The sequence below is a fragment of the Mycobacterium sp. genome, assembly GCF_035506235.1.
Classification (GTDB): Bacteria; Actinomycetota; Actinomycetes; order Mycobacteriales; family Mycobacteriaceae; genus Mycobacterium.
Genome location: NZ_DATJPU010000137.1, coordinates 1 through 45975, shown reverse-complemented (window position 1 = coordinate 45975; position 45975 = coordinate 1). Strand labels below are relative to the sequence as shown.

The following is a 45975-nucleotide window of genomic DNA, read 5'->3' as shown; positions in this document are numbered from 1 at the left end:
CTGTCCTCGCGCCAGTACAGCTTGGGGTGGGTGGACAGGATCTCGATGCCGCTGCGCAGCAACAACGTCAGAAAAAGGACGTTGAGCCAGTGGTCGATGCGCAGCCACGCCGGGTAGTCGAGCACGATCTCGGTCATCTGCGCCGCCCGCTCAGTCCTCCCACCGCTGCCGGCGCGGATAGGCGACATTGATGCCCAGCAGCACCGAGGCGTGCAGTGCGATGAAGGCGCCCGCGAAGGCGAGCGCGAAGGTCGCCGGCGCGACGTCCCATCGTCCGGTGACGGCGGTCAGGCCGGGCAGGCTGGTGATCCGCGTGGCGACGTCAACGCCGAGAACGACCACTGAAAGCAGGCTGCCGAAATACCAACCCGCCTGTGCCACAGGGGGATTGCGGCCGAATCCCATGCAGGCGGCGGCGAGCAGGCAAGCGGCGATCACCGCGACGGCGTACACCACGAAGGCCCCGGGCAGCGCGTCCTGGGCGGCCATCGAGTACACCAGGCCGGCGTGCGTCGCGGCGATGCCGGCGAGCAGGGCGGCGCCCAAAGCCGTTACGACCCTGGGCAAGTCGAAGGCGACGTAGCCGCCGAGGGACAGCACCCGAAACAGCCGGCTGCGGTGCCAATTTTCCGGCCACGACCCGACGACAAAACCCACAACGCGCGCGTACCCGGTGCTGAATTCCTCAAACGTCGACTTGTATGAACTGCCGTTCGGTTCTGTTGGCAGTTGCGCGCCGAACGGCTACATTCGCGGCAGGATCGCAGGCTAAGGAGGATGCCGCCGCGTGAATCCTCAGGATCCTCTCGGGTACGGCCCGTTCAGTTACGATCCGCTCGGCCGCGTGCCGCCGGCGGAGCCGCCGGTCGTGCCGCCCCCGGTCGTTACGCCACCGCCGCCACCGCCGCACCGCCGGCCGGTCAACGCGCTGGCGACGCAGTCGCTGGTGTTCGCGTTCCTGTCCCCGCCCGTCGGCGCGATCCTCGGACACTTGGCGCTCGCGCGGATCCGACGCACGGGTGAGCCCGGCCGAGACCGCGCGCTGGCGGGGGTGGCGCTGTCGTATGCGTTCGTCACGCTCGCCGTCGTCGCTCTGGTCGGGTGGGCGGCCCTGGCCGCGTTTCGGTCCGCCCCGGGCCGGACCGCGGCACCGGGCACCACCGCCGCGGCGCCGGTGGGTCCCACGGTCGCGCCGGGCGCCATGACCACGCTGTTACCCGGCGTCGACGACCTGAAAACCATGACCGATGACCAGAACCTCGAGGCCGGCCAGACCTGGGACCACCCGTCCCGGTCCGACCGGGAGGGAACCATCGACCGTCCGGAGTGCTGGGGCGCCATCGCCCCGGGGACCCCGGACGCCTACGCCGTGGACGCCCTTTTCGGTTACCACGCGGCGGAATTCGCCGACACGCGCAGCCTGCTCAAGTCGGTTCAGGTGATCGAGGCCGCAGCGGCGTTTCGCGACGCGGCGGCGGCCCAGTCGCAACTGCAGAGGCTGCAGGACGGCTGGCGCCAATGCGGTGGCACGACCGTGAGCGTGACGATTCCGGAGGCCGGCGCGATCCCGTTCGCGTTGAGCGCCCCCGCCGATGCGGGCAACGGCATCACCACGTTGGGCCTGACCCCCAAGGGGCTGCAGGTGCGCTCCGCCCGCGCGATCGCGGCCAAGGCCAACGTCGTCGTCGACCTGTACGTGTCCTACAGCGGCACCACCGACGCGGACCGCCCCCGGGACACGGCCGTGAGCATCGCCAACTTCGTGCTCAACAAGATTCCCGGCTGAGGGGTCAGTAGGGTGGGCCCCATGAAATATCTGGACGTCGACGGCGTCGGAAGGGTCAGCCGAATCGGCCTGGGCACCTGGCAGTTCGGGTCGCGCGAGTGGGGGTACGGGGAGGGCTACGCCTCCGGCGCCGCGCGCGACATCGTGCACCGCGCCCGCGCCCTCGGAGTCACGCTGTTCGATACCGCCGAGGTGTACGGCCTGGGCAAGAGCGAGCGGATTCTCGGCGAGGCGCTCGGCGACGAGCGCGCCGACGTCGCGATCGCCAGCAAGATCATGCCGTTGGCGCCGTTCCCCGCGGTGGTCAAGCAGCGCGAGCGCGCCAGCGCGCGGCGGCTGGGCGTCGACCGCATCCCGCTCTACCAGGTCCATCAGCCCAACCCGGTGTTTCCCGACTCGGTGATCATGCCCGGGATGCGCGACCTGCTCGACGAGGGCAAGATCGGCGCGGCCGGCGTCTCGAACTACTCGCTGGCGCGATGGCAGAAGGCCGACGCGGCGCTCGGGCGGCCGGTGATCAGCAACCAGGTGCATTTCTCGCTCGCCCACGCCGGCGCGCTTGAGGACCTGGTGCCCTTCGCCGAGCGCGAGAACCGCATCGTGATCGCCTACAGCCCGCTCGCGCAGGGGCTGCTGGGCGGCAAGTACGGCCCGGACAACCGGCCCGGCGGCGTGCGCGCGGTGAACCCGCTGTTCGGTACCGAGAACCTGCGCCGCATCGAGCCGCTGCTGCAGACGCTGCGCGACGTCGCGACCACGGTCGGCGCCAAGCCGGCCCAGGTGGCGCTGGCCTGGCTGATCAGCCTGCCCGGCGTCGTCGCGATTCCCGGCGCGTCCAGCGTCGAACAGCTCGAGTTCAACGTCGCCGCCGCCGACATCGAGCTGCCCCCGGAGTCCCGCGACGCGCTCACCGACGCGGCCCGCGCCTTCCGGCCCGCCTCGGCCGGGCGCTTCCTGACCGACCTGGTCCGGGAGCGGGTGGGGCTGCGCTGAGAGTGACGGCGCCGACCCGCTACGACTGCGCAGAATCCGCGAACGCCGCCGGGCTGGCGGGTGCGCCCCGGGCCACCACCACCGGCATCGACGTCGCCGCACTGGTGCGCAGGATCGTGTGGACCACGTCGACGAGGTCCTCGACGGGCATCAGCTTGCCGGGCATGCAGCCGCGGGACGCCCACAGCGGGACGGCCTTCATGGCCAGGTCCATGTCCCAGCCGACGTTCATGCCCGTTTGGCTGTCGCCCTCGCCGCCCGCGCACTCGCCCACGATGAGGGTGGTGAAGCCGATGTCGGGGTGCTCGGCCCGCCACGCCTCCACGAGCCGCTCCAGGGCCGCCTTGCTGACGCCGTACGCCCCGAGGCCCGGCCAGGGCGGCCCGAACGTGCCCGCGTCGGAGGACAGGTAGACCGCCTTGCCGGCGGCGGCCGTCAGGTGCGGGACCGCCGCCGCGGTCACCAGCGCCGCGCCGATCACGTTGGTGTCGAAGATCCGCCGCCACGTCTCGGCGTCGGTGTCGACCATGCGGACAAGCGGCCCGACCGCCGGCGTGTAGACGAGGTTGTCGATGCCACCGAGCGCGTCGGCGGCGCCGCCGATCGCCGATCGGCAGGACGCCTCGTCGGTCACGTCGCATTCGATGGCGACCGCACCCGGCCCGGCCTCCTTCGCCGCGTTCTCGATGCGCTCGCGGCGCCGGGCCAGCAGCGCGACCTGATCGCCGCGCTGCGCCAGACCGACACCGATGCACCGCCCGAGCCCGCTCGAGGCGCCGACCACGACTGTCCTTGACATATCCGCCCTCTCCTGTAACGAGCTGCCGTCGGCAAGAACCTACCGGATATCATGCGCTGCAGGGCGGTAGCTCGGTTGACTAATTCCGGACGACGGTGTTCCGGTCCCCCAACTTGGCCTGGTACATGGCCGCGTCCGCCCGGGCCGTGATCGTGTCGACGGAGTCGCCGGGAAGGGCAAGCGTGGCGCCGATGCTCAGGGTCGCGGAGAACGTCTTGCCGGTTACGTGGATGGGTTCGGCGGCGCGACAGCGAATCTTCTCCGCGATCTGGCCCAGCTCGGCGATGCTGCGGAGTCCAGCCAACAGGACGAGAATCTCGTCACCCCCCGTCCGGCCGACGGTATCTCCTCGCCGAACGCTCCCCCGAATCCGCGCCGCCAGGGTTGCGAGCACGAAGTCCCCGATGCCGTGTCCCCACGTGTCGTTGATGTCCTTGAAATGGTCCACGTCGCAGAACAAAACGCCGACGTACGTTCCGGCGGGCTGGGTTTGCTCCAGCGCGGACTCGAGCCGGACGATGGCCTCGGCCCGGTTCACCAAGCCGGTCAGGGTGTCGAACCGGGCCAACCGTTCCAGTCGCTGCTCGGCCTTCACCTGATCGTCGACCATGCGGACAGCGGCGATGAGACCGTCGGTGTTGCCGTCGGCGTCGACGTACGGTTTTCCGTGGCCCTCGGCCCAGTGGTACTCGCCGTCGGCGGAGCGAATCCTGAACCGTTGCAGCACCGATTCGCCGGCGGCGACCCTGCGTAACGCGGCGATGACCGTCTCGCGGTCCCGCGGATGGATGTGGCGATTGGACTCCCAGCCGGTCCAGCCTTGCGGCGACCGGCCCAACGCGGCCTCGACGGACGGCGAGACCCAGGCGACCTCGTCGCCGCGGAGGTGCACGATGATGTCGACCGCGTTCTCGGCGAGGATGCGATAGCGCGTTTCGGCGTCCGCCCGTTCCTTGCTGACAAGTTCCTTCGCTATCAGCAGTTGCTGCTCGCGCTGGCTGAAGTAGAACGTGACCGCCCCGACGACGAGGGCACCCAGCAGTACCGAAAAGGTCCACTCCGCGTGCTCGCCTAGCCCGAGCTCGAGGAAGACCGGCCGCGACAGCGCGACGACGACAGGAAAACCGGCGAGGATGGCCACCAACCTCAGCAATGACTTCCGATCGGGTCGGGCGAGCAGCCAAGCGACCGGGAACCGGTCGGGGCGCGCCAGCGACGTCGCGGCGGCGAGCAGCAACAGCGCGCAGGCCGTCATGAGTGCCTGGCCCGTCGACGGCGAGTAGCCCACCAGCGCCAATGCGTTGAACAAGTAGGCCCCGACCGTGAGAAACGGAATGGCCACGCCGGCCGCCATGCACGCGGGCCACACCACGCGAGTCCACCGATCCACTCGAATCAGTGCCGCGGCGGCTGCCAGGAGCAGGACCGACGTTGCCGTCTGCGGACTCGGACGCCCCGGCCACGTCTGTTGCGACGCGCGCACCGCGTCGCCGAACCACACTTGGTCCAGGCCCGACGACGACCCACCCGTCGCGTACTCCACGAGGGTTATGCCGGCGAGGGCACCGACCACCAGGGCTAACCCGCGCCCTCCCCGGACGCGGCCTCGCGAAGGGTGGCCCGACTGTGCTAAGACCGCCACACCGAGCGCCGCCAGCCACAACGCAGTCCACGGCATCATCTGAGGCCAGCTCGGATCGATCCGGGTCAGCCGGTCGACACCGGTCACCCACCCCACCCATGCCGCGGCGGCGAGGGTGAACCCCACCAGCAAGGCGATCCGTCGGCACCAGGCGACATCGTTCAGGCACGCCTCAGGGCTCGGCGTTTCCATCGGCTGCCCCTTCCGCCCCCGGCGGCGGCGCAACCGACAGTGTGCGGGGATAGGTAGCCGGTGTCTCGGGCAAAAGGTCATCAACCTCGGTGCGGAAGGTCACCGATGCCGCCGGACCGGGGTTCTCCGACGATTGCCCGACTCGCGTCAGCCGCCGTCGGGGGCCTGCAAGACCACGGCGCTGTGGGCGTCCACGGTGAGCGCGCCTCCCCCGGGCACCTCCTCCGCGGGGGTCTCCTCGTCCGGTCCGGTGAAGATCACCAGCTGCCAGGAGGCACCGAATTCCTTTGGCGGCAAGGTGAATTCGATCGGCTCGTGATGGGCGTTGAAACACAGCAGGAACGAGTCGTCGAGCACCCGCTGGCCCCGCGCGTCGCGGTCAGGGATGCCGTGACCGTTGAGGAACACCGTGACCGATTTCGCGAATCCCGCCCCCCAGTCCTCCTCGGTCATCTCGGCGCCCTCGGGGGTGAACCAGGCGATATCCGGCAGCCCGTCCTGGCCGCGGCGGCCCAGCGGCTTGCCGGAAAAGAACCGGCGCCTGCGGAACACCGGATGCTCGGCCCGCAGCGCCGACACCCTGCGGGTGAACTCGAGCAGGCCGGCGTCGGCGGCGGCCCAGTCGATCCAGGTGAGCTCGTTGTCCTGGCAGTAGCCGTTGTTGTTGCCGTTCTGGGTGCGGCCGAGTTCGTCGCCGTGGCAGATCATCGGCACGCCCTGGGACAGCAGCAGTGTGGTCAGGAAGTTGCGCTGCTGGCGGGCGCGCAGCTCTTTGACCTGGGGGTCGTCGGTCGGCCCCTCGGCCCCGCAGTTCCACGACCGGTTGTGGCTTTCGCCGTCGTTGTTGTCCTCGCCGTTGGCCTCGTTGTGCTTCTCGTTGTAGGACACCAGGTCGCGCAGCGTGAACCCGTCGTGGGCGGTGACGAAGTTGATCGAGGCCACCGGCCGGCGCGCGGTGTGCTCGTAGAGGTCGGCCGATCCCGAGATTCGGTAGGCGAACTCGTCGAGCGTGGCGGGCTCGCCGCGCCAGAAGTCGCGGACGGTGTCGCGGTACTTGCCGTTCCATTCGGTCCACTGCGGCGGGAAGTTGCCGACCTGGTAGCCGCCCGGCCCGACGTCCCACGGCTCGGCGATGAGCTTGACCTGGCTGATCGTCGGATCCTGTTGCACCAGTTCGAAAAACGTCGCCAGGCGGTCGACGTCGTAGAACTCGCGGGCCAGCGTGGCGGCCAGGTCGAAGCGGAAGCCGTCGACGTGCATTTCGAGCACCCAGTAGCGCAGCGAGTCCATGATCAGCTGCAGCGCGTGCGGGTGCCCCACGTTGAGGCTGTTGCCCGTGCCGGTGTAGTCCATGTAGTAGCGCTTGTCGTCGTCGACCAGCCGGTAGTAGGCGGCGTTGTCGATGCCGCGCATCGACAACGTCGGGCCCATGTGGTTGCCCTCGGCCGTGTGGTTGTAGACCACGTCGAGGATCACCTCGATGCCGGCCTCGTGCAGGGTGCGCACCATCGCCTTGAATTCCTGCACCTGTCCCCCCGGGGAGACGGCGCTGGAGTACTTGAAGTCCGGTGCGAAGAATCCGATCGTGTTGTAGCCCCAGTAATTCGAGAGCCCCTTGTCGACGAGGGTCGAGTCGTTGGCGAAGTGATGCACCGGCATCAGCTCGATGGCGGTGACCCCGATGCTCTTGAGGTGCTCGATGATCACGGGGTGCGCCACGGCGGAGTAGGTGCCGCGCAGCTGCTCGGGGATGTCCGGGTGGGTCTGGGTCAGGCCCTTGACGTGTGCCTCGTAGATCACCGTGTCGGCGTACTGGTGGTCCGGCGGGCGGTCGTTGCCCCAGTCGAAGTAGGGGCTGATGACCACCGACTTGGGCATGCTGTCCGCCGAGTCGTCGTCGTTACGGCTGTCGGGGTCGCCGAAGTTGTAGCCGAACAGCGACTGGTTCCACTCGAAGGTGCCGTCGATGGCCTTCGAATACGGGTCCACCAGCAGCTTGTTCGGGTTGCACCGCAGGCCGTTCTCCGGCTCGTAGGGGCCGTGCACGCGGTAGCCGTAGCGCTGGCCGGGTTCGAGGCGGGGGATGTAGGCGTGCCAGACGAACCCGTCGACCTCGGGCAGGGTGATCCGGCTCTCCACCCCCTCGGCGTCGAACAGGCACAGCTCGACTCGCTCGGCCACCTCGCTGAACACCGCGAAGTTGGCGCCGGCGCCGTCATACGTCGCGCCCAGCGGGTAGGCCCTGCCGGGCCACACCTCCCCGGTGGGCGTGGGGGCGAGGGTTTCTGGGCTGGTCATGGCGCATTTGATACCCGAGCGCGGGGCGGGTCAAACCGCGCGTTCGAAATGCCCGCGCGGACTCAGGAATTCACGGCTTGAGCATGACCTTCACGGCGCCGTCCGCCTTTTTCTGGAAGATCTCGTAGGCGTGCGGGGCCTGCTCGAGGGGCAACACGTGCGTGGCGAACGTGTCGACGCCGAGCGGGTCGTCGTCGGTGAGCAGCGGCATGATGTCGTCGACCCAGCGCTTCACGTTGGCCTGCCCCATCCGCAGGGTCGCCTGCTTGTCGAAGAGGGTGAGCATCGGCAGCGGGTCGGCCATCCCGCCGTAGACGCCGATCAGCGAGATGGTGCCGCCGCGCCGCACGATGTCGATGGCGGAATACAGGGCGCTGAGCCTGTCCACACCGGCGGTCTGCATGACCCGCTTGCCCAAGAAGTCCGGCAACATGCCGCTGGCCTGCTGAGCCAGCCGGGCGGCGGGCGAACCGTGCGCCTCCATGCCCACCGCGTCGATCACCGAGTCGGTGCCCCGGCCGTCGGTCAGGTCGCGGATCGCGTCACCGAGCGACGGGTCGAGCCGTCCCAGGTCGATGGTGTGGATGCCGCGCTCGGCGGCCCGGGCCAGGCGTTCGGGCACCAGGTCGACGGCGATCACCCGGTAGCCGAGATGATCGGCGATGCGCGCGGCCATGTCCCCGATGGGCCCCAGGCCCAGTATGGTCACCGACCCGCCGTCCGGGATGTCGGCGTAGGCCACCGCCTGCCAGGCGGTGGGCAGCACGTCGGAGAGGTAGACGAAGCGCGAATCCGGTGGTCCCCCGGGGACTTTGATGTGCGTGAACTGCGCCTGCGGGACGCGCAGCAGTTCGGCTTGGCCGCCGGGGACTTCGCCGTACAGCTCCGAATAGCCGAACAGGGCCGCGCCCATGCCCTGGTCGCGCACCTGGGTGGTCTCGCATTGGGTGTAGAGCCGCTTCTCGCACATGTAACAACGGCCGCAGGAGATCTGGAACGGGATGACGACCCGGTCGCCGACGCGCAGGTCACCCGTTTCGGGGCCGACCTCGCGCACGATCCCCATGGGTTCGTGGCCCAGGATGTCCCCGGGCTTCATGAAGGCGCCGAGGACTTCGTAGAGGTGCAGGTCGGACCCGCAGATGTTGGTCGAGGTGACCTCGATGATGGCGTCGGTCGGACGTTCGATCTTCGGGTCGGGCACCGATTCCACGCGAACGTCGCGCTTGCCCTGCCACGTGACAGCTTTCATGTGCCTGGCACATACCCGCGTCGCGCAGGCCGAAACGGCGCGGGAGGGGCGGTGCGGCCGGGTTTACGCGCCGCGTTCGGCCCGATGGCGGGGCTTGAGCGGATGCTCGCTGTCGATCAGTGACCTGGCGATCTCGATCAGCTTGGTATTCGATTTCTGCGAGAGCCGGGAGAGCAGTTCGAACGCTTCGACGGCATCCAGGTTGAAGCGCTCCATGATGACACCCTTGGCCTGGCCGATCAGGTCCCGTGACGCCAGTGCGCTGCGGAATTGGTCCTGGCGGCGCATCATCGACCACGCCAGGGCGACATGGGTGGCGAAAACGCCGCCAAGTTCAAGTGACTCGTCGGTGAAGGCGTGCGGATGCTCGGCATAGAAGTTGAGCGCGGCCATGTTGCTGCTGTCGGCGAACAATTCGTACGACAGGATCGAGCGGATGGGGGTCTGCTCGAGCGCGTGCCGCTGATAGTTCGGCCAGCGTTGATCGATGTTGAGATCCTCGACACGCATCACGTGGTGCTGCCACACGGCCGACAGGCACGGCCCTTCGCCGTACCGGTTCTGGATCGCGTCCAGCACCATCGGATAGCGATGCGTCGCGACGACGTTGGTAACGGCCCTGGTCTTGTAGGCCAGCGTGATCCCCGCGTACTGGCAGCCCGCCACGTGCCGAGCGCCGCTGTCAACGAGTTCGTGCAGACCCACGCTCGTTTCGGTTCCATGGCGATCGAGGTCGACGATCAGCCCCGCCAGCTGGGCCGCAACCGTGTCGTTGTCCTGCCGCACAGCATCACCACCTCGCGGGCTTCTGAAGCGCATACTCTCCCATCACATGCCGTCACTTGGCCCAGTCGCCACGTGTCATGGTGGCGACGACTGTTCCCACGTGTCGACGCACAAAACGAAGTCTATGGGCCATCCAACGAAGTGCAAAGCATAACGAAGCCAACCCGGACCGCACGACGAACCCGGCGAGGCGAAAGCGAAAGGGTTTCGCCTCGCGCCGAGCGCACCCCAACATGGAAATCGTCGCGGCTCAACGAGTTACGGTGGCATCCTACGCCGCCTTGGTGGCGCCGGGCTAACTCATGATCACCGGTTGCATACCGCTGCCGAAGACCGGCTAGCCGTCGGCCCCCTTCTTGGCTCCCTCGTTTTGTGCCGCGCCCCGCAGGCCGCGGTTGGTGGAGCGCAGATCGGAGTTGGCCGCCGACAGCGCGGCGTTGTCGTCTTCCAGGCTCAGGATGCGCGCGATGCCGGCCAGGTTCACCCCAGCGTCAACCAGCGCGCTGATGCGCTGGAGCCGGGCCAGGTCGTCGGCGCTGTAGCGCCGCGTTCCGCCGTCGCTGCGGGCCGGCGTCAACAGCCCGTAGCGTTCGTAGAGCCGCAGCGACTGCACCGGGATGCCGGAAAGTTCGGCGGCCACGGAGATTCCGTACACCCCCCGGCCGGGCGCCGGCGCCCCGGTGTCACCAGCGTTTTCGGTCATCGGGTATCCCCCAAGCGAACTCGCACAGAAAATCTGTTTATCACACTTGCGACGAGCTGTCGATGGTGTTATATCAAATCTATGTCATTGGACACAGGTAATAGCCACTTCACAACAGCAGATTGGAGTGAGAGGTGACCGCCATGCTGATGCGCACCGACCCCTTCCGTGACCTGGACCGCTTCGCACAGCAAGTGCTGGGCACGGCCGCCCGGCCGGCCGTGATGCCGATGGATGCCTGGCGCGAGGGCGAGCAGTTCGTCGTCGAGTTCGACCTGCCGGGCATCGACGCCGACTCGCTGGACATCGACATCGAGCGCAACGTGGTGACCGTCCGCGCCGAACGGCCGGCCGTCGACCCCGACCGCGAGATGCTGGCCACCGAGCGGCCGCGCGGGGTGTTCAGCCGCCAGCTCGTGCTCGGCGAAAACCTCGACACCGACAAGATCGAGGCCTCCTACGCCGAAGGCGTGCTGAGGCTTCGCATCCCGGTCGCCGAGAGGGCCAAACCGCGCAAGATTTCGGTCGGCCGCGGCGATGGATCTCGAGGCCACACGGCCATCAACGACAACGCCGCAAAGAGGGAGGTGATAGACGCCTGATCGATCCGCGGGCGGGGCGGCGTTTCCGGCGCCGCCCCGCGGCCCGCGCCGAGGCGTCGACCCCGAGGAGGCAAGCTCCGAGATGAATTGGCATCTGAACGGCCAAACGCCCCGTGTCGCACTGGCTTTGGCCGGCGGCGAGCCGCAACGGGTGGGGTGGTTCCGGTTCTACTTCGCCGACCAGCGGTGGGAATGGTCCGAGGAGGTGCAGCGCATCCACGGCTACCAGCCCGGCAGCGTCACCCCGACCACCGATCTGGTGCTCGCGCATAAACACCCCGATGACCGCGGACAGGTCGCGGCCACGATCGATCAGATTCTCAACACGCACCAGGCGTTCAGCACGCGGCACCGGATCATCGACACCTTCGGCGAGGTGCGCGACATCGTCGTCGTCGGTGACCAGCTCTTCGACGAGCAGGGCGAGGTGGCCGGAACCCACGGGTTCTACATCGACGTCTCCCCCGTCGCCGAGCGGGCGCAGGAGGAACTCGTCACCGCGCGGCTCGCCGAGATCAGCGAGAACCGCGCCGGCATCGAGCAGGCCAAGGGCATGCTGATGCTGATCTACAACATCAACGACAACGCCGCGTTCAGCCTGCTGAAATGGTTGTCGCAGGAGACAAACGTCAAGTTGCGCCTGTTGGCCGAGCAGATCGTCGAGGACTTCCGGGGCGCCGGCCTGGCCCTCAACTCACAATCGGAGTTCGACCACCTACTGCTGACCGCGCATCGGCGCATCCGGTGTTCCGCCGATCAACCGGTCAACGGGTGACCGATTTGCGAGCGGTCCCCGCTTGCTTGTGCCGGCGGGTCGCCTTCACCAACTGTGCGACTCCGTTCTCGATTCCGTCGGCGAGCGCCTCGATGTCCGGCGCGGCGTCGTAGTCGGCGGTGATGCCGAACACGAACGTGTCGGCGTAGCTGAGCATCGCGATGCCGGTGCGCACCTGGAGCGCGATCGGAGGCACCGGCAGGATTTCCAGCACGGGCCGGCCCATCAGTGTCTGCGGCTTGCGCGGACCGGGAACGTTGGTCGCCAGCGCGACCACCGCCCGTTGCGGCAGCCGCGCCAGCAGGCGAATCGCCCACGCGGTCAAGGCGAACGGGATGTTGCGGGCCGCCGAGACCAGCGCGCTGCCCCCCTCGCTCTGACCGCTGGCTTTGGCCCGGGTGAGCCGGCGGTGCACCAGCCGCAACTGCTCCACGGGGTCGGCCTCATCGACCGGCAGCAACGGCAGCATCGCCGAGACCTGGTTGTCGGTCATGCCGAAGTGGGTCGTCGGGCGAACCGAAACCGGAACCAGCGTGCGCAGCGAGTTGCGGGTGGGCCGTTCCCCGCGCTCGAGCAGCATCTTGCGGTAACTGTCCGTGATGGCCGCCAGCGCCACGTCGTTGAGGGTCACGCCGAATGCCCGGGCGACCCGCTGCAGGTCGGCCAGCCGGACCCGGGCCGCACTGAAGCGTCGCATCGTCGTCATGGGCCCGTTCAGCGACGATGCCGGCGGGGGGCTGAACATGCTCGCGGTGAGTTCGGCCGCACCGATCGCGACGTGTTCGGCGGCGGCCGCCGCGGCGAGCGCGCTGCGCGCGATCTCGCTGACCCAGCCCAACGGGTTGAGGCCGAGCCTGGGCAGGCCCGGCCCGGAACCGTCCGGCTCGTTGGCGGCGCGGATGTCGGTGGCAAAAGTGTTGGTTTCGCCGCGCTCATCCCCGTCGTCACTGAACCTCGCCAAAAGCTGCGCGGTCGCGATGCCGTCGGCGATGCAGTGGTGAAGCTTGGTCAGCACGGCCCACCGCTCACCGCTGAGGCCCTCGATGACGTAGCACTCCCACAGCGGGCGCTCGCGGTCGAGCCGTCGCTCCATGACGGTCGCGATCGCCTCGAACAGTTCGGCGTCGCCACCGGGATGCGGCAGCGCCAGGCGGTGCAGGTGATGCGTGATGTCGAAATGCGGGTCGTCCACCCATTCGGGTGCGCCGAGGTCCAGCGGATGGGTCCGCAACACCTGCCTGCACCGCGGAATGGTCGGCGCGCGTTCGGCGAAGGCGGAGACGAACTCGTCGTAGTCGGGCGCGGGCCCCTCCATGATCGACACGCCGCCGACCGCCAGGCTCACGTGCGGATCGGAGTCTTCGACTTCGAGGAAGGTCGCATCGAGCGCGGTCAATTGCTCCATCTCGCTACTTTCCGCCCCCGCGCGCCCGCGCGGTCAGAGCCAGAAGTCCTCACCTTTCGGGGCCTAATGACGGCAGCGCAGCGGGGTCGGCGGGCCATATCGTGAGGTTCATGAGCGCGTTCAACTACATTCGGTTCTTCGAAGAAATCGGCATCGACGACGTGCCGGTGGTCGGCGGCAAGAACGCCTCGCTCGGCGAGATGTACCAGAAGCTGTCCGGGCAGGGCATCCGCGTCCCGCACGGGTTCGCGACCACCGCGCAGGCGTACCGGCACATGCTGGACAGGGCCGACGCCTGGGACGCCCTGCACGCCGAACTCGACGGCCTCGACCCCGACGACGTCAGCGGGTTGGCGCACAGGGGCAAACGCGCCCGTGAGATCGTCTACGGCGCAGGGCTTCCCGATGACCTGGCCGCCGAGATCGTGGCCGCGTACCGCATGCTTCAGGCCGAGTACGGCGAGGAGGTCAGCCTCGCGGTGCGAAGCTCGGCGACCGCCGAGGACCTGCCGACGGCCAGCTTCGCCGGCCAGCAGGAAACCTTCCTCAACATCAGGGGCGCCGAGAGCCTGCTGGACGCGTGCCGCCGGTGTTTCGCCAGCCTGTTCACCGATCGGGCCATCCACTATCGCATCGACCAGGGCTTCGACCATTTCAAGGTCTCGCTGTCGATCGGGGTGATGAAGATGGTGCGCTCCGACCTCGCGTCGTCGGGCGTGATATTCACCATCGACACCGAATCAGGGTTCAGCGACGTCGTTTTCGTGACGGGCGCCTACGGCCTCGGCGAGAACGTGGTGCAGGGCGCCGTCGACCCCGACGAGTTCTATGTCCACAAGCCGACTTACCTGGCCGGTCACCGCGCCGTGTTGCGCCGTCTGGTCGGCGACAAGGCGGTGAAGATGGTCTTCGTCGAGGGCGGGACGAAGGAAACGACGCGCAACATCCCGACGCCCAAGGCCGACCGGGCCCGTTTCTGCATCACCGACGAGGACGTCCTGGAGTTGGCCGGTTATGCGTGCACCATTGAGCGGCACTACGGCCGGCCGATGGACATCGAGTGGGCCAAGGACGGTCTGGACGGGCGGCTCTACATCGTCCAGGCCCGCCCCGAAACGGCGGCCTCCCAGCGCAGCCTCACGACGGTGGAGACCTACGTACTTCAGGGCAATGGGCCGCAAGGAAAAGAGGTGCTCACCGAGGGCCGGTCGGTCGGCGAAAAGATCGCCTCGGGCGTGGCCAAACGGATCGACAACCCCGATCACCTGTCGGACTTCCGGCCCGGCCAGGTGCTGGTCGCCGACACCACGACGCCCGACTGGGAACCCGTCATGAAGACCGCCGCCGCGATCGTCACCAACCGGGGCGGGCGGACCTGCCACGCGGCGATCATCGCGCGCGAACTGGGCATCCCGGCCGTGGTCGGCGCCGGCGATGCCACCACGAGCATCCCCGATGGCGAGGTCGTCACAGTGTCGTGCGTCGAGGGCGACACCGGGCGGGTGTACCGCGGCGAGGTGGGCTTCCACGTCGATCGCACCGAGGTGGCCGGCCTGCAGCGGCCCCGCACCCAGATCATGGTCAACCTCGGCAACCCCGATCTCGCCTTCAAGACGTCGTTCCTGCCGAATGACGGTGTGGGACTGGCCCGGATGGAATTCATCGTCAGCGAATACATCAAGGTCCACCCGATGGCCCTGCTGCACCCCGAGAAGGTCGGCGACGCCGAGGCGCTCCGGGAGATCGAACGGCTCACCCGCGGCTACCCCGACGGGGGCGCCTTCTTCGTGGAGCGCCTCTCCGAGGGGATCGGCACCATCGCGGCCGCCTTCTGGCCCAAGCCCGTGGTGGTCCGGATGTCGGACTTCAAGACCAACGAATACGCCAGCCTGGTCGGGGGCGGGGCCTTCGAGCCAACGGAAAGCAACCCGATGATCGGCTTCCGCGGCGCCTCGCGCTACGCCCATCCGGCCTATGCCGAGGGTTTCGCGCTGGAGTGCCGCGCGATGAGGCGGGTCCGCGAGGAGATGGGCCTGACCAACGTCGTCATCATGCTTCCGTTCGTGCGCCGGGTGGCCGAGGCGGACCTGGTGCTGCAGACGATGGCCGACCTGGGCCTGCGGCGCGGGGAAAACGGGCTCGAGGTCTATGCGATGTGCGAGATCCCGAACAACGTGGTCCTCCTCGATCAGTTCGCCCAACGCTTCGACGGCTTCTCGATCGGCTCCAATGACCTGACCCAGCTGACCCTGGGTGTCGACCGCGACAGCGAGATCGTGGCCTTCGACTACGACGAACGCGACGATGGCGTCAAGGAGATGATTCGGTTGGCCGTGGAAGGCTGCCGCCGCAACGGGATTCACTCGGGGCTGTGCGGGCAGGCGCCTTCGGATTACCCGGACATGGCCGAGTTCCTGGTCCGCACCGGCATCGACTCGATCAGCCTGAACCCCGACGTGGTGGTGAAGACCACCCGACAGATTCTCGAGCTGGAGCGCCAGGCGGCGCCGCTGCAATGATGAGCGCGCTCGGTCTCTAGGCCGAGCCTCACGCTGGCGTGACGCTGGAGATCGAACGTCACGCTGGCGTGACGTTCGTAGCATTTATGATGCGGCTATCGAAGGCGGCTGGCGATATAGTGCGGCACCGGCGGTGACGCCTGCACCTGCGGCGACCAGCAGCACCCGCGCGCCCGCCGGCACCCGGTCGGCCGCCGGCTCGAACGCCGCCGGCAGCGCGGCGGTGTGCATGCGCTGATCGTCTGCGACGCAAACCTTTTCGACAGGCACCCCGAGCGCGTCGCTGAGCGCGGCGCGATACCCGGGCCGGGCCGGGGCGGCGACGATCAGGTCGACGTCCGCCAACCCCACCGACTGGGCATCCAGGCAGGCCCGCGCCGCCGCGGCGGCGGCCGCGGCGAATCGCTCGTCCATGGCTTCTGACTGATTGAATCGCAACACGTTGCGGGCGTCGGCGAAACCCACTGTGGCGGAGAATGCCTCGGGCTCGTCGGTGTTCACCCAGGACACCCGGCTCAGGCCATAGTCGTCGTCGGTCCATCGGCACAGCACCGCCGCACCGGCAGCCGAAAACGGGAAGTGCTCGCTCATCCCGTGACCCGGATCGGCGTCGCTGGCCACCACCAGGGCGCGATGCACGCTGCGCGTCCGCAAGAACCCGTCGACGATGTGCAATGCGGTCAGCACTCCGCAGGCGCCGTTGGCGATGTCGAAGGAAAAGGTGCCGTGCCCGCCGGCGTGCGGATCCTCGGGGTTGGCCCCGATGTCGTCCTGGATCAGCGCGGCCAGCGCCGGCTCTCCCAGGTTGCGGTCGCGGTAGATCCCGGCATTGACAACCAGATCCAGTTCGTCGGGGTCGCATCCGGCCCGCTGCAGGCAGTCCTTCGCGGCGGTCACCGCGAGGTGCAGCGCACTGTGCCGGCCCCGTAGGCGCGGGTGCGCGAGGTCGACTCGATCAATGACGGTGCCCATAGCGGTTCACCAAATCCTCATCCAGGGTCAGCAAGACCACGCCGATCTCCAATCCCGAGGCCAGCGCGAGCAGCGCGACCGTTTCTCCGGGCTCGATGCGCCCGGCCTCCAGCTCCTCGACCAGGGCCACGGTGTGGGTCGTGGACGCCGTGTTGCCATAGCGGTCGACGGTGATCACGGCATCGTGCCGCGGGCTGTCGCCGAACGCCTCCGACATGCGGGCCATTCCCTTGCGGATGGCACGCGCCGAGGTCTGGTGAGTGATCACGTGGTCGATGTCGTGGATCGAAATGTCCATGGCGTCAAGCACTTCGCTCAACAGCAGCGGCGTGTTGGCGATCGCGGCCTTCTGGATGGCACGGGAATTGGTGAACATCCGTGCGCCCGGATCGTGGCCCTCCGGATAGGCCAGGCAGAGCCTGCTGTAGTCGGCCACCGTGGTGAAGCCGGCGAGGCTGATCCCCGCCGAGCCGGCGGGCGCACGCTCGAGCAGCAGCGCCGCGCCGGCGTCACCGAGGGTGAGGCAGGCGAGTTCCTTGCTCATGATGTTGCGGATGTGGCGGGCCGCGTTGTTGCTCAGCTGCGAGATGTACTCGCCGCTCACGACCAGCCCCCGCTCGACGATCCCCTGCCGGATCCAGTTGTTCAGAATGGTTACCCCGGTGAGCATTCCGGCGCAGGCGTTGGACACGTCGAACGTCATCGCCTGCCGCGCCCCGATCGCGTGGGCCACCGCGCTGCTCATCGTCGGCTCCAGCCATTGGGTGAGCCCGCCGCGGAATTTCGTGATGCTGCAGCTGATCACCACGTCGAGCGCCGCCGGGTCCTGCTGCGCGATGGCCAGACAGTTCAGCGCCGCCGAGGTGGCCAGGCTGAAGGAATCCTCGTCGCCCGCGGAGATGCGGCGCTCGCGGATCCCGGTCAACCGTTCCAGATCGATGTGGGTGCGGTGACGGGTGCTCGCCATCAATTCGTCTGTCGTGAGCCGGGTCTCGGGCAGGTGCCGACCGGCGCCGGCCAGCCGCGCGACGAACGGAGCGGGTGTACCCTCCCCGTCGGTCTCCATCACCAGCCAATGCCGAGTCATCGGCACCACCTCCCTGATCTTTGCGGGCCGCCCGTCATCTGCGAAACTCGAGAACCTCGGTCACCAGGCGCCGGGCGGTGGATTCGACGTGACCGTTCAGCGTCGATGCGCCGACCCGGATCAGCAGCTGCGGCGTTCCGGCGGTCCCGGTGAGCTGCCTGATGGTGTCGCGGCTCATGGCCATTTCGGTCATGTGGGTCAAGGTGCAGGTGGCCATGCCCGCGACGGTGCACTCGAGCAACACCGCCGACAGCGCCTCACCGCAGCGCAGGACGTCCAGCCGAGCATCGTCGCGGAGCGTGGACAGCACGAGGATCTTGGAGTGGTCGTGGTCGACTCTGGAGCGGTGCGGTTCCACGCCCGCCGGGGGAAAGGCGCGGGCGACGTCCACCGCGGCGGCTTCCGGGCCGGACACGAGCGCGCTGTCGGGCACATGGGTGGCGTCCGACTCGAATGGCGATGTCCACCAGCGCAACTCGGACACGTAGGACGTGTCGTAACGACGCAGCTGCTCGGTCAGGTGGGATGCCTCGGCCAAGATTGGCCGGGCGTCGTCGGCCACCACGTCGAGCAACACCTCATAGGGCATAACCGCGCGGCGCAGCGCCGACTGCAAGGACGCCCACGCGGAGGGGGCGGCGAACGGCAACCGATCGGTGCGCCGACGGCGGATCGCGGCGGCGCGTTGCCGCTGCGCCTCCGTCACGACCTCGGTCGGCCGGAACTCGAGGGTGGCCAGCAGGTCCGGTTCGGACGGATCGGGCAGGCGGGTGGTCGAGGAGTTCCACCCGGCAGCGGCCATGGCGACCCTGAGGTGGTCAAGCACTGCGCCGCAACTCAGGATCAGTTCCCGGCCCGTGCGGTCGGTCGCGGGCATCAGCCGGCGGGGGTCGGCCCACAGCTGCAGCCGGGCGCCCTCGACCACCCACCGCCAGGGCTGGCTGTTGTGCAGCGAAGGCGCCCGGCTGGCCAACATGACCGCGTCCCGGATGACCTCGGAGTCCGGCACCTTCACCAGCATGTCAACCACCCCATTTGGTCTGTGAGCCCGACATTAGGGATTTCATCGGTTGCGCTGACAGGGCCGTTGGTCCCGAACGACCGGGGCGTTCGGCTCCTAGCAGGAGCACCAGAGGGCGAGGGCCTGTCGCGCCGAGTCCCCGGGGGGCCCCGAAGTGTCAATCCGGTGCGCGGTGTCCCACCCGGCTTGCTGGGCGGCCAACACCGCGGCGATCTCGGGGGTCACCTCGGAGTTGCCGGGTGGCCTGGAGGTGATCCGGGCGGCCGCCGCGTCGGTCGCGGCCGCGCACCGCAGTTCCACCGTCGCCGAGTGCGTTTCGGTGGCGAGGCGACGGGCCCGGGCGCGCATCTGCGGATCCCGCCACGTGCCGTCGAGGATCACCGATTGCCCGTTGCCCAGCAGCGGGCGCGCCCGGTTCAGGGCGGCCTCGTAGACGGTCGCGACGTTGTCCGGGCTGTACAGCCCCTCATTCAGCACGCCGGCGTCCCCGGTGATCGCGCGCGAATCCCGCAATTCCCGCCGCACGTCGTCGGTTGAAATCACCTGCGCCCCAGTCTGTTCGGCGAGCACCCCGGCAACGGTGGACTTGCCGGTGCCCGGGTTGCCGCCGACGAGCGCCAGGCGCACGCGACCGGTTTCGAGGTGCTCGACGGCGATGGCGAGGTGGCGCTCGGCGTCCCGCGCGGCCTCCGGCTTGCCCTGTGACAGCCGCACGCAGTCGACCTTCGCCCGGACGCCGGCGCGGTAGGCGATGTAGAAATGCGCGAGCGCCGGCGGCACGGCCCGCGCCGAATGCGCGGCGTAGCGCTCGAGGAAATGCTCCCCGAGGTCTTTGCGGCCCAAGAACTGAAGATCCATCGCGAGGAAGGCGGCGTCGTCGACGCAGTCGACGTAGCGCAGTTTGTCGTCGAACTCCAGGCAGTCCAGCAGCGCGGGTTGGCCATCCACGCAGAAGATGTCGTCGGCGAGCAGATCACCGTGACCGTCGACGATGAGCCCTTCCTCGATGCGCCGCCCGAACAGGGGCCCACGGCCTGCGACGAATTCGGCGGCAAGGCGCCGCACTCGCGCCAGTGACTCGGGCGGCAGCGTGCCCGCGTAGCGGTCGAGTTCGGCCAGGTTGTCCCGCCAGCGTCGGTCGATCGCGCCTGGGTCGCCCTCGGCGCTGATCACCGGGCCCCGCTCGGCGCCCCGGTGAAACCGCGCCAACACGGCGGCGACGGCATCGAGCAAGCCGCGAACGGACTCGCCGGGTCCGTGCCTGACGATGGACGCCAGCCGATCCTCGTCGCGATAGCGACGCATGACCACGACCGGTTCGGCCGGCCCTCCGGCCGGGTCGCTGAGGTAGGCGAGCCCGAGATAGCTGTCGGGCGACAGCCGGCTGTTCAACTCGACCTCCCGCCGGCACGCGCGCTCGCGCTGCTCCTGCGTGCGAAAGTCCAGAAAGTCGGTCAGGACCGGCTTTTTCGCCTTGAAGGCCCGGTCGCCGGCCAGCACGACCACGCCCGTGTGGGTTTCGTGCACGTCCGCATAGGGGACATAGGGGCCGTGCGGCCCGGAAGTCTTGGCAGTCTCGGTCACCGTCCCAGCGTCCGTCGCCGGGGACGTCCGTGCCAAGTCCTATGACGGCCGCGCCACGATGACCGGCATCCGGACCGAGTGCACGACGGCGTTGCTGACCGAACCCAGCAGCGTCCGTGCGATGCCGCCCCTGCCGTGGCTGCCGACGACGACCAACTGCGCGGACTCCGATTTTTCGATCAGCTGGCGGGCCGGCCGATCGCAGACGAGGAGCCGGTGCACCGTGACGTCGGGATAGCGTTCCTGCCAGCCGGCCAGGCGTTCGGCCAGGCTGCGCTCGGCTTCGTCCTTCACCGCGGCCCAATCGAATCCGGGGAGTTCGAGCACCTGGACGTCGCTCCACGCGTGCAACGCCTCCAGCTCGACCCCGCGGCGGGATGCCTCGTCGAAGGCGATCGCCGTCGCAAGCTCGGAGGCGGGCGATCCGTCTATCCCCACCAGCACGGGGGCTTGCTGCGGATGCGGCATCAGCGGATCCTCGTCCCGAACGACCGCCACGGGGCACTTGGCATGCTGGACCACGCCGGTGCTGACCGAACCCAGCAGCAGCCGGCCCACCGCTCCGCGTCCGTTGCTGCCGACGACGACCATCTCGGCCTCTTCGGACAGCTCCACCAGCGTCGCCACCGGCGGGGAACACTTCAGCTCGCTGCTGATGGCAAGCCGCTGCTCCCCCGGGACGGCGTCCTCGGCGACCTTGACCGCCTGCTCGAGCGCCTGCCGGCCGTCCTGTTCCTGCCATACCGTGACCCCGGCCGGAATCGGTATCTGGGGGAAAGTCGGCACGTAGCTGCTGTACATGTGGACCAGGGTCAGCGGCACGTTCCGCATCGCCGCATCGCGGGCCGCCCAGCAGACGGCGGCGCTGGAAGCCGGCGATCCGTCGACTCCGACGACGATGCCGTGCCGGTTCATGGGTGTGGACATCTTCTTCTCCCTTGGTCAGGTGAAAACGCTATTGGCCGAACGGTCGTCGATCATGAGGCTTTAGTCCCCAAACCCATGGACCTGAGGCCCCGCTACGCCGCGCGGTATTGACCGGGGGCCGCGAAGTGGCATCGTCACAGAAGTGACCGAATGGCCCGCCACCGTTGACCGGCGCTACCACGACGCGGCGATCCTCGGCCTGGACACCGTCGTCGCCGAGACCGCCACCGGCGGCGCCGAGGCGCGCGACTCGACCGTCCCGTTCCTGCGGCGACTGCAAGATGCCGGCGTCGCGACAGCCGTTTGCTCGCCCGGCCGGGACTGCGCGCAAGTCCTGCGCGCCGCCGGAATTGACGACCTGGTGGGCGTCGTGGACGGCGACGTGGCCCGAACGGTAAACCGCTCGGGGGTGCGCCCCGTCCGTTGCGTTCTCATCGACCGCGACCCGACCGGCCTCAAGGCCGGCAGGGACTTGGGCATGGACCTCGTCATCGGCCTTACGCGCAACGGAGACGCCGACGAGCTGCTGTCGTCCGGGGCCGACACCGTAATCGCCGACCTCGCCGAGATCTCGGTGCGCAGCGGTGGGGCGCCCATGTCGAGGATCACCGATGCCCTGCAGGCCTACGGCCAAGTGAAGGAACTGGTCGCGAACCGGCGACCGGTGGTCTTCCTCGACTTCGACGGCACGCTGTCCGAGATCGTGGAGAACCCGGACTCGGCGTCGCTCGTCGAGGGTGCCGACGAGGCGCTGCGCGCACTGGCCACACAGTGCCCCGTGGCGGTGATCAGCGGCCGCGATCTGGGCGATGTCCGCGACCGAGTCAACGTCGACGGGGTCTGGTACGCCGGCAACCACGGCTTTGAATTGGCGGCACCGGACGGCAGCACCCACGAGCATGACGCCGCCGCCGGCGGCGTCGGCGCGCTGGCCCGCGCCGCCGACCACCTGGCGGAAACACTCAGCGATATCTCGGGAATAGTGCTGGAGCGCAAGCACTTTGGCATCGCGGTTCACTACCGCCATGCCAATCCCTTTAACGTCGACCGGGTGGTCAGGGCTGCCCGTGAACTCGCCCGCTCCGAGGGCCTCAGGGTCACCACCGGTCGCAAGGTGATCGAGCTTCGCCCAAGCATGGGCAAGGGAACGACGCTCAACTGGCTGCTCCAGCGCATACTGGGCAGCGACGGTGCCGATCCGGGTGCCGTGTTGCCGATCTATATCGGCGACGACATCACCGACGAGGATGCCTTCGACGCGGTCCAATTCGACGGCGTGGGAATCGTGGTGCGCAACGACGAGAACGGTGATCGTGTCTCCGCCGCGCTGTTCAGCCTCGAAAGCCCCCCAGCGGTAGCCGAATTCGTCCGCCGGCTGGCCAAAGACCTGGAATCCGCCGCATCGAGACCCCAAGACGCTTGGGAACTCGCTTACGAGGGCTATGACCCGCAGTATGAGCGGCTGCGTGAAGCGCTGTGCACCGTCGGCAACGGCTACGTCGCGACCCGGGGCTGCGCCCCCGAGGCGGCGGCATCCGACTCCCATTACCCGGGCACGTATACCGCCGGCGTGTACAACACGCTGACCGATCGGGTCGCGGACCGCACCATCGAGAACGAAAGCCTCGTCAACCTGCCCAACTGGCTCTCGCTGACGTTCCGGATCAACGGCGGCCCGTGGTTCCATGTCGATGACGCCGAAATACTTTCCTACCGGCAGACATTCGATCTGCGCCATGCGACGTTGACCCGAAGGCTGCGGTTCCGGGACGGATCGGGCCAAGTCACGACGTTGGACCAGCAGCGCTTCGCCTCCATGCACCAGCCCCACCTGCTCGCCATGCGCACCACCCTTGGCGCCGAGAACTGGTCGGGCACAGTCGAGTTCAGCTCGCTGCTGGATGGCGGCGTGCAAAATACCAATGTCGAGCGCTACCGGTCGTTGTCCAGCGCGCATCTGACCCCGTCGGTGATCGACGAAATAGGGGCCGACTCGGTGCTATTGCGGACGGAAACGTCGCAGTCGCACATCTCGATCGCGGTCGCGGCCCGCACCACCCTGTGGCGCGAGGACGCCCGGGCCGATGCCCAGTACGCCGTCGTGGCCGACGGCGACCGTGGCGGTCACAACATCGCGGTCGCCCTGTCCGCGGGCCAGTCGATCACCTGCGAGAAGGTCGCGACCTTCTTCACCGGCCGCGACACCGCCATATCGGAACCGGCAAGCGCCGCACAGCAATACCTCGACTCGACCGGGCGATACGCCGACCTGCACCATCAGCACGCCCGGGCGTGGGACCGGCTCTGGGAGCAGTGCAAAATCGGACTGAGCGACAGCACGCTGATGCTGCGGGTCCTCCGCCTGCATTTGGTGCATGTGCTGCAGACGATTTCGCCGCACACCGCCGAACTCGACGCCGGGGTGCCGGCGCGGGGCCTGCACGGCGAGGCCTACCGAGGACACGTCTTCTGGGACGCGCTGTTCGTCTCCCCGGTGCTGAGCCTGCGCCTGCCGAACGTCGCCCGTTCGCTGCTGCTCTACCGGTACCGGCGGCTTCCCGAGGCGCGCCGCGCGGCGCGGCGGGCGGGATATCTCGGCGCGATGTACCCCTGGCAATCGGGCAGCGACGGGCGCGAGGTGAGCCAGGAAGTGCACCTCAATCCGCAGTCCGGGCGGTGGAATCCGGACGCCAGCGCGCGCGCGCATCACGTCGGCCTCGCGATCGCCTACAACGCGTGGCAGTACTACCAGGTGACCGGTGACCGCCGGTGGCTGGGTGACTACGGTGCGGAGATGCTGGTCGAGATCGCAAGATTCTGGGTGGGCCTGGCCACCTTCGATGACACCCGCGGACGCTACACGATCCGGGGAATCATCGGCCCCGACGAGTTCCATTCGGGTTATCCCGGCAAGGAGTACGACGGGATCGACAACAACGCGTACACCAACGCGATGGCGGTGTGGGTGATCATGCGGGCAATGGACGCGCTGGACCTGCTGCCGCTGCGGGACCGGCTCGACCTGGTCGGAAAGGTCAACCTGACGGCCGACGAACTCGATCGGTGGGATGACGTGACGCGGCGCATGTTCGTCCCCTTCCACGACGGTGTGATCAGCCAGTTCGAGGGCTATTCGGAGCTGAAAGAACTGGATTGGGAGGGCTACCGGCAGCGCTACGGCAACATCCAGCGACTCGATCGCATCCTGGAGGCCGAAGACGACACCGTGAACAACTACAAGGCGTCCAAGCAAGCCGATGCGCTGATGCTGTTCTACCTGCTGTCGTCGGAGGAGTTGCTGGGCCTGTTCGGCCGGCTCGGCTACCGCTTCGCGCCAGAGCAGATTCCCAAGACGATCGAGTACTACCTGTCGCGGACCTCGGACGGATCGACGCTCAGCGCGGTCGTCCACTCGTGGGTCCTCACCCGCGCCCACCGGCACCATGCAATGCGGTACTTCGTCGAGGTGCTGGGTTCCGATGTCGTCGACATCCAGGGCGGCACCACCTCGGAGGGAATACACCTGGCGGCCATGGCGGGCAGCGTCGACCTGCTGCAACGGTGTTTCACCGGCCTGGAAACGCGCGACGACCGGCTGGTACTCGCCCCGCACTGGCCCGAGGCGCTCGGCCCCATCGAGTTCCCGTTCGTCTACCGCGGTCAGCGGGTTCATCTGCGGATCAGCGGAAGGACCGGCGTTTTGACGTCCGAGTCCGGCAACAGTGGAGGAATCACAATCGAATGCCGCGGCCGCGTGCACGATCTCTTGCCGGGGCGCAGCATCGAGGTCGCGTGAAGCCGGGGCGGGCCGCAAGGACCAATGCCCCGAAAAGGGGGTCCAACGGCCCTGCTGACACGCCGCCGTCGGCCAATAGCTTCTTCACATAACGGCCCACGGGACTGCCCCGGTAATGCGGCCGTTCGAGTCGGGAGGAATCATGAACCATCCGCAAGCAACGGCGCGGATCGTCGTAGGCATCGATGGCTCACAGGCAGCGATCAACGCGGCGACGTGGGCGATCGCCGAGGCGATCAGCCGGAATGTCCCGCTGCGGCTGATCCATGCCATCCCCGATCGACCCGTCGATGCGACCGGCGACGACGGCATGGAGGTCGGGTACGCCGAAGATTCCCTGCGCGGCGCCGACGCCGCGCTGCAGGCCACGGGCCAGCCGGTCAAAGTCGAATGCGACATCGTGCGCGGGTCGCCGGAGGGCATCCTGGTCGACGAATCACGAGGGGCGGCCATGATCTGCGTGGGATCCGTCGGGATCGGCCGCATCGCCCGAAAGCTCCTAGGCTCGACCGCCGACGCCCTTGCCCATAAAGCGCAATCCCCGGTGGCCATCGTTCGCAGCGGCGGCGGCACGTCGGACACCGGATGGGTCGTCGTCGTCGTCGACGATTCGCCGGCCAACGACGCGGTGCTCGAGCATGGCTTCCGCGAAGCGCGGCTGCGCCGCGCACCGATCCTGGCGCTGGGGGTTTGGCGGTGGGGGCTGGGCGAGATCCCCTACCCCCAGCTGGAGCATCGGCTGGGCCCGTGGGTGTCGCGGTACCCCGAGATCCATGTCATGCCGGCCGCCGCGCGGCGCGGACCGGCCGAGTTCCTCGCTCACACGGAGGAGTCCGTGCAACTCGCGGTGGTGGGCGGTGAGGACGCGGACAAGGTGGCCCGGATGGTCGGCTCAACCGGTCCACACCTGTCCGGTCACACCGGATGCTCGGTGCTCGTGGTGCGCGGCTGAGTCCTTTTGGCCGCGAGAGGCTTTCGCCCATGACCTAGCCGGCGGCCCATTCCGCGGCTCGGTCGAGTTCATCGAGCCCGAACACGGCCACGTCGCCCGGGATCATCCATGCCAGGGCGTGCAGGACATGGCCGACCCAGTCCTTGTCGGACACTATCGCGATCCGCTTGAAGGCCGAGTGGTGTGAGAGGACCATGCCGAGCCCCAGCTTGATGTCCTCGGCGAACCCGCCGGGGCCGAAACCCTCGTAGTCGGACGCGATGACCTCCACGATCCTGACCTCGCCAGCTTTCAGCATTTCTTCCATCTCGGGCCGGAAGCGGCGTAGCTCGTCACCGCGCAGCCGGCCGGAGACGCGGATGCCGGTCACCCCCGGCGGCATGTCCGGCAGTAGTTCGATCATCGCGTTCTCCCCGATTGGATCCTCAACGAACGACGAGCACGGGAACTCGTGCCGATTGCGCCACAGCGGAACTCACCGACCCGAGCAGCATCCCCGGAAATCCCCCGCGACCGCGACTGCCGACAAAGACGAGTTGGGCGTGTTCGGACTCCTCGACCAACCACCGGGACGGCTTGTCGCAGAACAACAATCGCTCGACGTGCACGTCCGGATACTGTTCTTGCCAGCCAGCCAGGCGTTCGGCCAGAATTTCCTGCCCCTCGCGCTCGCGGTCGCGCCAGTCCATCCCGAGGATGGGGAACACCCCGACGTCGCTCCACACGTGTAGCGCGCGCAGCCCGACCCCACGGCGCGAGGCTTCGTCGAAGGCCAGGGCGGTCGCGGCTTCCGACGCGGGCGATCCGTCGACGCCCAGGAGGACGGGTGCGTTGGCGTCAGGGGCCGGGCCCTCGCCGGAGTGGATGACCGCGACCGGGCAGTGCGCGTAGTGAATCAGTCCGGTCGTGACCGAGCCCAGCAGCAGGCGGCCCAGCGCACCCAGGCCCTGGCTTCCGGCGACAATCACCCAGGCGTCCTCGGACGCCTCGATCAGCGCCGGCATCACACCGGAATAGGCCACCTCCGTACGAATTTCGGGTGGCCGGGCGCCCGCCAGGCTGGCGCTCAGCGTCTTGCTTGCCTGATCGATGACCTGCTGCGCGTCCTCGTGCTGCCACTCGGGCATGTCGGCATACAGTTGCCCCACCGGCCAGCCGACGACCACCGGTTCCACGGCGTGCATCAACGTGATGGGCAGCTTGCGCAGGACGGCCTCGTGGGCACCCCAGGCGACGGCGGTGTCGGATGCCGCCGACCCGTCGACGCACACCAGCACTCCGTATTTCTTTGTCATGTCGGACATTTCGCATCCTCGTCGCTCACATCGGGCAGCTCGATCTCCAGGTGACGCACCGACCCGTAACCCGCCGGCTCACAACGCCACCCCAGATCGAAGACCACCATGAGCATGAGATGGTTCTCGCCCAGGACGTCGGCCACGAAGCGCCCGATTCCATGGGCCCGGGCGACCCGGGCGAGATGTTTGAGCAGGGCCGTTCCCACGCCGAGTGAATGATCTTCATGGGCGACCACGATGGCGAACTCGGCGGCCTTCGGATCCTCCCGGACGAGGACATAGTGGGCCACACCGATCAGCCGGTCGGCGTCGAAAGCGCCGAGGGCACACAGCCCGTCCGGAGGGTCGGTCAGCTTGCCGACGAGTTCGGCCAGCTCGACCGGCTGCAGCGTGAAGAACCGGAAGTAGCGGTCGTGGTCGGAGAGGTGCTGGTGGAGCGCCAGGACGGCCGCGGCGTCGTCGGCGCCGAGCCGGCGCAACGACACCACCCGCCCATCGAGCAGTCCAGCCGTAGCCGCGCATTCCACCGCTTGATCGCTCATGATCAAGGACGTTATTCCCCGCCGGGGCGGTTCGGCAGGGGCCGTTGGACCCCACCCCGGCGGATTTGGTCCCGCCGCGCGGCCCTGCCGGTTAGGGCCGGTTACTGCTCGGTGAGCGGGGCGACCCAGTGAACCCGGGTGCCGCCCTCCAGCGGACTGTTGACCTCGCAGCTGCCGCCGAGCTGCTCGGCCCGGTGCTTCATGTTGGCCAGGCCGCTGTGGCGCGAGTTACCGGCGGGGATCCCGCAGCCGTTGTCGGTCACGTCGAGGACGAACATGTCGGCGACCTCCACCTCGACGGTCAGTCGCGACGCGCCGGAGTGGCGCAGCACGTTGCTGACGGCTTCCGCGGCAACCGCTTCGGCGTGCTCGGCAAGCCCGCCGGCCACGGCGGTCATCGGTCCGTGCAGGCGCATCGTCGTGACGATCTCGCGATTTTCGGTCAGGTCGGCGACCACTTGCTGAATCCTCTGCCGGAAGTCGCCATCCTTTCCCAGCGGGGATTTGAGCTGAAAGATCGTCGAACGGATCTCCTCGATGATGGTCTGCAAATCGTCGAGTGTGCGGTTGAGCCGCTCGGCCACCTCCGGCGAACGCGCCCGGGCGAGCGTGCCCTGCAGGTCCATGCCGGCGGCGAACAGCCGCTGGATGACATGGTCGTGCAAATCGTGCGCGATTCGCTCGCGCTCGGCGATGATGGTCAGCTGGCGCGCGTCGTCCCGCGCCGCCGCCAAGACCAGGGCCATCGCGGCGTGAGTTGCGAAATCGCTCACCAGGTCGAGGTAACTCTCGTCGAACGGTGGCTGGTCGGCGGCGCGGGCGATCGCGATCACCCCCGCGACCCGATCGTCGGCGCGCAGCGGCATCAGGATGGCGGGGCGCTGGCCGACATCGGTGAAAGCCTGGATCGGATACCGCAACGACTCGGTGATCAGCGGTTCGCCGGAACGGAAAACCTCGCCGCTGCTGGACCGGTCCACCGGAACTCGCCGGCCCATGACCTCCTCGGCGTGCACCCCCACCGCGGCCGCGACCACCAGCGTGTCGGTGACGTCATCTGGCAGGTCCGCGTCGGCAGGGACGAGCACGATCGCCTGTTCGGCGTCGGTCAGAATCCGCGCGCTTTCGGCGATCAGCTGCATCGGGCGCCGGTGCGGGTGGGCGCTGGACAGCAGGGCGGTGGTGATCTCGCGGCTGGCCTCCATCCACTTCACCGACAACCGCTCGCGCTCGAACAGGCGCGCGTTATCGATGGTGGCGGCGGCCGCGAACGCCAGCGCACGGGCCGCGACCTCGTCGGACTCGGAGAACACCCGCTCCGGGTCGACGTGGGTCAGGTAGATGTTGCCGAAGACCATCCCGCGGATCGTGATCGGCACCGCGAGAAAGGCCCGCATGGGAGGGTGGTGTTCGGGAAACCCCACGGCGGCCGGGTGCGCGGTCAGGTCCGTCACGCGCAGCGCCGGCATGTCGAGCAGCGACAGGCTCAACAGCCCCTTGCCGACCGGCAGATGTCCGATGAGTGCAGCGGTGTCGGCGTCCATTCCCGCGTGGATGAACCGGAGCAAGTTGCCCTCGGGGTCGCGGATGGCCAGCGCACCGTACGGGGCGGAGGTCAGCTGCCTGGCCGCGGCGATGATCCGCTGCAACGTCGCGTCGAGATCACCGACATCTGCACCGATCTCCACGAATACGCGGAGCAGCTGCTCCATCTGGTCGCGCGCAGCCAGCAACTCGTCGAGCTGGGCGTGCATCCTGCTGACCAGCTCGCGTTGGCCCAGCCCAGCAAACGCCGAGCTGCGTTCGTCGCTGGCCACCCGACCTGTACCTCCACGACGCCTTCAGCGATGGGGCAGCTGGCGCCGGACAAACCGATACGCACGAAATGAGCGACGCGAGATGCCTCCCGTCAGCTTAGCCCCTAGGGGTCGGGCACCCAAGGTGGGCGGCCGCGCGTCCGGCACCTGCCGTCGCGGAGAAGCCGATAGCAAACCCTGGGCGGGTTGTCCGTACCGCCGACTAGCCGGGCGGTTCCTCCGTGGGCGGGCCCGACCGCTGATCCAGCTTGGAGGCGAACACCGCTGCCTGCGTCCGCCGCTCCATGCCCAATTTGGCCAGCAAACGCGAGACGTAGTTCTTCACGGTTTTCTCGGCCAGGAACATCCGCGCGGCGATCTGCCGGTTGGTCAACCCTTCACTGAGCAGCCCGAGCAGCGTTCGCTCCTGTTCGGTGAGCCCCGAGAGCGGGTCTTCACGTTCCGCCGTGCCGCGAAGCTTTGCCATCAGCGCCGCGGCGGCCCGGTTGTCCAGCAGGGATTTACCGGCACCGACCTCTTTGATCGCGTGGGCCAGCTCCATACCCTTGATGTCTTTGACGACGTAGCCGCTGGCGCCGGCCAGGATCGCCTCGAGCATCGCCTCGTCGGAGGTGAACGACGTCAGCATCAGGCACCGCAGGTCCGGAATATCGGACACCAGGTCGCGGCACAATTCGATCCCGTTCCCGTCCGGAAGGCGCACGTCAAGAACGGCGACGTCGGGCCGCAGCGCCGGAATTCTCGCTTTCGCCTCCGACACGGACCCGGCTTCGCCGACGATTTCCAGCTCCGGGTCCGATGCGAGCAGGTCGGCGAGGCCGCGCCGGACCACTTCGTGGTCGTCGACGAGGAAGACCTTGACCATGACGAGTTCTTTCTGCTGGTCGGGAGAGGCAACGGTCATGAAGCCACCGACCCAATATCCCATAAATTCATCACCGCCCGGGCTCACAAGTGCTGCTGATTGACGACCAACACCGAGCAGTCGGCGCCCTGGAGCACGGCGCCGCCGGACGGCCCGACGAGTTCGTTCACCTGCCGGCGGTTGCGGGCGCCGACCACCACCAACCCGACCGACCGGCGCAAGGCCAGGTATCCGAGCAGGCCGCCGTGCACCGCCAGCGACTCGACCCGCAGATCCGGATAGCGTCGCTTCCACCGCGCCAGCCGGCGGTCGAGATCGGCGAGCGCGCGGCGATCGCCCGCCGGCCCCTCCTCGTCCGCCGCGGATCGGCAGCAGACGATCGCCCGGACGGCGGCGTTGCGCAGCCTGGCCTCCTCGACGGCGGCGCCCAGCAAGACACCGTTGTCGGGCGACCCGTCCAGCTCGACCACGATCGAATCCGCGGCGGGGTGCTCGTCACGGGCCCGAACGATCGCGACGGGGCATCGCGCCGATACCGCCAACGCGGCGGCGACCGAACCCACCCGCCCGGGCTGGAAGTGCCGCAATCCGACCGCGCCGACGCACACCATGGCCGCCGACGCCGACGCGCCGATCAAAGACGCGATCGCCGGTCCCGGGACGACTTCGGCTTCGATCTTCACCGGTCTGCCCGCGGCCTCGATTGCCTTGACGGCGCGGCGGATCGACGTTTGCGCGGCCTCGGTGTCGCCCCGCTCGGCCGCGCACAGCAGCCGCAGGGGCGCATCGCGACTCATCGCCTCGTCGACCGCCCAGAGCGCCGCCCGGATCGCCGCCCTGGAGCCATCGATGCCGACGACGATCGACTGCGGTACGGCCAAACCTTCCATGGACGTTGCCCGGGCCCTAGCGGCGGACCACAAGCACGGAGCAGTCGGGGTAACCCACGATCGGATGGCAGTTCGGGGTGGCCAGCCCGGCGATCTCGGCGGCGTCGGCGCTACCTACCACCGCCAATCCGACTGCGCCACTGCGCTCCTCGCCGGTTCTCACCCCGGTGCCCGCCGCAACGATCTGGACGTGCACGTCCGGGTAGCGCCTGACCCAGCTGTTCAGTCGCCGATCGATCTGACGCACGGTGGCGTGGCGGCGGCGGCCTTGCTCCATGGCCTCGTGCACCACCGCGTCGTTGTCCGGCTCGTCGTTGAGCACCACGGCGATCACCCCGAGCTCGGTCGGCGAACCGTCCGCATTGGTGCGGATGATCGCGACCGGGCATTGCGCATCCGCCACCAGCGCGGTGGCCGTCGGGCCGAGCAACCCGTCGGACGCGCGTCCCCGCCTCGAGGTGCCCACGCAGATCAGCGCCGCGTCCTGTGATTCGTCGATCAGCACCTGCCCGGGATCGCCCGACAGGATGGCCGTTTCGACCTCGACAGGCTTTTTGATCCTCTGCACCGCGCACTCCGCTTGGGACAGCGCGGTTTCGGCGCGCTCGAGCTCCCACTCGGAGATGGGCGCCGACCCGGTGCCCGCCTCCCGGCGGGGGACGACGTAGACGAGGCGTAGGGGCAGCTGCCGGCTCACCGCCTCCTCGATCGTCCACTTGGCGGCGTTGACCGCGGCTGGTGAGCCGTTGATGCCCACGACCACCGACTTGGCGTCCAGCTCGTTCATCTCGGCTCCTGACTGGTTCAACTCCTGACCACAGGCTATTGCGCCGCCAGCCGCCGGGCAGGGGTCGTTTGGCCTTATCTGGGAAGCCGTTCGTCAGTAGCGATGTCGCACGGTTCGGCGGTGCGCGCGAACAGCTTCTCCACATCCGCCCGGTCGCACGCGGCCGTTCCCGGCGTCGTCAGCATCGCGGCTCCCGCGGCGATGCCCAACCGAACGGATTTGACGAGCGGCCAGCCGCGACAGAGCCCCACCGCGATCGCGGCGACCATCGCGTCGCCGGCCCCGACACCGCTGCCGCCCGGCATCGGAATCGCCGAGAAGCGCTGGCCGCCATGCCTTGTCACGAGAAGCGCGCCCTGATGTCCCAGGGATACCAGCACCACTTCCGCGCGGCCGCTGTCGACGAGTTCGCGCGCGGCGGCGAATTGCTCGGCTTCGGTGGCCAGGGGACGCCCGACGCACTCCCGCAGTTCTCGCACGCTCGCCTTGAGCAGGAACACCCCCGAGGAGACGTGCTGCAGGCCGCCGCCGGAGGTGTCCAGGATGAGGCGGACGCCCAGTTGCCGGCACATGTCGGCGACCCGCTGATAAAAGTCGGCGGTCACACCCGGCGGCAGGCTGCCACTGGCCACCACGAATTCGGCCGACTTGGCCGCCGTGCGCAGTTGCTCCAGGCAGTGCGCCTGTTCGCGCAACGTCAGCTGCGGCCCCGGCAGGACGAACCGGTACTGCTCGCCGCTGCTGCTCTCGTTGACGGTGAAGCTTTCCCGCGTCGCCGCGGCGATCGGGACCTGCCAGAACGGCACGCCTTGGTCGCTGAGCAGCTTCGCGATCAGGCCACCAGTTGATCCGCCCGCCGGAAAAACCGCCAGCACCGACCCGTCGAGCACGTAGGCGACGTGCGCGACGTTGATGCCCCCGCCCCCGGCGTCGTAACGGGTGGCGGCACAGCGCAACTTTTCGGTCGGGCGCACGACGTCGACGCTCGTGGTGATGTCGAGCGCCGGATTCATCGTCAAGGTGACGATTTGCGGCCGGCTCGCAGGCCGCTGCGCTGGCGTCTGCATGATTACTCCGGCCATCGGCGCGGTTATAGGCCGGTCGGATACGTCTCGGGCGTTTCGCCGGCGATCCACAGGCTCGTCACCTCGAGAGGCTCGAGAGCGCGGGTCTGGTCGATGTGGATCATCGCATCGAATTGGTCGGCCGGCCGGACGTGGAAGTAGTGGCTCTGCCGTTCCGTTTCGGGCCGGTAGATCACGCCGATGGCACGCCCCAACCGAACCGCGCTCAGCGCGTCGGTGGCCTCGGGGCTGATGAGCGCCGACACCAAGAACGCGCTCCTGCCCGTCTCGTGCAACAGTTCTTCGATGCTGCCGTTGAGCGCCGGGCGCACGACCTTGCGCTCGGCCGCGCCGCCCCAGTCGCTGGCGGCGGTCACCGTGCCGGCGTACGTGCTGAACCCGATGAGACGTGAGTCGTCGCCGTACCGCTGGCGGGCAAGCTGACCGAGCGTGAGCTGTCCGTCGGCCCACACCTCGGTCGCCCGCGCGTCGCCGACATGAGAGTTGTGCGCCCACACCACTATTCGGGCCGACGGCGTATCCTGAACGTCCCTGTGGCGATCCAGATGGTTCAGCAGCGCCTCGAGGGTCTGAGCCATGTGCTTGTCGCGCAGGTTCCACGACGTGACCCGCCCGCTGAACATCGCGCGGTAGTAGACCTCCGCGTTGCGCACCGTTTGCGCATTCTGCTCGGCGTAGAACAGTTCGTCCTCGGCGAGCAGGCCGTCCCTGCGCGCGTAGGCCAGGGCGTTTCGCTGGATCTCGACCAGCTGCTCGATGGCTTCCTTCTCGCACGAGGGGCCGGCGCCGAACGCCGCCGAAAAGCCATAAGCCTGACCATCATCGGCCGAAGTGTGGTCGAAACAGCCATAGCGCTCCCGCGCCCGCACGGCGGCCTTCGGGTCGATCTTGTCCAGGTAGGCGATCACCTCGCCCATCGACCGGTGCAGGCTGTACAGGTCCAGGCCGTAGAAGCCGGCCTGCCGGCCGTCCGACTCGTGCAGCCGGTTGTGGGCGCGCAGCCAGTCGACAAAATCGCTGACGACGGTGTTGCGCCACATCCAGGCCGGGAAGCGCTCGAACCCGCTCAAGGCCTCATCGGCGCTCTTGTCGTCCCCGAGGCCGCGCACGTAGCGATTGACGCGGTAGGCGTCGGGCCAGTCCGCCTCCGCCGCGACGGCGCCGAAGCCCTTCTCCTCGATCAGCCATTTCGTGATGGCGGCCCGCGCCTCGTAGAACTCGTGCGTCCCGTGCGAGCTTTCGCCGATCAGCACGACCCGCGCGTCGCCGATGAGCTCCTCCAGCGTTTCGCGCGGCGGCAGGCCCTGCGGCGCGTCGATGGCCACGCCGCGGATCACCTCGGCCGGCGTCCGCGCCGCCGGCCGGCTCACCAGGGCCCCGGTCGTCGGGGTGGCGAGCAGTTGACGAACCTCGTCGTCGGTGACCTGGCGGAAATCCCAGAACGACTCCCCCACCGCGAGGAACGGGGTGGGCATCGACGCGCACACCATGTCGTCGACGAGGCCGGCGAGTTCCCGGCAGGTTGACTCCGGCGCCGCGGGCACGGCGATCACGATGTGCGCGGGCTCGGCTTCCCTTAGCGCCTGCACCGCCGCGAACATGCTTGCGCCGGTGGCCAAGCCGTCGTCGACGAGGATCACGGTCTTGCCGGCCACGTCGACGGGTGGACGCCCGTCCCGATAGGCGGCCTCGCGGCGGACGAGCTCGCGACCCTCGCGTTCGGCGATGGCGCGCAGTTCCTGCGGCATGATCCGCAGGCCCCGCACCACGTCGTCGTTGACGACGACGCGGCCCCCGCTCGCCAGCGCGCCGACCGCGAACTCCTCGTGGCCGGGGGCGCCGAGCTTGCGCACGATGAACGCGTCGAGGGGGGCGTTCAGCGCCGCCGCCACCTCCCACGCGACGGGAACCCCGCCCCGGGCCAGGCCCAGCACGATCACGTCCCCCCGGTCGCGATACGCGCCGAGAAGGCCTGCCAGTACCCGACCGGCCTCGCGGCGGTCGCGGAACACGCGCCGCGGGGAGCGCCGGGTGGCGTCAGCTGCTCTGGTCATTTTGTATACCCCTTTCACTGCCCGTCGGCGGGCGACCTCGGCCGGCGCTGAGCGGGAAGAGTGCTCATGGCGTGTCTCCTAGATTTCCGAGATTGACCACTGACGAGACCCATCCGACCAGTCGGCCGCATTCGGCGGTAGGGGCGGAAGTCCCGGCGTTGCCGGGCCGTTCGTCGCCGTGAGCGGCTTTGCCGCCAGCGCGGCGAGTCTTTGTCGAGATCGACGCCGGCGCGGAAGAGTTCGAGTGAGCTTGCACGCCCGCGTCGATCTCGGCGTCCGGGGAGCCCCGCTAGCCGGAAAGCCGGGCGCGAGCGGCGATGTAGGCCATGACCCGGTCGAGGATGAGCTCGTAGGTGTCGCCATCTTCGACGAGGCGGGCCAGTCCCTCTCGGCGAAGAAAGCCGTCCAGGCGCCGATCCAGCGGCCAATCGGCATAGTCGTCGTCGGCATAGGGCGAGTGCAGGAATTGCCACGCGAGCGCGTCGACGTCGCCGTCTGTCAATAACGGCGGACCGCTTGGCAGAGGGGTCATTTCAGCCTCGCGCCCGATCGGTGATGGCCGCCTGGACCGCGGCAAACCGTGACCGCGCTCGCTCGTCGGCAGCCTTCTGCTCGGCGGCCGTGACGACGATCGCGTCCGGGCCGGGAAACACGGTCGCCTCTTCATCGGTGTCGAGCCACCGCACCTGATACGGCGGCTCACCGTTTGACGAATGCACCTCGGTGATCAGTCCACGCAGGTCCCGGCGCCCGATCGTGCCGCTCTTGATCACCAGCCAGTCCCCGACTTCGGCCTTCACCGGCGAATCTCCAACACGTCAGATAACGGCCGGCGCGGGGTCGGCTTGGGAGTCAACTCGCCCTCGGGTTCGATGCCGACCCGGATCAGAACCTGAGGTACCGACGCCGGACGGGCGGTGAGATCGGCCACGATGTCCCGGCTGGATACCAGCTCCGTCAGGTGCGTCACCGGGCAGGTGGCCAGTCCGGCCATCGTGCACTCCAGCAGGATCGCCGAAAGCGCCTCGCCGCAGTTGAGGGCGTCGGCGCGGGTGTCCCGCGGTGTGGACAGCACCAGAATCTTCGCCTCGTCGTAGGTGCCCGCGGAGCTGCGCTCGTCCGATGGATCGATGGGGAATCGGCGGTCGACGTCGACCCGCCGGGCATCCGACTGCGAGACGAGTGCGCTGTCGGGTATACCCTCCTCCTGGCGCAACGGCGATGTCCACCAAAGCAATTCATGCTGATAGGAATCGTCGTAGCGGCGTAGGGCGTCGGTGAGCCGCGACGCGTCGGCCAACTGCGGCCGGGCGGCCTCGGTCAGCACGTCGAGAAAAACCACGTCGTTGTCGAACGAGCTCCGCAATACGGGTTCGAACGACCCCCAGTGCTTCGGGGCGCGAAACGGCAGCCGGTTGGTCCGGCGATGCAGTATCGCGTCGGCGCGATCCCGCCGCGCCTGCGTCACCTCGTCGACCGGGGTGAAGTCGGCCGAGGCGAGGTGGTCGAGGTTGTTCGGGTTGGGAAATCGATCGACGTTGGTCTCCCATCCCGCCGCCGCCATCGCGACCCGAAAGTGATCGAGCGCCGCGCCACAGCTGATGACCGCCTCGCGACCCGACGTGTCGGTCGCGGTGACCGCCCGATCCGGGTCGACGTACAGGTCGACGGTCGTGTTGCCCGCCACCCAGTGCCAAGGCTGGATGTTGTGCAGGGAGGGAGCGCGACACGCCAGCTCTACCGCCCCGGTGATCACGCCGGTGTCCACCATCGCTTGGGTCATTCGTTCGTTCACTTCCTTTCCCACGTCGACCCTCGGACATGCGCATGCCGCGTCGCCAGGGTCCTTGGTCCCCTGCGCCACGTCATTGGGCCCCGGACGCGACCGTCGGGACGACTGGCCGGTGTCATTGATGACTTTCGTCTCTATTGCGGCATCGACGGCCCGGCAAACGATGAGGATGCCCAGGCGACAGAAAAGGGCTCTCCATGGAACTCATCCGCAAGACGCCCCACGACTTGTCAGTCCGTCCCAACCTCACGGACTACGAGTACGCACGCGCGCATTTCCACTGGTCCGACGTGCCGCCGCTGTGCGAGGGCATGGGGCCCGGCAGGTGCAACATCGCCTACGCCGCCCTGGACAGGCACGCCGACGGCCCGGCCGCGACACGCACGGCGCTGAGGTTCGTCGCCGACGTCGGCTGGGACGGTGCGATCACCATGCACGACCTCACGTACGCGGAGCTCGGACGCTTTGCCAAGCGATTTTGCAGCGCCCTGCACTCGCTCGGGATCAACAAGGGCCACCGCGTGTTCACCATCATGGGCCGCTCCCCCGAGCTCTACATCGCGATGCTGGGCGCGCTGCGCAACGGCAGCGTGGTGTCGCCGTTGTTCTCCGCCTTCGGGCCCGAACCGATCGCCACCAGGGTGACCATCGGGCAAGCCGACGTGCTGGTGACCACCAGGGCGATCTACGAGCGCAAGATCGCCAAGATCCGCGATCGGCTGCCGACGGTGCGGCACGTCTTCATCGCCGACGACCTCCGGGGTGAACACGGGGCCGGCGACCCACCGACCGGGACGCTCAACTTCTGGGACTGGGTGGACGCGGCCGACGAGGATGCGCCGATGGAGCCCACCACCGCCGAGGACCCGGCGCTGCTGCACTTCACCAGCGGCACCACCGGTACACCCAAGGGCGCGATCCACGTGCACGGCGCCGTGGCGATGCACTACGTCACCGGCCTGTATGCGCTGGACCTGCATCCCGACGACATCTATTGGTGCACAGCGGATCCCGGCTGGGTCACGGGAACGTCCTACGGCATCATCAGCCCGTTGCTGCACGGGGTCACCTCGATCGTCGACGAGGCCGAGTTCGACGCCCAGCGGTGGTACCAGATCCTGCAGGACCAGGCCGTGTCGGTGTGGTACACGGCGCCGACCGCGATACGGATGCTGATCAAGGCGGGCCCGGAGTTGCCCGCGCAGTATCGATTTCCGCGCCTGCGCTTCATCGCGAGCGTCGGCGAGCCGCTCAACCCCGAAGCCGTCTGGTGGGGAAAACGGGTGCTGGGCTTGCCAATTCACGACAACTGGTGGCAGACCGAAACCGGCGGCATCATGATCGCCAACACCCCCGCGTTCGACATCAAGCCGGGCTCCATGGGACGGCCCCTGCCGGGCGTGGACGCCTACATCGTGCGCCACAACGAGGACGACGCCGCGGAGGTCGTCGACGAACCGGACGTCGAGGGTGAGCTTGCACTCAAGCCGGGCTGGCCGTCGATGTTCCGGGGCTACCTCAATGCCGAGGAGCGGTACCGAAACTCGTTTTCCAACGGCCTGTACCTCAGCGGGGATCTCGCCAAAATGGACGCCGACGGCTACTTCTGGTTCGTCGGGCGCAAGGACGACGTGATCAAGTCCGCGGGCCACCTGATCGGTCCGTTCGAGGTCGAGAGCGCGCTGACCGACCATCCGGCGGTCGCCGAGGCGGCCGTCATCGGCATACCCGACCCGACGGTCGGGGAAATGGTCAAAGCCTTTGTCACGCTGAAGAATGGCGTGGTCGGCGACGAAGACCTCCGGCTGGAGCTGCTGGGCCACGCGCGCAAGCGGCTCGGCGCGACCGTGGCGCCCAAGGACATCGAATTCGTCGACACGTTGCCGCACACCAGCAGCGGCAAGATCATGCGGCGGCTGCTGAAGGCCCGCGAGCTCGGGCTGCCCGAGGGCGACACCTCCACGATCGAGAGAAATCCGGACCACCACGCGGAGGGAGTGCCGTCATGACCCGCACCGGCGACGATGCAGCGCGAAGCGGTGAGGAGGAGCGGCACCTGATGACCGCGGGGAAGCTGGCCCATCAGCTGCTGACCGACATGGTTCGGGTGCGCCGCATGGAGGAGAAATGCGCGGAACTCTACAGCGCGGCCAAGATTCGCGGATTCCTGCACCTCTACGTCGGCGAGGAGGCCGTCGCCGCCGGGTCGTTGCGTGCCCTGGCCGACGATGACGCGGTGGTCGCGACCTACCGCGAGCACGCGCACGCGCTGCTGCGCGGCATCCCGATGACCTCGATCATGGCCGAGATGTTCGGCAAGCAGGAGGGCTGCTCACGCGGGCGCGGCGGGTCGATGCACCTGTTCGACGCATCCAAGCGGTTCTACGGCGGTAACGCGATCGTCGCCGGCGGCCTGCCGCTCGCCGTGGGCATCGCGCTGGCCGACGCCATGCTGCAGCAGAAGCGGGTGACGGCCTGCTACTTCGGCGACGGCGCGGTCGCCGAGGGCGCGTTTCACGAGACGTTGAACATGGCCGCGCTGTGGAACCTGCCGGTGCTGTTCTGTTGCGAGAACAACCTTTACGCGATGGGCACCGCGCTGTACCGGGCGCAGTCGCAGACCGACCTCACCGTCAAGGCGGCGTCATACCGCATTCCCACGATGGCCGTCGACGGGATGAATGTCGAGGCGTGCCACGTCGCCGCGCAGCAGGGTGTCGATCACGTCCGCGACACCGGCGGGCCCTTTTTCATCGAGTTTCGCACCTACCGGTTCCGGGCGCATTCGATGTTCGACCCGGAGCTGTACCGGGACAAGGCCGAGGTCGAAAAGTGGCGCGAACGCGACCCGATCCGGTCGTTCACCGACCGGTGCCTGGCCGACGGCGCGCTGTCGGAGGACGACCTGCGGGATATCGAGGATGCCGCCGCCGCCGAGATCGAGGCCGCGGTGGCGTTCGCCGAGGCCGGAACGTGGGAGGACGTAGCGGATCTCGAGCGGGACGTCCTCACCCCGGCGCCTGAGGCGGGGCGATGAAGACGATGAAGACCAGCTACCGTAGCGCCGTTCACGATGCGATGCGCGACGCGTTGCGCGACGACGCGCGTGTCGTGCTGATGGGAGAGGACGTCGGTCGGTACGGCGGAACGTACGCGGCGTCCAAGGGCCTGCTGGAGGAATTCGGCCCCGAGCGGGTGCGTGACACGCCGCTGTCGGAGCTGGGTTTCGTCGGGATCGGAATCGGGGCCGCTCTGGGCGGGCTGCGCCCGATCGTCGAAGTCATGACGGTGAACTTCAGCCTGCTGGCGCTCGACCAGATCGTCAACACCGCTGCGGCCCTTCGGCATATGTCGGGTGGGCAGTTCTCGGTCCCGCTCGTCGTCCGGATGGCCACGGGCGCGGGACGCCAGCTCGCCGCCCAGCATTCGCACAGCCTGGAGCCCTGGTACGCCCACATCCCCGGGATCAAGGTGGTCGCCCCGGCCACGGTCGAGGATGCCTACGGCATGCTGGGCCCCGCGCTGGCCGACCCCGACCCCGTGGTGATCTTCGAGCACGTCCAGCTCTACAACACGTCGTCCGACGTCGAGGCCCTCGGCCCCACCGACATCCGCAGGGCGGCCGTCCGGCGCAGCGGCACCGATGCCACCGTGGTCGCATACGGCGGCTCGCTGTGGAAGGCGCTGGACGCCGCCAACGAGTTGTCGCTGGCCGGAATCGACTGCGAGGTCATCGATCTGCGGATCCTGCGGCCCATAGACGACGACACCATCCTCGAATCCGTGCGCAAGACGCATCGCCTCGTCGTGGTCGACGAGGCCTGGCGCAGTGGCAGTCTGGCCGCCGAGATCGCCACACGCGTGGTGGAGGGAGCGTTCTACGACCTCGATGCCCCCATCGCCCGGGTATGCAGCGCTGAGGTCCCGATGCCGTACGCGAAGCACCTGGAACAGGCGGCCCTGCCCCAAACCGCCCAGATCGTCGCCGCCGTCCAGAACCTCTTCGGTGAACGGCAATGATCGAGTTCACGATGCCGGCGCTGGGCGCCGACATGGACGAGGGCACCCTCAACGAGTGGCTGATCAAGCCCGGCGACAAGGTGACACGCGGCCAGATCGTGGCGGTCGTCGAAACCACCAAGGCCGCGGTGGAGGTCGAATGCTGGCAGGAGGGCACGGTCAACGAGCTGCTCGTCGGGGTCGGTGAAACCGTCCAGGTGGGAACGCCTTTGGCGACGCTGTTGGCCGAGGGCGAGAAGGCGGAGAAGCGGGCGGGCAAGCCCCGGCCCTCGGTGAGCGAGGTCACCAAGCCGTCGGCGGCGCCGGCGAAGGCGGCCGTGGCCGTCACCGTTCCCGGCGCCCCGCAACATCGTCGCTGGGTCTCGCCCGCCGCGCGCCGCCTGGCGCAATCGCTGCACGTCGACCTCGACGCCGTGAGCGGCACCGGCCCGCAGGGCGCCGTCACCATCAGCGACGTCGAGCACGCCGCCGCCAGTCTCGAGCACGCCGCCGCCACCGCCGCGAAACCGGCGACCGAGGCCGCCCCGGCCAAGACCAAGCCGGCCGACCGTGCCGCTCTGATGCGAAAGTCGATCGCGGCGGCGATGAGCCGCTCCAAGCGGGAGATCCCGCACTATTACCTCGCCGACGAAATCGTGCTGGAGAACGCGCTGACTTGGCTGACCACCCGGAACGCGCAGCGCTCCATCGACGAACGAGTGCTTCCGGCCGTCCTGCTGTTGAAGGCCGTCGGCGTCGCCGCGCAGCGATTCGGCGAGTTCAACGGGTTCTGGCGGGACGACGGCTTCCAGCCCGCGACCGGGGTTCATGTCGGCGTCGGGATCTCGCTGCGCGGCGGCGGCCTCGTCGCGCCGGCCATCCACGACGTTCCGGAGAAGAAGCTCGACGAATTGATGGACGATCTCACCGATCTCGTGGCGCGGGCGCGCTCCTTCTCGCTGCGGAGCTCCGAAATGTCGGATCCGACAATCACCGTCACCAACCTCGGCGACAAGGGCGTCGACGCGGTGTTCGGAGTCATCTACCCGCCGCAGGTGGCGCTGGTGGGTTTCGGTCAGCCGGCCCAGCGCGTCTGCGTCATCGACCGCGGGATCCGGGTTGTCACCGCGGTCCAAGCCACGCTCGCCGCCGACCATCGGGCGAGCGACGGCCACCGCGGCGCGTTGTTCCTGAAAGCCATCAACGAGCTGCTCCAGCAGCCCGACCTTCTAGAGAAGTGAGCCAAGTGAGCAAAGTGAGGGCGCAATGACGACGAACGAGGACACCCGCGCGGTGGTGCTGTCCGTGCTGACAACCATCGCCCCCGAAGTCGAGCCGGACGACATCCGCGACGACGTCCTGCTCCGCGACCAGGTCGACCTCGATTCGATGGACTGGCTGAGCTTTCTGCGCGGCATCCACCGGCGGCTGCACGTCGACATCCCCGAATCGGACTACGCATCGCTGCGGACATTGGCCGACGTCGTCGGCTACGTCGAAAAGAACGCCTCGACACCCAGTGCATAGCCCCCGGCGGGGCGTCCGAAAGGCCTCCCTGACCGGGACAAACGACCCTGGCACCCCACTCGGGCGTCACCTAACGTCGATGGCATGAACGCGACGCCGGACACCCAGACTCTCAAACATGCGGTGCAGCTCGCGTGCCGCGCTCCGTCGGTGCACAACAGCCAGCCGTGGCGGTGGGTGGCCGAAGACGGGGTGCTGCGCCTGTTCGTCGACCGTGACCGAACGGTACCGGGCACGGACCGTTCCGGCCGGGAAGCGATCCTCAGCTGCGGCGCGGCGCTCGATCACCTCCGGGTCGCCATGCTGGCCGCGGGTTGGGGCACGGAGATCGAACGGTTTCCCGACCCCGACGAGCCCGACCATTTGGCGACGATGCGATTCGGCCCCGTCGGGCACGTCACCCGCGCGCAGCGCGACCGGGCCAACGCGATCCTGCATCGCAGAACCGACCGGCTCCCGATGGGCGAGCCCTCGTACTGGAGCCTGTTCGAGCCGGTCCTGCGCAGCACGTTCGACGACAGCGTGGTGCGGCTCGACGTGCTCACCGACGACGACCGACCCAGCCTGGTCCAGGCCTCGCAGCTCACCGAGGCGCTGCGCCGCGACGACGAGTCGTATCACGCCGAACTCGAGTGGTGGACTTCGCGGTTCGCGTCGAACGAGGGCGTGCCGCCGGGCTCGCTGCCGTCCGTGCGGGAAAGCTACCGGGTGGACGTGGCGCGGGAATTTCCGGCCCGGGGCCATCAGGATCGGCGCCCCGAAGTGGCGGTGGACTGGTCGAAGATCCTGGTGCTGTCCACCCCGGACGACACCAGGACGGACGTCCTGCGTTGCGGCGAAGTTCTGTCGACCGTGCTGCTGGAGTGCACGATGGCCTTCCTGGCGACCTGTACGCTGACCCACCTGATCGAGCTGGACGAAAGCCGCGAAATCGTGCGCGGCCTGCTCCTCAAGGGCGGCCAGCCGCAGGTTCTCGTCCGCGCCGGAATAGCGCCGCCGTTGGAGGCCGTTCCGCCGCCCACCCCGCGGCGCCCGCCGGGTGATGTCCTGGAGATCCGCTAGCACCGCTGCGCTGCAATAGCCTTGTCTCATCAAGACCCATTAAAAGAAGACCCATTAGAAGACCCATTAAAAGAAGGGTGGCCGATGTCCGGGACCGACGATGGGGTGACCATCCTGCCGGTGCACGAATGCTGGGACCTGATGGCCGGTGTCACGCTGGGACGATTGGTCACCAGCGTGGACGGTCAGCCCGAGATCTTCCCCGTCAACTATGTCGTCCAAAAGCACACCGTGCTGTTTCGCACCGCGGAGGGCACCAAGCTGGTCAGCACCGCAATCAACAACCGCGTGCTGTTCGAGGTCGACGACCACAACGTCGCGGAGGGCTGGAGCGTGATCATCAAGGGCAGGGCGCGCTCGCTGCGCTCCAACGAGCAGATCGAGGAAGCCGAACGCGCCCAGCTGCTGCCGTGGACGTCGTCGGAGAAGACGCACTACGTGCGCGTGATGCCCGAGGTGGTCACGGGCCGCCGGTTCCGGTTCGGGCCGCCGGTGCTGGGGAGCCGCGATCGCACCTGAGTCATCTCACCAGCCGTTGGCGGCGTGGCCGCGGCATGAACTCCAGCGACAACAAGACAAGCAGCGCGGCCGGGATGTGGTGAGCGCACAGCACCACGTAGCGCCGCTCGGCCAGCGCGTGGAACTTGCGAAGGTAGCGGTACAGGGACTCGAGGCGGATCAGCGGGTCCAGCAGGTGGATCAACCGATACGCGACCCGCTGCAGCGGGGTCGGGTGTTCCGCATCGAAGATCTCCGGAAACGCGGCGAAAGCCAGCGAAAGGCGCAGTGCCCCTTTGCTTTTCGAATCGGTGATCATGTCAACGCTGAGCCGCTCGTCGACGCCGTTCGGGGCGTCCGGCCGGCGGAACGGCGCGTCGAGGCTGACTTCCAACCCGGCGTCGGCGGTCGCGTACCGGTGAAAGGCCACCACCCGCCCGCGCCGATCGCGGGCGATGGCCAGCTTGACCCCCGGATAGCGTCCCCGCAGGGCCCCGTCGAGGTTCATGCAGAACCCGCGCTCGGTGCGCGCCGCGCGGTGCGCCGCATACAGCACCTGCGTCAGCTCGGCGGTGAGAGCCGGATCGAGTCCTTGCTCGTCGACGATCTGCGTGGTGACCCCGCAGTTGTGGGTGCGCTGCACCGCCTGGCGCAGGTTGCGAAAGCGTCGGCCCCGCAAGGTGAAGTGGCGAACGTCGACGACGACGTCGCGGCCGATCGGCACCGTGAGCATCTTCTGCCCGACCACGTCGTCGCGCCACAGGCCGACGTGCCGCTGCCCGCCGGCCAACACGATGATCTGCCACCCCCGGCCGCGGCACATGCGCACGAAATCGGCTACCAGCGACTCGAATCGGGTGGCGTCGCCGATCGGGTCGCCGCTGACGACGGCGAACCCGAGGCGGGTGCGGAAGGCGATCGCCGCGGACCCGTCGGTGCTGAAGTGGTAGCTCTTGCCCGAGTGCATCGCAAAGGGCGCCAACGGGTCCTCGTGGGTGGCGTCGACGAGCGGCCATACCCGATCCAGCAGCTCCGGTTGCGGTTTCGCCGTCGTCGGCGACATCAGCGCGAGCCCACTGCCCGCGATGAGGAAGTTCCCGAGCCCGCCGAACGAGAGGAAGTGCGCGAACACTCCCGCGCCCACCGCCGCGGCGGCGATCGCCGCGTGTCCGGCGGTGACCGGCCGGCCCAGAAAGATTCCCCGCGCAATCAGAGCCGCCGCGGCGAGCAGCGCCACCGACCACCCGAACCTGCCGGGGGCGGCCCGATAAAAGCCGAGGTGTTCGCGCGCCTCCAGAACCGCCAACCAGGCCAGGGCACAGAGCAGGATTGCGATGCTGCCGAAGCGGGCCGCCGGGACATCGGCCCTGACCAGGACCCGTTCGCGACGGCGCGCCGTGACGTCGCCACCGCGTCCCTGGTTAGTTCTCATGACGCTCCGGCTTCCCGAGTGCGTCGTTCATGAATTCGCCCGGGCCCAGACGATCACGGGACACACCGGCAGCAGGGGTAGGTCAGGGCGGGCTGGTCGGACATAAATCAACCTTTCCCGAAAAGGCTTCGGGGCGGCCGTCAACGATGCTCTCGAGGTTAATCAGCGGGGCCGCCACCGGCGAGAGCCGTTTGTCCCCGGGTTGTTGCCATTGGTCCCGAGCGATCAGGCGACCA

The 45975-nt window shown here is 68.4% G+C and carries 40 protein-coding genes; 14 read left to right on the top strand and 26 right to left on the bottom strand.

Going from position 1 to position 45975, the window contains the following annotated elements; translation table 11 throughout:
- Nucleotides 1-150: 150 nt before the first annotated feature.
- Nucleotides 151-657, bottom strand: coding sequence for an oxidoreductase (locus VMD50_RS12420; protein ID WP_325428048.1), 507 nt, complete (start codon nt 655-657; stop codon nt 151-153).
- 130 nt (nt 658-787) lie between these two features.
- Here VMD50_RS12420 and VMD50_RS12415 point away from each other — a divergent pair, with 130 nt between their 5' ends.
- Together VMD50_RS12415 and VMD50_RS12410 are read left to right on the top strand one after the other, a co-directional pair.
- Nucleotides 788-1786, top strand: a complete 999-nt coding sequence (locus VMD50_RS12415; protein WP_325428047.1) for a sensor domain-containing protein — start codon at nt 788-790, stop codon at nt 1784-1786.
- 21 nt (nt 1787-1807) lie between these two features.
- The gene (locus tag VMD50_RS12410; protein WP_325428046.1) at nt 1808-2779 is read left to right on the top strand and encodes an aldo/keto reductase; all 972 of its coding nucleotides are present in this window, start codon (nt 1808-1810) and stop codon (nt 2777-2779) included.
- 19 nt (nt 2780-2798) lie between these two features.
- On the opposite strand, the gene VMD50_RS12405 is transcribed toward VMD50_RS12410, so the two are convergent.
- From VMD50_RS12405 to VMD50_RS12380, 6 genes are all read right to left on the bottom strand, one after another.
- Complete coding sequence (locus tag VMD50_RS12405) at nt 2799-3578, bottom strand: SDR family oxidoreductase (protein ID WP_325428045.1); 780 nt, start codon at nt 3576-3578, stop codon at nt 2799-2801.
- A 79-nt stretch (nt 3579-3657) separates the two neighbouring features.
- Nucleotides 3658-5412: a sensor domain-containing diguanylate cyclase gene (locus tag VMD50_RS12400; RefSeq protein WP_325428044.1), complete on the bottom strand. Its 1755-nt coding sequence runs from the start codon at nt 5410-5412 to the stop codon at nt 3658-3660.
- Nucleotides 5413-5559: 147 nt separating this feature from the next.
- A complete protein-coding gene (gene glgX, locus VMD50_RS12395; RefSeq protein WP_325428043.1) occupies nt 5560-7710 on the bottom strand; it encodes a glycogen debranching protein GlgX in 2151 nt (716 codons plus the stop codon).
- A gap of 70 nt (nt 7711-7780) precedes the next feature.
- Nucleotides 7781-8962, bottom strand: coding sequence for a zinc-dependent alcohol dehydrogenase (locus VMD50_RS12390; protein ID WP_325428042.1), 1182 nt, complete (start codon nt 8960-8962; stop codon nt 7781-7783).
- 63 nt (nt 8963-9025) lie between these two features.
- Nucleotides 9026-9748: a GAF and ANTAR domain-containing protein gene (locus VMD50_RS12385; RefSeq protein ID WP_325428041.1), complete on the bottom strand. Its 723-nt coding sequence runs from the start codon at nt 9746-9748 to the stop codon at nt 9026-9028.
- Nucleotides 9749-10085: 337 nt separating this feature from the next.
- Nucleotides 10086-10451, bottom strand: coding sequence for a MerR family transcriptional regulator (locus VMD50_RS12380; protein ID WP_325428040.1), 366 nt, complete (start codon nt 10449-10451; stop codon nt 10086-10088).
- Between the two features lie 143 nt (nt 10452-10594).
- Here VMD50_RS12380 and VMD50_RS12375 point away from each other — a divergent pair, with 143 nt between their 5' ends.
- Both VMD50_RS12375 and VMD50_RS12370 read left to right on the top strand, forming a co-directional pair.
- Nucleotides 10595-11053, top strand: a complete 459-nt coding sequence (locus tag VMD50_RS12375) for an Hsp20/alpha crystallin family protein (protein WP_325428053.1) — start codon at nt 10595-10597, stop codon at nt 11051-11053.
- Nucleotides 11054-11135: 82 nt separating this feature from the next.
- Complete coding sequence (locus tag VMD50_RS12370; protein WP_325428039.1) at nt 11136-11828, top strand: PAS and ANTAR domain-containing protein; 693 nt, start codon at nt 11136-11138, stop codon at nt 11826-11828.
- On the opposite strand, the gene VMD50_RS12365 is transcribed toward VMD50_RS12370, so the two are convergent.
- The gene (locus tag VMD50_RS12365) at nt 11818-13233 is read right to left on the bottom strand and encodes a WS/DGAT/MGAT family O-acyltransferase (RefSeq protein WP_325428038.1); all 1416 of its coding nucleotides are present in this window, start codon (nt 13231-13233) and stop codon (nt 11818-11820) included. The two genes, VMD50_RS12370 and VMD50_RS12365, sit on opposite strands and share 11 nt — an antisense overlap.
- A 110-nt stretch (nt 13234-13343) precedes the next feature.
- Between VMD50_RS12365 and ppsA the strand changes: the two genes are divergently transcribed.
- Nucleotides 13344-15752, top strand: coding sequence for a phosphoenolpyruvate synthase (gene ppsA, locus VMD50_RS12360; RefSeq protein ID WP_325428037.1), 2409 nt, complete (start codon nt 13344-13346; stop codon nt 15750-15752).
- Nucleotides 15753-15836: 84 nt separating this feature from the next.
- On the opposite strand, the gene VMD50_RS12355 is transcribed toward ppsA, so the two are convergent.
- The 5 genes from VMD50_RS12355 to VMD50_RS12335 all read right to left on the bottom strand — a co-directional run bounded on the left by VMD50_RS12355 (nt 15837) and on the right by VMD50_RS12335 (nt 21343).
- Nucleotides 15837-16724, bottom strand: coding sequence for a 3-oxoacyl-[acyl-carrier-protein] synthase III C-terminal domain-containing protein (locus VMD50_RS12355; protein ID WP_325428036.1), 888 nt, complete (start codon nt 16722-16724; stop codon nt 15837-15839).
- The gene (locus VMD50_RS12350) at nt 16708-17811 is read right to left on the bottom strand and encodes a 3-oxoacyl-ACP synthase III family protein (RefSeq protein ID WP_325428035.1); all 1104 of its coding nucleotides are present in this window, start codon (nt 17809-17811) and stop codon (nt 16708-16710) included. Before VMD50_RS12350 ends, VMD50_RS12355 begins: the two co-directional genes overlap by 17 nt.
- 34 nt (nt 17812-17845) lie before the next feature.
- The gene (locus VMD50_RS12345) at nt 17846-18832 is read right to left on the bottom strand and encodes an Acg family FMN-binding oxidoreductase (protein WP_325428034.1); all 987 of its coding nucleotides are present in this window, start codon (nt 18830-18832) and stop codon (nt 17846-17848) included.
- A gap of 96 nt (nt 18833-18928) precedes the next feature.
- Nucleotides 18929-20416, bottom strand: a complete 1488-nt coding sequence (locus VMD50_RS12340; RefSeq protein WP_325428033.1) for a bifunctional aminoglycoside phosphotransferase/ATP-binding protein — start codon at nt 20414-20416, stop codon at nt 18929-18931.
- A gap of 39 nt (nt 20417-20455) precedes the next feature.
- Entirely contained in the window at nt 20456-21343 is an 888-nt protein-coding gene (locus VMD50_RS12335; protein WP_325428032.1) for a universal stress protein, read from the bottom strand.
- A 190-nt stretch (nt 21344-21533) separates the two neighbouring features.
- Between VMD50_RS12335 and otsB the strand changes: the two genes are divergently transcribed.
- Both otsB and VMD50_RS12325 read left to right on the top strand, forming a co-directional pair.
- Nucleotides 21534-25139: a trehalose-phosphatase gene (gene otsB / locus VMD50_RS12330; RefSeq protein WP_414686054.1), complete on the top strand. Its 3606-nt coding sequence runs from the start codon at nt 21534-21536 to the stop codon at nt 25137-25139.
- A 142-nt stretch (nt 25140-25281) separates the two neighbouring features.
- A complete protein-coding gene (locus VMD50_RS12325; RefSeq protein WP_325428030.1) occupies nt 25282-26091 on the top strand; it encodes a universal stress protein in 810 nt (269 codons plus the stop codon).
- A gap of 34 nt (nt 26092-26125) precedes the next feature.
- Here VMD50_RS12325 and VMD50_RS12320 read toward each other — a convergent pair whose 3' ends face one another.
- The 12 genes from VMD50_RS12320 to VMD50_RS12265 all read right to left on the bottom strand — a co-directional run bounded on the left by VMD50_RS12320 (nt 26126) and on the right by VMD50_RS12265 (nt 37212).
- Nucleotides 26126-26494: a SpoIIAA family protein gene (locus VMD50_RS12320; protein WP_325428029.1), complete on the bottom strand. Its 369-nt coding sequence runs from the start codon at nt 26492-26494 to the stop codon at nt 26126-26128.
- A 22-nt stretch (nt 26495-26516) separates the two neighbouring features.
- Nucleotides 26517-27395 (bottom strand): universal stress protein, encoded by an 879-nt coding sequence (locus VMD50_RS12315; RefSeq protein WP_325428028.1) that lies wholly within the window; start codon nt 27393-27395, stop codon nt 26517-26519.
- Nucleotides 27383-27931 carry a GNAT family N-acetyltransferase gene (locus VMD50_RS12310; RefSeq protein WP_325428027.1) on the bottom strand — a complete coding sequence of 183 codons (549 nt, stop codon included), beginning with the start codon at nt 27929-27931 and terminating at the stop codon, nt 27383-27385. Before VMD50_RS12310 ends, VMD50_RS12315 begins: the two co-directional genes overlap by 13 nt.
- Nucleotides 27932-28032: 101 nt before the next feature.
- Nucleotides 28033-29685, bottom strand: coding sequence for a sensor histidine kinase (locus VMD50_RS12305; protein ID WP_325428052.1), 1653 nt, complete (start codon nt 29683-29685; stop codon nt 28033-28035).
- A 265-nt stretch (nt 29686-29950) separates the two neighbouring features.
- Nucleotides 29951-30613 carry a hypoxia response regulator transcription factor DosR/DevR gene (dosR, locus tag VMD50_RS12300; RefSeq protein ID WP_325428051.1) on the bottom strand — a complete coding sequence of 221 codons (663 nt, stop codon included), beginning with the start codon at nt 30611-30613 and terminating at the stop codon, nt 29951-29953.
- An 83-nt stretch (nt 30614-30696) separates the two neighbouring features.
- Nucleotides 30697-31503, bottom strand: coding sequence for a universal stress protein (locus VMD50_RS12295; RefSeq protein WP_325428026.1), 807 nt, complete (start codon nt 31501-31503; stop codon nt 30697-30699).
- Between the two features lie 16 nt (nt 31504-31519).
- Nucleotides 31520-32290: a universal stress protein gene (locus VMD50_RS12290; RefSeq protein ID WP_325428025.1), complete on the bottom strand. Its 771-nt coding sequence runs from the start codon at nt 32288-32290 to the stop codon at nt 31520-31522.
- Nucleotides 32291-32364: 74 nt separating this feature from the next.
- Entirely contained in the window at nt 32365-33357 is a 993-nt protein-coding gene (locus tag VMD50_RS12285; protein WP_325428024.1) for a 1-phosphofructokinase family hexose kinase, read from the bottom strand.
- 23 nt (nt 33358-33380) lie between these two features.
- The gene (locus VMD50_RS12280; RefSeq protein ID WP_325428023.1) at nt 33381-35429 is read right to left on the bottom strand and encodes an erythromycin esterase family protein; all 2049 of its coding nucleotides are present in this window, start codon (nt 35427-35429) and stop codon (nt 33381-33383) included.
- A gap of 289 nt (nt 35430-35718) precedes the next feature.
- Entirely contained in the window at nt 35719-35961 is a 243-nt protein-coding gene (locus tag VMD50_RS12275) for a hypothetical protein (RefSeq protein WP_325428022.1), read from the bottom strand.
- A 1-nt stretch (nt 35962) separates the two neighbouring features.
- Entirely contained in the window at nt 35963-36229 is a 267-nt protein-coding gene (locus VMD50_RS12270; protein ID WP_325428021.1) for a DUF1918 domain-containing protein, read from the bottom strand.
- The gene (locus VMD50_RS12265) at nt 36226-37212 is read right to left on the bottom strand and encodes an Acg family FMN-binding oxidoreductase (RefSeq protein ID WP_325428020.1); all 987 of its coding nucleotides are present in this window, start codon (nt 37210-37212) and stop codon (nt 36226-36228) included. The genes VMD50_RS12270 and VMD50_RS12265 overlap by 4 nt, the downstream gene beginning before the upstream one ends.
- Nucleotides 37213-37418: 206 nt before the next feature.
- On the opposite strand from VMD50_RS12265, the gene acsA reads away from it, so the two are divergent.
- The 7 genes from acsA to VMD50_RS12230 all read left to right on the top strand — a co-directional run bounded on the left by acsA (nt 37419) and on the right by VMD50_RS12230 (nt 44328).
- Nucleotides 37419-39230, top strand: a complete 1812-nt coding sequence (acsA, locus tag VMD50_RS12260) for an acetate--CoA ligase (protein WP_325428019.1) — start codon at nt 37419-37421, stop codon at nt 39228-39230.
- 50 nt (nt 39231-39280) lie between these two features.
- Nucleotides 39281-40258 (top strand): pyruvate dehydrogenase (acetyl-transferring) E1 component subunit alpha, encoded by a 978-nt coding sequence (gene pdhA, locus VMD50_RS12255; RefSeq protein ID WP_325428050.1) that lies wholly within the window; start codon nt 39281-39283, stop codon nt 40256-40258.
- Nucleotides 40259-40263: 5 nt separating this feature from the next.
- The gene (locus VMD50_RS12250; RefSeq protein ID WP_325428049.1) at nt 40264-41241 is read left to right on the top strand and encodes an alpha-ketoacid dehydrogenase subunit beta; all 978 of its coding nucleotides are present in this window, start codon (nt 40264-40266) and stop codon (nt 41239-41241) included.
- Entirely contained in the window at nt 41238-42461 is a 1224-nt protein-coding gene (locus VMD50_RS12245) for a dihydrolipoamide acetyltransferase family protein (protein WP_325428018.1), read from the top strand. The genes VMD50_RS12250 and VMD50_RS12245 overlap by 4 nt, the downstream gene beginning before the upstream one ends.
- Nucleotides 42462-42486: 25 nt before the next feature.
- Nucleotides 42487-42747: an acyl carrier protein gene (locus VMD50_RS12240; RefSeq protein WP_325428017.1), complete on the top strand. Its 261-nt coding sequence runs from the start codon at nt 42487-42489 to the stop codon at nt 42745-42747.
- A gap of 84 nt (nt 42748-42831) precedes the next feature.
- Nucleotides 42832-43809 (top strand): Acg family FMN-binding oxidoreductase, encoded by a 978-nt coding sequence (locus tag VMD50_RS12235; RefSeq protein ID WP_325428016.1) that lies wholly within the window; start codon nt 42832-42834, stop codon nt 43807-43809.
- A gap of 84 nt (nt 43810-43893) precedes the next feature.
- Nucleotides 43894-44328, top strand: coding sequence for a pyridoxamine 5'-phosphate oxidase family protein (locus VMD50_RS12230; RefSeq protein ID WP_325428015.1), 435 nt, complete (start codon nt 43894-43896; stop codon nt 44326-44328).
- Between the two features lies 1 nt (nt 44329).
- Here VMD50_RS12230 and VMD50_RS12225 read toward each other — a convergent pair whose 3' ends face one another.
- Nucleotides 44330-45739, bottom strand: coding sequence for a bifunctional lysylphosphatidylglycerol flippase/synthetase MprF (locus VMD50_RS12225; protein ID WP_325428014.1), 1410 nt, complete (start codon nt 45737-45739; stop codon nt 44330-44332).
- Nucleotides 45740-45975: the final 236 nt, after the last annotated feature.

Bases quoted from the DNA above. Each gene is read 5' to 3' on its own strand.
- VMD50_RS12410 (WP_325428046.1), top strand. From the start codon at position 1,808: ATGAAATATCTGGACGTCGACGGCGTCGGAAGGGTCAGCCGAATCGGC.
- VMD50_RS12405 (WP_325428045.1), bottom strand. From the start codon at position 3,578: ATGTCAAGGACAGTCGTGGTCGGCGCCTCGAGCGGGCTCGGGCGGTGC.
- VMD50_RS12400 (WP_325428044.1), bottom strand. From the start codon at position 5,412: ATGGAAACGCCGAGCCCTGAGGCGTGCCTGAACGATGTCGCCTGGTGC.
- glgX (WP_325428043.1), bottom strand. From the start codon at position 7,710: ATGACCAGCCCAGAAACCCTCGCCCCCACGCCCACCGGGGAGGTGTGG.
- VMD50_RS12390 (WP_325428042.1), bottom strand. From the start codon at position 8,962: ATGAAAGCTGTCACGTGGCAGGGCAAGCGCGACGTTCGCGTGGAATCG.
- VMD50_RS12380 (WP_325428040.1), bottom strand. From the start codon at position 10,451: ATGACCGAAAACGCTGGTGACACCGGGGCGCCGGCGCCCGGCCGGGGG.
- VMD50_RS12375 (WP_325428053.1), top strand. From the start codon at position 10,595: ATGCTGATGCGCACCGACCCCTTCCGTGACCTGGACCGCTTCGCACAG.
- VMD50_RS12370 (WP_325428039.1), top strand. From the start codon at position 11,136: ATGAATTGGCATCTGAACGGCCAAACGCCCCGTGTCGCACTGGCTTTG.
- VMD50_RS12365 (WP_325428038.1), bottom strand. From the start codon at position 13,233: ATGGAGCAATTGACCGCGCTCGATGCGACCTTCCTCGAAGTCGAAGAC.
- ppsA (WP_325428037.1), top strand. From the start codon at position 13,344: ATGAGCGCGTTCAACTACATTCGGTTCTTCGAAGAAATCGGCATCGAC.
- VMD50_RS12355 (WP_325428036.1), bottom strand. From the start codon at position 16,724: ATGGGCACCGTCATTGATCGAGTCGACCTCGCGCACCCGCGCCTACGG.
- VMD50_RS12350 (WP_325428035.1), bottom strand. From the start codon at position 17,811: ATGACTCGGCATTGGCTGGTGATGGAGACCGACGGGGAGGGTACACCC.
- VMD50_RS12345 (WP_325428034.1), bottom strand. From the start codon at position 18,832: ATGCTGGTGAAGGTGCCGGACTCCGAGGTCATCCGGGACGCGGTCATG.
- VMD50_RS12335 (WP_325428032.1), bottom strand. From the start codon at position 21,343: ATGTCCACACCCATGAACCGGCACGGCATCGTCGTCGGAGTCGACGGA.
- VMD50_RS12325 (WP_325428030.1), top strand. From the start codon at position 25,282: ATGAACCATCCGCAAGCAACGGCGCGGATCGTCGTAGGCATCGATGGC.
- VMD50_RS12320 (WP_325428029.1), bottom strand. From the start codon at position 26,494: ATGATCGAACTACTGCCGGACATGCCGCCGGGGGTGACCGGCATCCGC.
- VMD50_RS12315 (WP_325428028.1), bottom strand. From the start codon at position 27,395: ATGTCCGACATGACAAAGAAATACGGAGTGCTGGTGTGCGTCGACGGG.
- VMD50_RS12310 (WP_325428027.1), bottom strand. From the start codon at position 27,931: ATGAGCGATCAAGCGGTGGAATGCGCGGCTACGGCTGGACTGCTCGAT.
- VMD50_RS12305 (WP_325428052.1), bottom strand. From the start codon at position 29,685: ATGCACGCCCAGCTCGACGAGTTGCTGGCTGCGCGCGACCAGATGGAG.
- dosR (WP_325428051.1), bottom strand. From the start codon at position 30,613: ATGGTCAAGGTCTTCCTCGTCGACGACCACGAAGTGGTCCGGCGCGGC.
- VMD50_RS12295 (WP_325428026.1), bottom strand. From the start codon at position 31,503: ATGGAAGGTTTGGCCGTACCGCAGTCGATCGTCGTCGGCATCGATGGC.
- VMD50_RS12290 (WP_325428025.1), bottom strand. From the start codon at position 32,290: ATGAACGAGCTGGACGCCAAGTCGGTGGTCGTGGGCATCAACGGCTCA.
- VMD50_RS12285 (WP_325428024.1), bottom strand. From the start codon at position 33,357: ATGCAGACGCCAGCGCAGCGGCCTGCGAGCCGGCCGCAAATCGTCACC.
- VMD50_RS12280 (WP_325428023.1), bottom strand. From the start codon at position 35,429: ATGACCAGAGCAGCTGACGCCACCCGGCGCTCCCCGCGGCGCGTGTTC.
- VMD50_RS12275 (WP_325428022.1), bottom strand. From the start codon at position 35,961: ATGACCCCTCTGCCAAGCGGTCCGCCGTTATTGACAGACGGCGACGTC.
- VMD50_RS12265 (WP_325428020.1), bottom strand. From the start codon at position 37,212: ATGACCCAAGCGATGGTGGACACCGGCGTGATCACCGGGGCGGTAGAG.
- acsA (WP_325428019.1), top strand. From the start codon at position 37,419: ATGGAACTCATCCGCAAGACGCCCCACGACTTGTCAGTCCGTCCCAAC.
- pdhA (WP_325428050.1), top strand. From the start codon at position 39,281: ATGACCGCGGGGAAGCTGGCCCATCAGCTGCTGACCGACATGGTTCGG.
- VMD50_RS12250 (WP_325428049.1), top strand. From the start codon at position 40,264: ATGAAGACCAGCTACCGTAGCGCCGTTCACGATGCGATGCGCGACGCG.
- VMD50_RS12245 (WP_325428018.1), top strand. From the start codon at position 41,238: ATGATCGAGTTCACGATGCCGGCGCTGGGCGCCGACATGGACGAGGGC.
- VMD50_RS12240 (WP_325428017.1), top strand. From the start codon at position 42,487: ATGACGACGAACGAGGACACCCGCGCGGTGGTGCTGTCCGTGCTGACA.
- VMD50_RS12235 (WP_325428016.1), top strand. From the start codon at position 42,832: ATGAACGCGACGCCGGACACCCAGACTCTCAAACATGCGGTGCAGCTC.
- VMD50_RS12230 (WP_325428015.1), top strand. From the start codon at position 43,894: ATGTCCGGGACCGACGATGGGGTGACCATCCTGCCGGTGCACGAATGC.
- VMD50_RS12225 (WP_325428014.1), bottom strand. From the start codon at position 45,739: ATGAGAACTAACCAGGGACGCGGTGGCGACGTCACGGCGCGCCGTCGC.